Source organism: Pyxidicoccus sp. M15 (genome assembly GCF_056858435.1).
In genome coordinates this window covers 3,888,390-3,944,791 of the sequence record NZ_CM166495.1, presented here as the reverse complement: position 1 = coordinate 3,944,791, position 56,402 = coordinate 3,888,390, and the positions used below count along the sequence as shown (strand labels likewise).

50 protein-coding genes and 1 pseudogene (2 of these 51 cut by a window edge) are annotated in these 56,402 nt (G+C 71.8%); 31 read left to right on the top strand and 20 right to left on the bottom strand.

Annotated features, from left to right (window positions below):
* The 3 genes from nadA to ACX9TP_RS14750 all read left to right on the top strand — a co-directional run.
* A protein-coding gene (nadA, locus tag ACX9TP_RS14760) for a quinolinate synthase NadA (RefSeq protein WP_482980367.1) crosses the window boundary here: on the top strand, positions 1 to 435 show its 3' portion. The gene continues 498 nt to the left of window position 1, outside the view; only the last 435 of its 933 coding nucleotides appear in the window; the start codon falls outside the window, past its left edge; it ends in the stop codon at positions 433 to 435.
* Positions 436 to 517: 82 nt separating this feature from the next.
* The gene (locus ACX9TP_RS14755; protein WP_482980366.1) at positions 518 to 1,117 is read left to right on the top strand and encodes a zinc ribbon domain-containing protein; all 600 of its coding nucleotides are present in this window, start codon (positions 518 to 520) and stop codon (positions 1,115 to 1,117) included.
* Between the two features lie 66 nt (positions 1,118 to 1,183).
* Positions 1,184 to 1,996 carry a methyltransferase domain-containing protein gene (locus tag ACX9TP_RS14750; protein ID WP_482980365.1) on the top strand — a complete coding sequence of 271 codons (813 nt, stop codon included), beginning with the start codon at positions 1,184 to 1,186 and terminating at the stop codon, positions 1,994 to 1,996.
* On the opposite strand, the gene ACX9TP_RS14745 is transcribed toward ACX9TP_RS14750, so the two are convergent.
* The gene (locus tag ACX9TP_RS14745) at positions 1,989 to 2,447 is read right to left on the bottom strand and encodes a metallothionein (RefSeq protein ID WP_482980364.1); all 459 of its coding nucleotides are present in this window, start codon (positions 2,445 to 2,447) and stop codon (positions 1,989 to 1,991) included. The two genes, ACX9TP_RS14750 and ACX9TP_RS14745, sit on opposite strands and share 8 nt — an antisense overlap.
* A 172-nt stretch (positions 2,448 to 2,619) precedes the next feature.
* On the opposite strand from ACX9TP_RS14745, the gene ACX9TP_RS14740 reads away from it, so the two are divergent.
* Entirely contained in the window at positions 2,620 to 4,188 is a 1,569-nt protein-coding gene (locus ACX9TP_RS14740) for a hypothetical protein (RefSeq protein ID WP_482980363.1), read from the top strand.
* 92 nt (positions 4,189 to 4,280) lie between these two features.
* Positions 4,281 to 5,516 carry a hypothetical protein gene (locus tag ACX9TP_RS14735; protein ID WP_482980362.1) on the top strand — a complete coding sequence of 412 codons (1,236 nt, stop codon included), beginning with the start codon at positions 4,281 to 4,283 and terminating at the stop codon, positions 5,514 to 5,516.
* Between the two features lie 25 nt (positions 5,517 to 5,541).
* On the opposite strand, the gene ACX9TP_RS14730 is transcribed toward ACX9TP_RS14735, so the two are convergent.
* Together ACX9TP_RS14730 and ACX9TP_RS14725 are read right to left on the bottom strand one after the other, a co-directional pair.
* On the bottom strand, positions 5,542 to 6,288 hold the full coding sequence (locus ACX9TP_RS14730; protein ID WP_482980361.1) for a hypothetical protein: 747 nt from the start codon (positions 6,286 to 6,288) through the stop codon (positions 5,542 to 5,544).
* A gap of 219 nt (positions 6,289 to 6,507) precedes the next feature.
* A complete protein-coding gene (locus tag ACX9TP_RS14725) occupies positions 6,508 to 8,976 on the bottom strand; it encodes a protein kinase domain-containing protein (protein WP_482980360.1) in 2,469 nt (822 codons plus the stop codon).
* Positions 8,977 to 9,264: 288 nt separating this feature from the next.
* On the opposite strand from ACX9TP_RS14725, the gene ACX9TP_RS14720 reads away from it, so the two are divergent.
* The 3 genes from ACX9TP_RS14720 (at position 9,265) to ACX9TP_RS14710 (ending at position 12,801) form a co-directional block, all read left to right on the top strand.
* Positions 9,265 to 11,139, top strand: a complete 1,875-nt coding sequence (locus tag ACX9TP_RS14720; protein WP_482980359.1) for a hypothetical protein — start codon at positions 9,265 to 9,267, stop codon at positions 11,137 to 11,139.
* A gap of 93 nt (positions 11,140 to 11,232) precedes the next feature.
* Entirely contained in the window at positions 11,233 to 12,054 is an 822-nt protein-coding gene (locus ACX9TP_RS14715; protein ID WP_482980358.1) for a glycerophosphodiester phosphodiesterase family protein, read from the top strand.
* Positions 12,055 to 12,066: 12 nt separating this feature from the next.
* Complete coding sequence (locus tag ACX9TP_RS14710; RefSeq protein WP_482980357.1) at positions 12,067 to 12,801, top strand: deoxynucleoside kinase; 735 nt, start codon at positions 12,067 to 12,069, stop codon at positions 12,799 to 12,801.
* 31 nt (positions 12,802 to 12,832) lie between these two features.
* Here the strand turns inward: ACX9TP_RS14710 and ACX9TP_RS14705 are convergent, their stop codons facing one another.
* The gene (locus ACX9TP_RS14705) at positions 12,833 to 13,267 is read right to left on the bottom strand and encodes a PAS domain-containing protein (protein ID WP_482980356.1); all 435 of its coding nucleotides are present in this window, start codon (positions 13,265 to 13,267) and stop codon (positions 12,833 to 12,835) included.
* Positions 13,268 to 13,450: 183 nt separating this feature from the next.
* Here ACX9TP_RS14705 and ACX9TP_RS14700 point away from each other — a divergent pair, with 183 nt between their 5' ends.
* Entirely contained in the window at positions 13,451 to 13,969 is a 519-nt protein-coding gene (locus ACX9TP_RS14700; RefSeq protein ID WP_482980355.1) for an acyl-CoA thioesterase, read from the top strand.
* A 73-nt stretch (positions 13,970 to 14,042) separates the two neighbouring features.
* On the opposite strand, the gene ACX9TP_RS14695 is transcribed toward ACX9TP_RS14700, so the two are convergent.
* Positions 14,043 to 14,432, bottom strand: coding sequence for a HesB/IscA family protein (locus tag ACX9TP_RS14695; protein ID WP_482980354.1), 390 nt, complete (start codon positions 14,430 to 14,432; stop codon positions 14,043 to 14,045).
* Between the two features lie 129 nt (positions 14,433 to 14,561).
* Here ACX9TP_RS14695 and moeB point away from each other — a divergent pair, with 129 nt between their 5' ends.
* Positions 14,562 to 15,728, top strand: coding sequence for a molybdopterin-synthase adenylyltransferase MoeB (gene moeB / locus ACX9TP_RS14690; protein WP_482980353.1), 1,167 nt, complete (start codon positions 14,562 to 14,564; stop codon positions 15,726 to 15,728).
* A 13-nt stretch (positions 15,729 to 15,741) separates the two neighbouring features.
* On the top strand, positions 15,742 to 16,074 hold the full coding sequence (locus ACX9TP_RS14685) for a rhodanese-like domain-containing protein (protein ID WP_482980352.1): 333 nt from the start codon (positions 15,742 to 15,744) through the stop codon (positions 16,072 to 16,074).
* A 9-nt stretch (positions 16,075 to 16,083) separates the two neighbouring features.
* Here the strand turns inward: ACX9TP_RS14685 and ACX9TP_RS14680 are convergent, their stop codons facing one another.
* Positions 16,084 to 18,393: a serine/threonine protein kinase gene (locus ACX9TP_RS14680; RefSeq protein ID WP_482980351.1), complete on the bottom strand. Its 2,310-nt coding sequence runs from the start codon at positions 18,391 to 18,393 to the stop codon at positions 16,084 to 16,086.
* 139 nt (positions 18,394 to 18,532) lie between these two features.
* Here ACX9TP_RS14680 and ACX9TP_RS14675 point away from each other — a divergent pair, with 139 nt between their 5' ends.
* From ACX9TP_RS14675 to ACX9TP_RS14605, 15 genes and pseudogenes are all read left to right on the top strand, one after another.
* Positions 18,533 to 19,333, top strand: a complete 801-nt coding sequence (locus ACX9TP_RS14675) for a hypothetical protein (RefSeq protein WP_482980350.1) — start codon at positions 18,533 to 18,535, stop codon at positions 19,331 to 19,333.
* 212 nt (positions 19,334 to 19,545) lie between these two features.
* Positions 19,546 to 20,865: a hypothetical protein gene (locus tag ACX9TP_RS14670; protein ID WP_482980349.1), complete on the top strand. Its 1,320-nt coding sequence runs from the start codon at positions 19,546 to 19,548 to the stop codon at positions 20,863 to 20,865.
* An 18-nt stretch (positions 20,866 to 20,883) separates the two neighbouring features.
* Positions 20,884 to 21,597, top strand: a complete 714-nt coding sequence (locus ACX9TP_RS14665; protein WP_482980348.1) for a VTC domain-containing protein — start codon at positions 20,884 to 20,886, stop codon at positions 21,595 to 21,597.
* Positions 21,598 to 21,603: 6 nt separating this feature from the next.
* Positions 21,604 to 23,313: a dTMP kinase gene (gene tmk / locus ACX9TP_RS14660; RefSeq protein ID WP_482980347.1), complete on the top strand. Its 1,710-nt coding sequence runs from the start codon at positions 21,604 to 21,606 to the stop codon at positions 23,311 to 23,313.
* Between the two features lie 6 nt (positions 23,314 to 23,319).
* Complete coding sequence (locus ACX9TP_RS14655; RefSeq protein ID WP_482980346.1) at positions 23,320 to 24,021, top strand: DUF4956 domain-containing protein; 702 nt, start codon at positions 23,320 to 23,322, stop codon at positions 24,019 to 24,021.
* On the top strand, positions 24,018 to 24,827 hold the full coding sequence (locus ACX9TP_RS14650; protein ID WP_482980345.1) for a hypothetical protein: 810 nt from the start codon (positions 24,018 to 24,020) through the stop codon (positions 24,825 to 24,827). The genes ACX9TP_RS14655 and ACX9TP_RS14650 overlap by 4 nt, the downstream gene beginning before the upstream one ends.
* 131 nt (positions 24,828 to 24,958) lie before the next feature.
* Complete coding sequence (locus ACX9TP_RS14645; protein WP_482980344.1) at positions 24,959 to 26,614, top strand: metallophosphoesterase; 1,656 nt, start codon at positions 24,959 to 24,961, stop codon at positions 26,612 to 26,614.
* 714 nt (positions 26,615 to 27,328) lie between these two features.
* Positions 27,329 to 28,791, top strand: a pseudogene (locus tag ACX9TP_RS14640) (RsmB/NOP family class I SAM-dependent RNA methyltransferase).
* Positions 28,792 to 28,817: 26 nt separating this feature from the next.
* Positions 28,818 to 30,596, top strand: coding sequence for a M61 family metallopeptidase (locus ACX9TP_RS14635; protein ID WP_482980343.1), 1,779 nt, complete (start codon positions 28,818 to 28,820; stop codon positions 30,594 to 30,596).
* 11 nt (positions 30,597 to 30,607) lie between these two features.
* On the top strand, positions 30,608 to 32,086 hold the full coding sequence (locus tag ACX9TP_RS14630) for a B-box zinc finger protein (protein WP_482980342.1): 1,479 nt from the start codon (positions 30,608 to 30,610) through the stop codon (positions 32,084 to 32,086).
* Between the two features lie 47 nt (positions 32,087 to 32,133).
* On the top strand, positions 32,134 to 32,517 hold the full coding sequence (locus tag ACX9TP_RS14625; RefSeq protein ID WP_482980341.1) for a carboxypeptidase-like regulatory domain-containing protein: 384 nt from the start codon (positions 32,134 to 32,136) through the stop codon (positions 32,515 to 32,517).
* Positions 32,518 to 32,788: 271 nt separating this feature from the next.
* A complete protein-coding gene (locus ACX9TP_RS14620; protein ID WP_482980340.1) occupies positions 32,789 to 33,670 on the top strand; it encodes a ribonuclease HII in 882 nt (293 codons plus the stop codon).
* On the top strand, positions 33,667 to 34,302 hold the full coding sequence (locus ACX9TP_RS14615) for a hypothetical protein (RefSeq protein ID WP_482980339.1): 636 nt from the start codon (positions 33,667 to 33,669) through the stop codon (positions 34,300 to 34,302). Before ACX9TP_RS14620 ends, ACX9TP_RS14615 begins: the two co-directional genes overlap by 4 nt.
* On the top strand, positions 34,299 to 34,928 hold the full coding sequence (locus ACX9TP_RS14610) for a histidine phosphatase family protein (protein WP_482980338.1): 630 nt from the start codon (positions 34,299 to 34,301) through the stop codon (positions 34,926 to 34,928). Before ACX9TP_RS14615 ends, ACX9TP_RS14610 begins: the two co-directional genes overlap by 4 nt.
* A gap of 151 nt (positions 34,929 to 35,079) precedes the next feature.
* Positions 35,080 to 36,075: an HNH endonuclease gene (locus ACX9TP_RS14605; RefSeq protein WP_482980337.1), complete on the top strand. Its 996-nt coding sequence runs from the start codon at positions 35,080 to 35,082 to the stop codon at positions 36,073 to 36,075.
* Between the two features lie 59 nt (positions 36,076 to 36,134).
* On the opposite strand, the gene ACX9TP_RS14600 is transcribed toward ACX9TP_RS14605, so the two are convergent.
* The 3 genes from ACX9TP_RS14600 to ACX9TP_RS14590 form a co-directional block, all read right to left on the bottom strand.
* On the bottom strand, positions 36,135 to 37,487 hold the full coding sequence (locus ACX9TP_RS14600) for an aminotransferase class I/II-fold pyridoxal phosphate-dependent enzyme (protein WP_482980336.1): 1,353 nt from the start codon (positions 37,485 to 37,487) through the stop codon (positions 36,135 to 36,137).
* Between the two features lie 390 nt (positions 37,488 to 37,877).
* On the bottom strand, positions 37,878 to 39,833 hold the full coding sequence (acs, locus tag ACX9TP_RS14595) for an acetate--CoA ligase (RefSeq protein ID WP_482980335.1): 1,956 nt from the start codon (positions 39,831 to 39,833) through the stop codon (positions 37,878 to 37,880).
* Positions 39,834 to 39,900: 67 nt separating this feature from the next.
* Positions 39,901 to 40,377 carry a hypothetical protein gene (locus tag ACX9TP_RS14590; RefSeq protein ID WP_482980334.1) on the bottom strand — a complete coding sequence of 159 codons (477 nt, stop codon included), beginning with the start codon at positions 40,375 to 40,377 and terminating at the stop codon, positions 39,901 to 39,903.
* Positions 40,378 to 40,549: 172 nt separating this feature from the next.
* Between ACX9TP_RS14590 and ACX9TP_RS14585 the strand changes: the two genes are divergently transcribed.
* Complete coding sequence (locus ACX9TP_RS14585; protein WP_482980333.1) at positions 40,550 to 42,187, top strand: M50 family metallopeptidase; 1,638 nt, start codon at positions 40,550 to 40,552, stop codon at positions 42,185 to 42,187.
* Positions 42,188 to 42,337: 150 nt separating this feature from the next.
* Complete coding sequence (locus ACX9TP_RS14580; protein ID WP_482980332.1) at positions 42,338 to 43,009, top strand: hypothetical protein; 672 nt, start codon at positions 42,338 to 42,340, stop codon at positions 43,007 to 43,009.
* Positions 43,010 to 43,013: 4 nt separating this feature from the next.
* Here ACX9TP_RS14580 and moaD read toward each other — a convergent pair whose 3' ends face one another.
* The 11 genes from moaD to ACX9TP_RS14525 all read right to left on the bottom strand — a co-directional run bounded on the left by moaD (position 43,014) and on the right by ACX9TP_RS14525 (position 54,072).
* The gene (moaD, locus tag ACX9TP_RS14575) at positions 43,014 to 43,682 is read right to left on the bottom strand and encodes a molybdopterin converting factor subunit 1 (RefSeq protein ID WP_482980331.1); all 669 of its coding nucleotides are present in this window, start codon (positions 43,680 to 43,682) and stop codon (positions 43,014 to 43,016) included.
* Positions 43,679 to 45,517, bottom strand: a complete 1,839-nt coding sequence (locus ACX9TP_RS14570; protein ID WP_482980330.1) for a PKD domain-containing protein — start codon at positions 45,515 to 45,517, stop codon at positions 43,679 to 43,681. Before ACX9TP_RS14570 ends, moaD begins: the two co-directional genes overlap by 4 nt.
* A 7-nt stretch (positions 45,518 to 45,524) precedes the next feature.
* A complete protein-coding gene (locus tag ACX9TP_RS14565) occupies positions 45,525 to 46,259 on the bottom strand; it encodes an MXAN_2562 family outer membrane beta-barrel protein (RefSeq protein ID WP_482980329.1) in 735 nt (244 codons plus the stop codon).
* Complete coding sequence (locus ACX9TP_RS14560; RefSeq protein WP_482980328.1) at positions 46,256 to 47,149, bottom strand: MXAN_2561 family MXYO-CTERM-anchored protein; 894 nt, start codon at positions 47,147 to 47,149, stop codon at positions 46,256 to 46,258. Before ACX9TP_RS14560 ends, ACX9TP_RS14565 begins: the two co-directional genes overlap by 4 nt.
* 127 nt (positions 47,150 to 47,276) lie before the next feature.
* Positions 47,277 to 48,311, bottom strand: a complete 1,035-nt coding sequence (locus ACX9TP_RS14555) for an aspartate-semialdehyde dehydrogenase (protein WP_482980327.1) — start codon at positions 48,309 to 48,311, stop codon at positions 47,277 to 47,279.
* 58 nt (positions 48,312 to 48,369) lie between these two features.
* Positions 48,370 to 49,107, bottom strand: a complete 738-nt coding sequence (gene tsaB, locus ACX9TP_RS14550; protein WP_482980326.1) for a tRNA (adenosine(37)-N6)-threonylcarbamoyltransferase complex dimerization subunit type 1 TsaB — start codon at positions 49,105 to 49,107, stop codon at positions 48,370 to 48,372.
* An 11-nt stretch (positions 49,108 to 49,118) separates the two neighbouring features.
* Positions 49,119 to 49,616 carry a septal ring lytic transglycosylase RlpA family protein gene (locus tag ACX9TP_RS14545; RefSeq protein WP_482980325.1) on the bottom strand — a complete coding sequence of 166 codons (498 nt, stop codon included), beginning with the start codon at positions 49,614 to 49,616 and terminating at the stop codon, positions 49,119 to 49,121.
* Between the two features lie 7 nt (positions 49,617 to 49,623).
* Entirely contained in the window at positions 49,624 to 51,249 is a 1,626-nt protein-coding gene (gene rseP, locus ACX9TP_RS14540) for an RIP metalloprotease RseP (RefSeq protein WP_482980324.1), read from the bottom strand.
* Positions 51,250 to 51,333: 84 nt separating this feature from the next.
* Complete coding sequence (locus ACX9TP_RS14535; RefSeq protein ID WP_482980323.1) at positions 51,334 to 52,164, bottom strand: phosphatidate cytidylyltransferase; 831 nt, start codon at positions 52,162 to 52,164, stop codon at positions 51,334 to 51,336.
* Entirely contained in the window at positions 52,161 to 52,952 is a 792-nt protein-coding gene (gene uppS / locus ACX9TP_RS14530; RefSeq protein ID WP_482980322.1) for a polyprenyl diphosphate synthase, read from the bottom strand. The genes ACX9TP_RS14535 and uppS overlap by 4 nt, the downstream gene beginning before the upstream one ends.
* Before the next feature lie 163 nt (positions 52,953 to 53,115).
* Positions 53,116 to 54,072 (bottom strand): SDR family oxidoreductase, encoded by a 957-nt coding sequence (locus ACX9TP_RS14525; RefSeq protein WP_482980321.1) that lies wholly within the window; start codon positions 54,070 to 54,072, stop codon positions 53,116 to 53,118.
* A gap of 129 nt (positions 54,073 to 54,201) precedes the next feature.
* On the opposite strand from ACX9TP_RS14525, the gene ACX9TP_RS14520 reads away from it, so the two are divergent.
* The 3 genes from ACX9TP_RS14520 to ACX9TP_RS14510 all read left to right on the top strand — a co-directional run.
* Complete coding sequence (locus ACX9TP_RS14520; protein WP_482980320.1) at positions 54,202 to 55,206, top strand: helix-turn-helix transcriptional regulator; 1,005 nt, start codon at positions 54,202 to 54,204, stop codon at positions 55,204 to 55,206.
* A 100-nt stretch (positions 55,207 to 55,306) separates the two neighbouring features.
* Positions 55,307 to 56,119, top strand: coding sequence for a tetratricopeptide repeat protein (locus ACX9TP_RS14515; protein ID WP_482980319.1), 813 nt, complete (start codon positions 55,307 to 55,309; stop codon positions 56,117 to 56,119).
* A protein-coding gene (locus tag ACX9TP_RS14510; RefSeq protein ID WP_482980318.1) for a putative metal-binding motif-containing protein crosses the window boundary here: on the top strand, positions 56,116 to 56,402 show its start. The gene runs 724 nt beyond the window's last position; only the first 287 of its 1,011 coding nucleotides appear in the window; its start codon is at positions 56,116 to 56,118; its stop codon lies off the right edge, out of view. The genes ACX9TP_RS14515 and ACX9TP_RS14510 overlap by 4 nt, the downstream gene beginning before the upstream one ends.

Below are 56,402 nucleotides of genomic sequence, written 5' to 3'. Positions count from 1 at the left end.
GTGCTGTGGCCGGGCAGCTGCATCGTCCATGAAATCTTCAGCGAGAAGAAGCTGGTGCAGCTGAAGGTGGAGCACCCGGAGGCGGAGGTGGTGGCGCATCCGGAGTGCGAGGCGGCGGTGCTGCGCCACGCGGACTTCATCGGGTCCACCAAGGGGCTGCTGGACTACGTGCTCAAGAGCCCGAAGGAGAAGTTCATCGTGGTGACGGAGGCGGGCATCCTCCACCAGATGAAGAAGGGGGCGCCGCACAAGACATTCATCCCCGCCCCTCCGGACAATGGCTGCGCGTGCAACGAGTGCCCGTACATGCGGCTGAACACGCTGGAGAAGCTGTGGCGCTGCATGAAGGACCGGTCGCCGGAGCTGGTGATGCCGGAGGACCTGCGCGAGGCCGCGCGGGCGCCGCTGCAGCGCATGCTGGAGTGGTCGGTTTAAGGGCGGGCAGGAGAACTCGCGGCAGCGGACATTTGCCAACTCGCGCCTTGCGCCGGAAACGGCAGGGTGCAATGGAGCAGGCGTGGCCTTCCGATTCCTCGCAGTCCCCGCGCACCGTCTGGTGAACTACCCCCAGTCGCTGCCGGACGATGAGCGCCTCGAGCCGGAGCTGCCTCCGGTGCATGAGGCGGTGGAGCGCGCCCTGACGGGCGCCGAGTTCCGCGACGTGCGCGCCCGGGACAGGATGCGCGCCCTGCTGCAGGGGGACCGTCCCCCCACGCTGGGCGCTCCCGAGGCGGGCTTCGGCCCGTCCGCCATCTTCGCGCAGCCGCCGGGGGATTTGCCGGCGCTCTTGCGGCTGGCGGACGAGCTGGAGAACCTGGCGAAGCGCGAGGCCGGCGAGCGCGCCCTGGTGTGGAAGTGCGCCGAGTGCGGGGCCCGCTACGCGGTGCCGGTGGCGCTGGTGCGCCAGGTGTCCATCCGCTGCGAGCGGTGCGGCAACCCGGTGGAGCTGACGTCCCCGCGCAGCCTGGGCGAGGAGGCGCTCATCGACCCGTTCCTGGGCGCGGTGAACCACAGCCGGCGCGAGCTGGCGGCCTTCTTCCGCGAGGCCATGGCGCGCGGCTGGCCGGTGCTGGTGGCCGAGGACAAGCGCGTCGCGCGCGCTCCGCCGTCCGCCTGAAGCGGCCGGCGCGTGTCCTGAAAGCGGTTCTCGTGTGGGGCCGGGGGCGGTAGCCTCGCCGGCTCCATGCGTCGCGCGCTCGTTCCCCTCCTGCGGTGTCCCCGGTGCCGGCGTGGCGGCCTCCAGCCGGAGGCGGACGCCGCGGTGCTGCTCTTCGGCCCGCTGCGCTGCGGCGAGTGCCGCGCGACGTACCCCGTGGCGGAAGGGGTGGCGGACCTCGTGGTGGAGCACTCCGCCGCGGGCACGGTGCAGCGCGGCCTGGAGAACCGCTGGGTGGCGCGCTCCTACGAGCGCTACGTGCGCCCCGTGCTGGAGCGCACCCTCACCCGCCAGGAGTTGGACCGCGACAGCGAGTACCTCCTCTACCGCAGCCTGCTGGGCCGCCCGGAGGCGCCGGTGCTGGACGTGGGCTGCGGCACGGGGCTGCTGGCGCGGCGGCTGGCGCGCGAGCCGGACTTCCCCGCCGTGGCGGCGATGGACGTGGCCCGCGCCATGCTGGAGGAGGGCGTGGCCCAGGCGCGCGAGGCCGGCGCCACGGTGGACTTCCTCCGCGCCGAGGCCCCCCACCTCCCCTTCCAAGACGGTTCGCTGGGGGCGGTGCTGATGGCCGGCACGCTGCACTTCGTGGCGGACCTGGGCCGGATGATGCTGGAGGTGGCGCGGGTGCTGCGCCCCGGCGGCCGCTGGGTGGCCAGCACCTACGTGCCCCCGGGCGCGGCCGCGGCGCTCGTGCACCGGCGGCTGGGACTGCACCCGCGCGCGGAGGCGCTGCTGCGGGCGGAGGCGTCCGCGGCGGGGCTGGTGCGCTTCGAGCGCGTGGCGCTGCCGCCGCTGCTGGTGCTCAAGGCGGAGAAGGGCTCCGCCGACGCCCTCAGATGAAGATGCCGGCGGAGGCGTCGTAGCGCGCCTCCTCGAGCTTCAGCCCGGCGGGACGGCCGCGGAGCGCGTCCATCACCTGGTGCTTGGGCTTCTGGCACTTGGCGCAGTTGCACGAGCCCTTCTTGCAGGTGCAGTCCGCCTTGCTGCCGCAGTCGCACTTGCCGGCCACGAGCGAGTCCAGCGCGTCCAGCGGGCGCTCCACCTCGCCGCGCGCGGGCGACGGCTTCGCGTCCACCGCGCCGTCCGCCTTCTTCGCGTCGGGCTGGGAGGCGTCCGCCTTCTTCGCGTCGGGCCTGGAAGCCTCCGCCTTCGCTTCGGCCCTGACGGCCTCCGCCTTCTTCGCCTCGGCGGCGGCCCGTGCGTGGGCCTCGCACGCGTGCGCCGGGTTCGGCGCCAGCAGCAGCCCTCCGGCCATCAGCCCCGCGGCCACCAGCGTCGCGATGCGTGTCATGTCCGTTCTCCTTCGGGATACCGCCACGGCACCCACTCGCCGCGCTCATACCGCAGCCCCCGCCCCCTGCCAAGGATGAAGGCCGCACCTTTGTCTACCCCCGGAGGCCGGCTGGCTGCTCTCACGGGTTGCTCGCGGGGGCGGGAGGTGGCGCATACAGTCCGCGCCCTCCGTGACGAACCGAACCGACCGACTCGTCTACGCCGCGGCCCTGGTGCTGGGCGCCCTGCCCCTCTGGGCTTCGCGCTACCTGCCCATGGCGGACCTGCCGCAGCACCTGTACCTCATCTCCGTCCTGCACCGGCTGGATGACGCCACCACGCTGTACCCGCAGCTGTTCGCCGCGCGGCACGCGCTGACGCCGTACCTCGGCTACTACTACCTCGTCAGCGCCCTCAACTGGCTCTTGCCGCTGGAGGCCGCCAACCGAGTCTTCCTCACCGCGTACGTGGTGGGACTGCCGCTGGGGCTGGGCTTCCTCCTGCGCAGCCTGGGCCGGCCGGTGTGGCCGTCGCTGCTGGCCCTGCCCTTCGCGTATGGCGACAGCTTCGGCTGGGGCTTCGTCAACTACTGCGCGGCGCTGCCGCTGACGCTTCTGTGCTGCGGCCTCTTCGTGCGCGCGCTGGAGGACGCACCCCGCCGCCGCGCGTGGGCCGTGGGGCTGGCCGTGTGCCTCGTCGCGGTGCTGCTCTTCCACGTGCAGGCCTTCGGCTTCCTCGCCTTCGGGCTGCCGTGGCTGCTCTTCACCACGGCGGTGCCGGAGGACGCGGGGGCGAAGGGCGTGGCCGCGCGGCTTGCGCCCCGCGTGCCGGCCCTGCTGGGCGTGGTGCCCGGCGTGGCGCTCTTTTTGGGCTGGGTGGTGCTGCGCTTCGGCGAGCCGCCGGACATCCAGCCCGGGGCGCCCTGGAAGGCGTGGGGGCCCACCTTCTCGCCGCAGAACCTGGCGTGGAAGAGCTTCGAGCAGAACCGGGCCGAGTTCCTCGACGTGCTCGCCAACACCTTCCGGGACGGCTCGGACCGGTGGGCGCTGTACGCGGTGGGCGCGGTGGCGGTGGCCGGGTGGCTGGCGGGCCTGGCGCGGCCGGAGCGCCCGGCGTCGCGAGGGCGGGTGGCCGGCGCGCGGCTGCTGGGGCTGGGCGTGCTGGCGCTCGCGCTCTACTTCCTGCTGCCCTTCGACATCCGCGGCTACGTCTACTACCTCAACACGCGCTACTCGCACCTGGCCGCGGCCCTGCTGGTGGCCACCATGCCCGCCACCGTGCAGGCGTGGCGGCGCCCCCTGGGGCTGGCGGCCGCGGCGTGCGCGCTGGTGCTGGCCTTCGTGATGACGCGAGGCTACCGCGACTTCTCGCGCGAGGCCGCCGCCGAGTGGGAGCCGCCCGTCGCCGCCACCGCGCCGAGGCCGCGCGTCATGGGGCTCATCTTCGACTCCCAGTCGCGCGTGGTGCGCTTCCCCGTCTTCATCCACGGCGCCGCCGTGCTGGCCCGCGCGCGCGGCGGCGTGCCCAACTTCACCTTCGCCTCCACGCCCCACTCGCCCCTGCGCTACCCCGGCGAGGTGCCCCCCACCTTCCCCTCCGAGTGGCAGCCGCAGCAGCTGGACTACGCCACGCAGGGCGTCTGGTACGACCACTTCCTCGTGCGCGGCGTGCACCCCTCGCGCGTGTTCGGCGAGCGGCTCCAGTCGGAGCTGGTGGTGGTGGCCGAGTCCGGGCGGAGCTGGCTGGTGCGCCGCCGCTGAAGCCCCCCGAGGCGCGCGAGTGTGGGCCAGTGGGCGCACGTCCCTCACGTCCCGTCCCCCGCGCCGGGCCGCGTGCAGTAGAAGGCGCGGGCATGAGCCCCACCGAGCCCCGCCCCCTGCTGGACGCGCTGCGCGCCGGCACCCCGCTGCCCGCCTTTCCCGCCGACGCGGTGGAGTCCGCCCGGGCGCTCGCGCGGGACGTGCGCGCGGCCACGCCCGCCGCCGTGGAGCCCCTGCCGGAGGCCCTCGCCGCCGCCGTGCTGGAGGCCGCCGTCCTGGAAGGCCTGCCCGCCCTGCCCGAGGCCCTGTCCGCCTCGGCCGTGAAGCCGCTGGCCAAGGCGGCGAAGAAGGCGCTGTACCGGCTGCGCTCGCGCGGCGTCGCCGTGGCCGAGGCGCCCCGCCCCGCCGCCTCGGAGGCCCCTCGCCCCGCCGCGCCCGCGCCGGACACCCTGCCGGCGATGGCCTCCACCATCACCAGCGCGGGCGAGCGGGCGCTCGTCATGGCCCGCCCGCTGAAGGGCGGCGGCGTGGAGATGGTGCAGGCCCTCATCACCGAGACGGAGGGCGTGCTGGAGCTGCGCGTGGGCGAGAAGAGCCGCGGCAACTGGCGGCGCATCCTCAAGGAGGCCCAGGAGAAGGGCGGCACGGTGGAGCTGTCCCAGCAGGAGGCCGCCGTCCTGCTCGCCGAGGCCGCCGGCACCAACCTGCGCTCGCGCACGCCCTTCCCGCCCGACCTGGACCTGGCGCTGCGCCACTTCGGCGTGCAGCCCCAGGTCGAGCCCACCGCCCTGCCCCCGCCCGAGCCCGAGGACGTGCGCCGCGTCCTGGAGGGCGACGTGCTCCACGCGACGCCGGAGATGGCCACCTGGCTGCCCCCGGAGTCCGAGGTGAAGCGGCTGCTGCAGAAGATGGACGAGGTGATGCACAGCCCGCTGGCCCTCAGCGACGTGCAGCGCCAGGAGCAGCTCCAGGCGGCGGTGCGCACCGTGGCGCGCGACTTCTTCGCCACCCCGGAGGCCCGCCAGCGCTACGCCCTGCGGCTGTGGCGCATGGCCGACTTCTTCGAGCGCACCCGCCGGGCGCACGAGGCGGAGGTGGCCCGGGGCGAGGCCCGGCGCCTCTTCCACGGCGCCGAGGAGCCCTTCTCGCGCTTCGTGGAGCGGCTCTTCGAGAAGGTGCTCGCCCTCGTGGCCGCTGCCGGCGCGCGGGCCGGAGCCCAGGGGGCCGCGACGACCCAGCCCCCCGGTACGAATCCGGATGCGGCCCCCGCGGCCGCGCCTGCTCCCAGTCTGGAGCGGCGCAGCCCCGGCGGCCTCATCCTCCCCTGAAGCGCGGGGGAGGACGCGTGGGCGCTCACGTCGAGGTGACGCGGGCGCGCAGGAGCAGGTCCAGGTTCTCCCGCTCCCAGGCCTGGGCGCGGGAGAAGTCGTGGAAGCGCCGCTCGTGCTCCATCATCTCGGGCGGGTGGATGCAGCGCCGCCCGTCGTCGCCCCGCCGCGTCCGGTACACGTGGTGGAGCATCTCGTGGAAGACAATCCACTCCACGAAGTAGCGGGGCACCACCGGCTGGTCCAGCGCCGGGTGGATGCGGATGACCTTCGAGTCCGCCGAGTACGAGCCCATCTTGATGCTCTTGCGAGGCCCCTTCACCCGCGGCGCCGGGCCGTAGGTAATCGCCGCGTCGATGCGGCTGCTGAAGTAGCGCTCGTTGAGCCGGGCGAAGATGCGCTCCAGGTCATGGTGCTGGCCCTCCGGCTCCAGGCGGATGCGCTTGCGCATCTGCGCCGGGGACAGCCGGCGGATGTAGGCGCGGTTGCGCTCGATGTAGCGGTCCAACATCACGCTCGCATCCGGGTCGCCCTTGCGAACGAAGCTGGCGAGCGCCTGCACCACGTCATCCGGCGCGGCGAGGAACATGTGGTGCAGCCGCAGCCGCCACATGGAGCGCTGGCGCTGGAACGTCAGCATGGTGTGCGTGTTGTCGTGGATCTCCAACGCGACCTTCGCGCGCAACCGCGTGCGTAGGCGGCGTTCGAGCACGCGCCGCCACACCTTGAGAAGCCTGTTGGGCTCCGGTGCGACGGGAAGCTGCCGGGCCACCCGGCCGGCCGTGTAACTCCTCTTCGTGACTACGCTTTTCTGACTCTTCGGGCGCGCCATAAGGGTCACGGATTCTACGGACCCGTCTGACATGTATCAATGCGCTCAGAACGATGAAAATCTAGGAATTCCAACGAGTTAAGGCCACTCAAGCCCACCCGGTCCCACGTGTCCGCCCCGGGGGCAGGATGCCGCATACGGGCCAAGTACCCGACACGACTAGCGGCGGCTCCGGCACGGAATCGAGAAGACCAGCGGCCCCTCGCCCGCCGCCTCCACGAGGTAGGGTTTTGTACCCCTGGGAGCCCGACGTCCTGGGCAGGCGTAGCGCACCTTGAGGGCGCCGGGCGGCAGGGAGATGACCTTGTTGACGGGCAGCCGCTCGCCCCCCTCCTGTCTCAGGATGGTGCGGGCCGGCGCCTCGAAGCGCACCGCCACCAGGGTGGGCTCCGGCGCGGGCTCGGGCGTGCCCGCGTCGGCGGTGGCAACGGGGGCTTCGGGCTCCGGCGCGTCTTCAGCGGTGGGCGCGACGCTCACGCTGCCCGCGTCCGGGACCAGCGCCTTCACGCTCGCCTCGTCCCCCCCCGGCGAGGGCGTCTCCACGGTGGGCGGCGGAGTCGCGGGCCCGGGCGGCGGCGCGACGGGCTTCGGAGTGGCGGGCGGCTGCAGGGCGGTGGCGGAGAGGTCCGGCTGCGTCACCGCCACCTGGGGCGTGCGCAGGGCCCAGATGACGCCGGCACCGAGCGTGAGCAGCAGCGCGCCGCCAGCGGCCACCAGCAGCGCCACGGGGAAGCGGCGCCGCGGGAGGTTCGCATTCGTGCTCCCGTACAGCGCCTCCGAGTCCAGGTCGCCCGCGTAGCTGTCGTAGCCCGCGGTGGACTCATCGTCGTCCGGGTCCGGCCGCAGCGTGGGCGTCGGGTCCGTGTACTCCACCGTGGACAGGCCCGAGTCGGTGGGGAAGTAGTCGTCCTCCTCGTCCGGCGCGGCCAGCCGCGAGGCCGCCAGGCCGGGGCGCGACGCGGCCCGCTGATTCACGGTGGCCGGGGTGATGGAGACGGACTGCGACGCCTCCTCGTCCTCCGCCGGGGCACGGCGTGGCGCCGCGGGCGGCGTGACGGAGACGGACTGCGAGGCCTCCTCGTCCGGGCGGGGCGTGCGGCGGGGCGGCGCCGTCACCGGGGCCGGCGAGACGCGGCGCGAGCGCGGCCCCTCCGAGACGCTGGAGGGACGCGGCGGCGGGGGCGGCTCGGCGTGGTGGGGGCCGGAGCGGCGCGTGGGCACCGGCGGCGTGGAGGGCGTGCGGGGGCGCTCGTCGCGGAGGCGGCCGCGCTGCGGCACCGTGTGCTCGGCCTCCTCGGCGTCGTCCGCCTCCAGCTCCGCCGCCACCTCGGCCGCGAGCTGGTAGCCGGTGGGCGTGGTGTTGATGGCGGTGGACACGTCCGCGGCGTCCTCGTCGTCCCGGCCGCCGGTGGGCAGCTCCCGCGGGCGCGCCATCTGCGTCGCGGGCTCCGGCTCGTCGACGTAGGCGGGCACCGGCAGCGAGTCCCCCGAGACGCGGCGCAGGGGCCGGGCGGTGAGGCCCGGGGTGAAATGCGCCGGGGCTTCCGAGGCGGGCGTGGTGGACGACAGCGTGGGGGCGGTGCTCTCCAGGAGCGAGGGGCGCTCGGACGGCTCGGGCACCGGTGGCCGCGTGGCCGGCAGTGGAACGGTGGCGTCGCGGCGCCCGGCGCCCCGGGCCACGGGGATGTGGAGGACGGTGCGCTCCTCCTCCGCGCCCAGCAGCCGGGCGATGTACTCCGACACGTCCAGGCTCTGCCGCAGCACGCCCGAGTCGAGGAACGACTCCAGGTCCGCGCGCACCGCCGAGGCCCGCTGGTAGCGCTGTCCCCGGTCCTTGGTGAGGCAGCGCATGATGATGCGCGACAGCGCCTCCGGGTAGTCGTCGCGCAGCAGGTGCGGCGGGGCCGGGTCCTCGTAGCGGATGGCGTAGAGGATGCCCTCGGTGGTGGGCTTGGAGAAGGGCTGCCGGCCGGTGGTGATTTCGTACAGCATGGTGCCCAGCGCGAAGATGTCCGCGCGGTGGTCCAGCCGCTCCTGCGACACCTGCTCCGGCGCCAGGTAGAGGAACTTGCCCTTGATGACGCCCGGCTTGCTGCGCTCCATGAACGCGCCGGCCTTGGCGATGCCGAAGTCGACGAGCTTGATGCGCCCGTCGTAGGCAATCATCACGTTCTGCGGGCTGACGTCGCGGTGGATGAGCTCCAGCGGGCGCCCGTCCACCCCCCGGCTGTGGTGCGCGTAGTCCAGGCCCGCTGCCACGCTCGCGCAGATGCGCGCCGCCACGCCGTAGGGCACCGTGGCGCCGTACTTGGCCTCCTCGGCGACCACGCGCCGCAGGTCCACGCCCTCCACGTACTCCATGGCGATGAAGATGTTGTCGTCCCAGTTCCCCAGCTCGGACACCTGCACGATGTTGGGGTGGTGCAGCTGCGCGGCGATGCGCGCCTCGTCCAGGAACATCTGGACGAACTCCGGCTCCTCCGACAGGTACGGGAGGATCCGCTTCAGCACCACCAGCTCCGGATCCGGCGGACGCTGCGCCAGGAACAGCTCCGCCATGCCGCCCACGGCGAGCCGCTTGATCAGCAGGTAGTTTCCGAACGGAATGGCCGTCTGGGGCGAGCTCACGGAAGGCAACGCAGTCTGTCTGGGGGTGGGTGAGGCGTACTTTTCCTGAGCTTACCCACAATCACAGGGTTGGCGAAGTCAGCGCCCCCACCCACTTCGGTAGGTACCTGACAGGTGCGCTGCCGGTGCCTCCGTCCACGCATGGAGCGTGCGGGGAAGAGGGGTTTTCCCGAGAGGGAAATCAAGGGCTTGTCACGGATCCGTGGCCGATGGCTCCTCGAATGGACGCCCCCCCGGGCAGCGGTGTAAGAGCGGGGCCACCTACACGCATCCTGGAGGCATGACCCGATGGTATTTCGCAATGGGCGGTTGGTGCTGGTGGCTGGTCTCACCGCGCTCGCCGCGGTGGGCTGCTCTGACCGAGACAACGAGTGTGACAGCAACGTCGACTGCGCCAGCGGGCAGGTCTGCACCGGGAATGTCTGTGTGAGCCCGACCCCGGTGGATGCCGGAACGGATGCCGGGACGGATGCCGGCGTCGACGCGGGCACGGATGCCGGACCGTCGACGACGGACATCCCCGCGGACCTGACCAGCCCCGAGAACACGCAGATCAACGCGTTCCTCGCGGCGAACGCCAACACCAACGGCACCGCGACGCCGGTGAGCCCGCCGCTGCCCATCACCAACGTGTTCGTCACGTACATCGCGCCCGCGTTCGGCTCCACGCCGACGGGCTTCTACGTGCAGGCGACCGCGCCGGGCCCCTCCTTCTTCGTGAAGCTGGACGCCGCCGCCCAGACGCCCGCGCTCGCGGTGGGTGACAAGATCTCCTTCAACGTGACGGAGAAGACGCTCTTCAACGGCCTCAACCAGGCGAGCGCCATCACCGGCCTCACCCGCGCGAGCCAGGGCGCCGCCGTGCAGAACCTGGTGGACGCCGGCGTCCCGGGCCTCACCGTGGACATCAGCAGCCGCTCGGACGTGAGGAGCCCCGCGGCGCTCGCGGCCTATGAGTCGGACCTCGTGCAGGTGCGCGGCACGGTGGCCGGCCCCGCCACCGCCTCCGGCAGCAGCTTCACCACCTTCACCTTCACCACCGAGGGCGCGCCCGCGCCGTCGAGCAGCTTCATCCTGCGCATCCCCAACACCGTGGTGACGGCCTCGGGCATCAACCAGCAGTGCAACTTCACCGCGGTGGCCGTGCCCTACGGCCGCTTCGGCACCACGGCGCAGATCTCCCCGTTCCGCGCCAACGACCTCATCGTGGCCTGCCCCGTCATCGTGACGGGTGGGCGCTCGCTGGGCCCGACCACGGCCGAGGTGCTCTTCAACGTGAGCGTGGACGCGGCCACCGTGGCGGCCTCTGACTTCACCATCACCCCGGCGCTCGCCGTCAGCGCGGTGGAAGTCACGGGCAACAAGGTGAAGCTCACCACCGCGGCCCAGACCGAGGGCACCCGCTACACCGTGGTGGCGGCGGGCCTGAGCGGCACCAACGGGGCGCCCGTGAGCACCACCGCGGCGACGACCAGCTTCTGGGGCGCCAGCGACACGGCCCCCGCCGGCCTCATCATCAACGAGGTGGAGTCGGACAACGTCGCGGCCACGCAGGGCGCCGTGGATGACAAGGAGTTCGTCGAGCTCATCAACAACTCCGACGCGCCCGTGCACGTGGGCAACATGGTGGTCGTGCTCGTCAACGCGAGCCCCAGCGGCAACCCGCCCAGCGCGCCCGCCGCCAACCGCCAGGAGTACCGCCGCTTCGAGCTGTCCTCCGTGACGGATGGCACCACCGCCACCGACACGCTCGCCCCCGGCGCCGTGCTGGTGCTCGGTCCCGCCACCGTGACGAACGCGCTGCCCGCGGGCACCCTGCGCGTCACCATCACCAACCCGCTCACGGACATCATCCAGAACGGCGCGGACGACTCGGTCGGCCTGCTCTACTACCCCACCGGCGTGCTGACCGACGCGCTCTGGTACGAGGCCTCCAAGGATGCCGCCGCCCCCACCGTCTTCACGGGGACCATCGCGACGGGCGCGGGTGACAAGGAGTTCTCCTTCGCCGAGGGCGCCCCGACGGAGCTCTTCGAGAGCAACGCCAGCGACGTGTCCTTCCAGCGCAAGGTGAACCTCGACGTGGCCGGCGCGGTGCTGGACACGAACGACAACAAGGCCGACTTCGAAATCGCGCTGCCCACCCCGGGCGCCAAGCGCTAGTCGCGGACGACGCCTGAAGGACCGGGCCGCAGCCTCCCACCGGGGGCTGCGGCCTTCGTCTTTTCCGGCCGCCGCTGCCGCTACAATGGCGGCATGTCCCCTCCCCTCCTCCCCTTCCTCCGGGGCCTGCGGCCCACGCTGCACATCTCCCACCGCGGTGGCGCGGCGCTGGCGCCGGAGAACACGCTGGACGCCTTCCGCCAGGCGGTGGAGCGCTACCGCACGGACATGCTGGAGCTGGACGTGCACCTCACCCGCGACGGCGAGGTGGTGGTGGCCCATGACGCCACCCTGGAGCGCTGCACCGACGGCACCGGGCCGCTGGCCGCCCTCACCCTGGCGGAGCTGCGGCGGCTGGACGCGGGCTTCCACTTCAGCCCGGACGAGGGCCGCACCTTCCCCTTCCGGGGACGGGGCGTCCGCATCCCCACCCTGCGCGAGGTGCTGCGCGCCTTCCCCGCGCTGCGCCTCAACATCGAGCTGAAGCCGGACGTGCCCGGCATCGAGGACGCCTTCGCCGGGCTGCTGAAGGAGGAAGGCGCCCTGGAGCGGGTGTGCATGGGCAGCGAGCAGGACGCCGTGGGTGAGCGGCTCGCCGCGCGGCTCCCGGACGCCTGCCACTTCTACCCGCGTGATGCGCTGGCCGCCTTCGTCATCGCCCTGCGCGGCGGGGACGCGCCGCCGGAGGACCCGCGCTTCACCGTGCTCGACATGCCCCTGTACTTCGGGGACATCCGGCTGGTGGACCCGGCCTTCCTCCGCGAGTGCGCCACCCGCGGCAAGTGGGTCAATGTCTGGACGGTGGATGACGCGGCGGAGATGCAGCAGCTGCTACAGGAAGGGGTCGGCGGCATCATGACCGACCGGCCAGACCTGCTGAGGCAGCGAATGGACGCCTCCACGAAGCCGGGTTAAGCCGAAGGTTCCATGCCCCGCACCACCTCGCGCCAGCGCCCGTCCGCCGCACCGGCCGCCCCCGCAGGGGACGAAGCCGAACCCGCCTCCCGCCCCCGCAACACGCTGAAGGTGAAGGTGCCCAGGGCCCGGCGCTTCGTGGCGCTGGCGGGCAACATCGGCGCGGGCAAGACGACGGCCGCCAAGCTCATCTGCCAGAGCTTCGGCTACCAGCTCTTCGACGAGCCCGTCATCGACAACCGCTTCCTGCGTGACTACTACGCGGACATGTCGCGCTGGTCCTTCACGCTCCAGCTCGAGTTCCTCATCCGCCGCGTGGAGCACCACGAGCTCATCCACTCGTACAAGCGCAGCTGCGTGCAGGACCGCACGCTGTACGAGGACCCGGAAATCTTCGCCAAGTACCTCCACGGCCTGGGGCACATGACGAACGCGGAGCTGGACCTGTACTACGAGTACTTCCAGCGCCTGTCGCGCCACATCATCCGCCCCGACAAGGTCATCTGCTTCGAGGTCGGCAGCGTGGACGTGCTCCTGCAGCGCATCCGCACCCGCGGCCGCGAGGAGGAGAAGGGCATCCGCCACCAGTTCCTGCGAGGCCTCAACGGCTACTACGCCAGCTTCCCCCTGGTGCTGCAGGAGAAGTACGGCGTGGACTGCCTGGTGATGGACGTGTCCACCCAGGACATCCGCCGCGGGAAGGGACGCGAGGAGTTCCTCGACCGCGTCTCCACCTTCCTGGCCTGAGGCGCGCGAGGCCGCGCGCCCTGGGCCCGCGCTACTTCGCCGACGGCGGCGGCGTCACCGACTGCTGCGACACCAGGACCCAGACGCTGTCCGTCTTGTCGCTGTACATCATGGTGATGGCCACGTTGCGCCAGCCGTGGTCGAACTTGAAGACGAAGCCGAACGTCTCGTAGAGGTTGCGCTTCGCGAGCCCATCCTGGAAGCGGCCGTAGAACTCGCGCACCTTGGTGCACGGCGCCACCTCGTCGAAGAAGCTCCTGCCAATCTGCCGGTCCCGGTTGATGCGGGCCATGCGGGCTTCGGTCTGGTTGAACTTGAGGATGCGGCCGGTCCGGTCCAGCTGAATCATCCCGAACGGCAGCACGTCCAGATCCGAGCCTTGCAGGTCATCCGCCTGACGGAGGAGCTCATCGGCCGACGCCCCCAGGGGCAGCACGGCACGCGCGGAAACAGGGAGGGCGGACACGGGAGTTCTCCGGGGATTGGGGGGTTGCTTCCGGAGTGGAAAGCAATGGCCACACTGATAGGGACAGCCCCCATGAACCGCAACCGGATTGTCCGTGCTTCCGCGCGTTGAACCCCTGAGCCATTCACGGGATGACACAGTCCCTGTCCCTCCAGACACCCGCCCTCCAACCCCAGGTGAGACATGCCCGACTTGAGCCCGAAGAACCCGAAGGACACGGAGGTGGTGATGACCCAGCTCATCCTCCCTCCGGACGCCAACAACCTGGACGCCGCCTTCGGTGGGAAGGTGATGGAGTGGATCGACATCTGCGGCGCGGTGGCGGCGCAGCGTCACTGCCGGCAGGTGGTCGTCACCGCGTCCATGGATGACCTGCACTTCCACGCCCCCATCAAGGTGGGCTGGGTGGCGCTGCTGCACGCGCGGGTGCTGGCCGCCTTCCGCACGTCCATGGAGGTGGGGGTGACGGTGCACGCGGAGAACCCGCTCACCGGGGAGCGCTTCCTCACCACCAGCGCGCTGCTCACCTTCGTGGCCATCGACAAGGACGGAGGCCGGGTGCCGGTGCCGCCGGTGAAGATGGAGACGGACGCGGAGCGCGAGGCCTTCCGCGAGGCGGAGGCCCGCCGCACCCAGCGCCTGGCACGCCAGAAGGAGAACCAGAACTGGCTGAAGGTGATGAAGCCCCTCGCCGGGGCCTGAGGGCCCGCCAGCGAAGGCAACGACAAGGCCGGGGAGGGCAGGCGCCCTACCCCGGTCCTTCAGGGCGCGCCGCTCAGGTGGTGAACGACGTGCCGCAGCCGCAGGAAGACTTCGCGTTCGGGTTGTTGAACTTGAAGCCCGAGCCGGTGATGGCGGAGACGTAGTCAATCTCCGTGCCCGCGAGGTACTGGGCGCTCATCGCGTCGGTGGCAATCATCACGCCGTCCTGCTCCCACACGGCGTCGCCGGCCTTGGTCTCCTTGACCAGGTTCAGGTCATACCCCAGGCCGCTGCAGCCGGCGGGGACGACGCGGATGGAGAAGAAGTAGCCCTCGAAGCCCTGGGCCTTGGTGACCGCCTTCACCTGGTTGATGGCGGCCTCCGTCAGGCGCACGGCCACGCCCGAGGTGGCCTGGGGGGCCGTCGCGGTACCGGGGGCGGACGTCGTCGTGGTGCTTTCCATGTCGGTTGCTCTCCTATGACGGGCCTTATAACGCCCGGGCCGGGAAAATCCATGGGGCCGGCCGTCCGTCCGCCCGGAGGCCCACATCCGGACGGACGAACCGGGGACCGTCGGGTTATACCCGGCGTCATGGCCCCCACCTTCCAAGAGCTGCTGGCCGGAGTGAAGCAGGAGATCCGCGAGGTCTCCGTGGACGACGTGAAGCGCCTGCTGGACGCACGGGCGCCCGTGAAGCTCGTGGACGTGCGGGAGGCGGACGAGTACGCGGGCGGCCGGCTGCCCGGCGCCCTGCACATCCCCCGGGGCTACCTGGAGCTGCGAATCGAGAACCAGGCCAGCCGGGACGAGGACGTCGTCCTCTACTGCGCGGGTGGCACCCGCTCCGCGCTGGCCGCGAAGACGCTGAAGGAGCTGGGCTACACACGCGTGGCGTCCATGGCGGGCGGCTACAACCGCTGGAGCGACGCGGCCCACCCGGTGGAGAAGCCCTTCGTCCTCACCGCCGAGCAGAAGGAGCGCTACCGCCGCCACCTCATCCTCCCGGAGGTGGGCGAGGAGGGCCAGGCGAAGCTCCTGAAGTCGCGCGTGCTGCTCCTGGGGGCCGGAGGGCTGGGCTCGCCCGCGGCGCTGTACCTCGCCGCGGCCGGCGTGGGCACGCTGGGCATCGTCGACTCGGACGTGGTGGACCTGAGCAACCTCCAGCGCCAGGTCATCCACACGCGCGAGTTCCAGGGCCAGCCCAAGGTGGTCAGCGCCCGCGCGGCGATTGAAGCGCTCAACCCGGACGTGAAGGTGGTGCCGTTCCAGGAGCGGCTCACGTCGGACAACGTGCTGCGCGTGCTCGAGGGCTTCGACCTGGTGCTGGACGGAGGGGACAACTTCCCCACCCGCTACCTGCTCAACGACGCGTGTGTGATGCGGGGCACGCCCAACATCCATGGCTCCATCTTCCGCTTCGAGGGGCAGGTGACGTCCTTCGTCCCCGGCCAGGGCCCCTGCTACCGCTGCCTCTACCCCGCCCCGCCGCCGCCGGAGCTGGCCCCCTCGTGCGCGGAGGCCGGCGTGCTGGGCGTGCTGCCCGGGCTCATCGGCCTGCTCCAGGCCAACGAGGCCCTCAAGCTCATCCTCGGCCGGGGCGAGCCCCTCATCGGCCGGCTCGTGACGTTCGACGCGCTGGGCACCCGCTTCCAGGAGCTGAAGCTGCGCAGGGACCCGAAGTGCCCGGTGTGCGCGCCGGGCGCGAAGGTGGAGCTCATCGACTACGAGCAGTTCTGCTCCGCCCCCACCGCCGCCTGAGGCCCGTCCCGCGATGCCCATCCCCGAAATCCTCCCCACCCGCCTCGCCGAGCTGCTCGCCGGGCCTCCCGAGTCCCGGCCCGCGCTGCTGGACGTGCGCTTCCCGGACGAGCACGCGTGGGTGGCGCTCCCGGACTCGGTGCTCATCCCCCTGCCGGAGCTGGACGAGCGCGCCGACGAGCTGGAGGCCCTGCGCGGCCGTCCCGTCGTCGTCTACTGCCACCACGGCGTGCGCAGCCTGGACGGCGCGGCCTACCTGATAGCGAAGGGACTGGAGGCCGTGTCGCTCAAGGGCGGCATCGACCTGTACTCGCGGCAGGTGGACCCCACCCTGCCCCGCTACTGACACGGGCCGCTAGCCGACGAAGGCGCTGAGGTCCTGCGTCTCCTTGTTGATGACGCCGGGCTTGATGTCGACCTCGAAGAAGAAGGGCTCCTTGAGGGGGCCGCCGTTGAGCTCCAGCTTGTGGCGGCCCTCCATCAGCTCCATCTTCAGGCCCTTGCCGCCCGAGTAGCTGCCCACGTCCTGGCCGTTGCGCCGCACGGTGATGCCGCGCATGCCTTCCGGCTTCAGCGTGAGCTGGAGGTGGCCGCGCTTGAACTCGTACGTGACGACCTTGGGCTGGCCGGGCTCGCCGAAGGCCAGCGCTTCGCTGTCCTCGCGGTAGATGCCCTGCTGCTCGTTCTCCAGGATGAGCGTGTCCTGCAGGTGCGCGCCCGGCGTCAGCGTCAGCGGCGTGTAGCCCAGCTCCGTCACCGGCTGGTCGCTGGGGCACTTGGGGGTGTGCTTCACCGACACCTTCACCCGCTCGTTGGTGTTGACGGTGACGTGCACGCCCTGTCCGTCCTGCGCCGTGCCGTTGAGCACCGAGAGGATGGGCTTGTGGAAGACGGCGATGACGATGAGCAGGCCCACGATGAAGCCCGCCGTGGCCACGTTGCGCGTGGCCATGTTGCGGCGCGTGCGCTGGGCGGACTCCGCGAGGGCGCGGTCCACCGCGTCGTCGTCGTCGTCACGGCGCACCGCCGGGGCGGGGCCCGAGGAGCGGCGGGGCGGCGGCGGATCCGGCATCTCCGCGCGGCTGTCCACGCGGCTGTTGGTGCGACGGCGCGGCGCCTCCACGGCGGACTGCATGCCGGTGCGGCGGCGCGGCGGCGGCGCGGGCTCCGGCGGAGGCGGCAGCATCGTGCGCTCGTCGTCCTCCTCGTCGTCCACGCGGCCGCGCTCGTCCACCTGCGGGAGGTTGGCGCGCGAGCGGGACGGCGGCGGCGGCGGCAGCGTCTCCACGTCCTCGTCCGCCAGCGCGGGGGCGCGCGTGCTGGAGCGGCGCGGCGGCAGCGGCTGCTCGCCCGTGGGCGTGCGGCGCAGATCCGCGCGGGAGTTGGTGCGCGCCACCTGCGTGGCGTTGGGGTTGGACTGGCGGCGCGCCCCTTCGGACGTGCGGCGGGGCGGGTGCTCGCCCGTGCCCGACGGCGCCTCCCACTCGCCCGGGTCCTCCGGCTCCACCGCCGGGGCGATGGCCGAGGCGCGGCGCGACGGGGGCGGCACCGAGGCGCGGGCCGACGAGGCGCGCGGGCGCACCGGGTGGGAGGCCTCGCCCGGGGGCGCCTCCCAGCTCATGTCCGCCGCGGCGGAAGACCGGCTCCGGCCCTTGTCCTGGGGCGGCGGGGGCGGCTGCGGCGTGCCGGAGTTGTTGGAGTCCTCGCCCACCGGGACGACCTGGCCCTGGGCCTTCTCGTCGGCCAGGCGGTCCGCGAAGAGCGTCTCCATCAGCTCGGAGATCTGCACCGAGCCGGCCACCCAGCGCTGCCCGACGAGGATTTCCTCGAGCGCCATCTGGAACTGGCGCGCGTCCCGGTAGCGGTCGTCCGCGTTCTTGGCGATGGCCCGCATCACCACCGGGTCCATCTCCTCCGGCACGTCCGCCACCTGCGAGGGCGCGTTGATGGCGCACTCCATGGCGGCCTGCAGCGTCGCCAGCTCGGAGTCCCGCTTGAGGGGCCGCACGCCGGTGAGCAATTCGTAGAGGACCAGGCCGATGGCGAAGATGTCCGCGCGCCCGTCCAGCGGCTTGCCGGCGGCCTGCTCCGGGGCCATGTACGCGAACTTGCCCTTGATGGCGCCGGACTTCGTCAGCGACGCCTGGTCCGCCGCCTTGGCGATGCCGAAGTCCACCAGCTTCACCGAGCCGTCGAAGCTGATGAGGATGTTCTGCGGCGAGATGTCGCGGTGCACCACGCGCAGCGGGCGGCCCGCGTCGTCCGTGCGGCTGTGGGCGTAGTGCAGGCCCTCGCACGCGGCGGCGACGATGCGGATGGCCAGCGGCCGGGCCACCCACTGCCCGGAGCCCGCCGCCTTGCGCATGACCCGGCCCAGGTCCTCGCCGTGGATGAACTCCATGGCGATGTAGTAGGTGCCGTTGGCCTCGCCGAACTCGTAGACCTGGGCGATGTTCGGGTGGTTGAAGCGCGCCGCGATCAGCGCCTCGTTCCGGAACATCTCCACGAACTCACGGTCCTCCGCGAGGTGCGGAAGGATGCGCTTCACGACGAGGTTCTTTTGGAACCCCTCGATGCCCATCTGGCGCGCAAGCCAGACTTCGGCCATGCCGCCCGTGGCGAGCTTCTTCAGAAGCTGGTATTTCCCGAATGATTGAGGGTTCATCCCGGGACTCTGGCCGCAGGGAGCAGCTCAGGTGGAATGCGTCAGGGCACGGCATACTAGAGGACCGCCGCCTCCATGGCAAAGGCAGGTCTCAAGGAAATCCGGATGGGCGCTGGCCGCCTGCCTGGTGCTGGCCGGCATGGCGGCCGCCGCGCCCTCTAATGATCAGATCCGCGTGGAGCGCCGGGGGGACCTGCTGGAGCTGCGCTGGGCGGACGCCGAGGAGCGCCTCCAGGGCACGCTGCACCCCGCCCTGCCCCGAGCGGGCGAGCCCGTCACCCTGTCGCTGCATGTGGGCAACTTCCAGGGCCCCGAGTTCGACGGCCCCATCACCCTCACCTTCCAGCAGGCCGGCGCCCCCGCCCAGGTGACGCGGACCCTGACCCGGCAGGGGGTCAACTGGCACACCGTGCTCACGCCGGATGACTCGGGCATGTGGGAGCTGGAGGTCCGCTACCGGAACACGCACCTGAAGGTGCTCACGGCCCGGTTCACGGTGACGGATCCACCCCTGCCGCGCGGCCTGGGCTGGGGGTTGATCAGCGTGGCGGCCGCGACGGCGCTGGTGCTCGGCATGCGCGGCGTGCTGCACCGCATCCGCGCGTCGGCGCCGGAGGGGACCGGCGGATCCGCGGCCGCGCCCCCGCCTGTGGGCACCGATACCGCTGCGGCATCGTCTGGGGTCACCACGCCGCCGGCCTCGGAGCCGCGGGCCGCGCCCGCCGTCGCACCGCCAGCTCCGGAGTTCCGGGCCGATCCCGCCGTCGCACCGCCGGCTCCCGAGTCCCTGACCGCGCCCGCCGTCGCATCGCCAGCTCCCGAGCCCCGGGCCGAGCCCGCCGTCGCATCGCCGGCTCCGGAGCCCCGGGCCGCTCCCGCCGCCGCACCGGACCCGCACGGGGATCCCGCCCCGCCGCCGGATCCGTCGTCCACCCGGTAACTCCTTCCATCCGACGGGCATTCGTACAGGCCCGCTTGCCCGGGGCGTGGGAACTTTCGTTCCCAGTCACGGGCATGTGAACGCCCTGTGACGCCCGATTCTGGACGCATCCCCCGTCCATCGCGCTCGCATCCGTCCGCCACCTGACGACCCGCTCACGGGCACCGGTGTTGCACAGGGAGCCCTCCGACTGCGGCGGGGAGGCGAGGGACATGGGTGGGTGGCGGTTGGATGAACGGGCGAGGCGGGGTCTGCTCGCCGCAGTCCTCCTGGGCATGCCCGCGCTTGCGAGCGCGGGAGCGACTGCCCCGGAGGAAGTGGCTTCCAGCACGGATGCCGCGGAAGACACGCTCTCGGGCGGTGTGGTGGATGGCGTGGAGGGGACCGGGGGCGGTGAGCCGGCGGGTGCGGCCACGGAGGGGCCCACGGGTGACGACTCGGGCGGGGTGATGGAGGGGGCACTGGCGGAAGCGGTGCCAGCGCAGGGGAAGCCCGAGACGCAGGTGTCACCCGTGGGCCCGGTGCCGGGCAAGTCCGAGCCGGTGTCGGAGAAGCAGGGCAAGAAGAAGAAGAAGGTGAAGCCCGGCGAGCCGCAGGACGACTCCCTGGGTGAGAACCCCGACGCCGTGGACGACACGGCCGCGGAGGACAAGGAGAACCTGCGCGTCTTCGGCCGCGTGTTCGCCCGGGCCCGCGCGGACGAGCGCCAGAAGTACCAGCGCTCGCTGAGCATCCCTTCCGCGCGCGTGGGCGTCAGCACGTCGCTGTCCAACCTCGAGGCCGAGGTGACGGCGGACCTCGCGGACGAGTCGATTCTGAAGGACGCCTTCGTGCGCCTCGCGGACGACTCGAAGCGCTTCCGGCTGTACGGCGGTCAGTTCAAGTCGCCCTTCCTCCAGCGCTCGCTGGAGTCTGCGTGGGATTTGCCCGTGGTGCGCCGCGGGCTCGTGGAGGACTACCTCACCGAGGTGCACCAGCTCGGCGGCCGCCGGCTGGGACTCATGGGTGAAGTCCGGCTGAAGGAGACCTGGGGCCTCAAGCTGTCCGCGGGCGTCTTCGAGGGTGCCAAGGACGAGGCGGGCGTGCGCATGAAGGAGGACGCCGCCGCGCGGCTGAGCCTCCGCCCGTTCAAGGCGCTCACCGTGGGCGTGAGCACCTATATCGCGGAGGCGCTGGAGGTCGTGCGCAAGCACGCCGTGGCCGCCGACGCGGAGCTGCGCCTGGGCGCGCTGTCGCTCACCGGCGAGGCCGTCACGGGCCGGCTGCCGCTGGGCCCCTTCACCGCGCAGCTGCTGCTGGCGCACTACACGCTGCCCCTGGGCGGCGACGAGTGGGCGCTCCAGCCCCTCGCGGGCTTCGAGGCGCTCCAGCTTCGCGGCGACGTGGAGGGCAAGGGCCACGCCCTGGTGGGCGGGCTCAACGTCCTGTTGGGAGACCGCTTCAAGGCGATGTTCCAGGCGGAGCGCGCGCTGCGTCCAGGGGACGAGGCCGCCGCGCTCGAATACTCACTGCAGCTCGCCGCCCGTTTCTGAGCACGGAGACACGACACCATGCTCTCGTTCGCGGAAGGTGAAGTCACCAGGCTCCGGCGTGAGTTCAAGCTCGTGCTGGGGGAGAAAGAAGCGCCCGCCTTCTGTGGGCGCCTGTCGCGCGAGCTGGGGGGGCACCTGCCTCCGCCCACGCGCATCGTTTCCGTCTACTTCGACCGGCCGGGCTGCCCGCTGGCGGAGCGCGCGCTGCGCACGCCGGACGACTGCCTCAAGGTCCGCACCAAGGAGTACTCGCCGGACCTGGGCGCGGGTGGCCAGCAGCGGGTGGTGCTGGAGGTGAAGCGCGAGCGGCATGGCCTGACGCAGAAGCGCAGGGTGTGGGTGCCGCGCGCGGACCTGGGTCGCGTGCTGCGCGGCGGCGCCGGCCTGCTGCCGCTCATCGCGGGAGGCAGCCTCGTGCCGGTGCTGGCCGTCACGTACAAGCGGCACGTGTACCAGGCCACGCAGGAGTGGCGGGTGACGGTGGACCGGGACATCGCCTTCCACACGATTTCGCCGGAGCTGGCGCTGTCGCAGCTGTCGCTGACGGCGGAGCGGTTGGGTCCGCCCCAGTCCATGGATGGGCGGGTGGTGGTGGAGGTGAAGCACCTCGGGTGTGAGTTGCCCGAGTGGCTGGCGTCGCTCAATCCGGGCGGAGCGCCGGCCTACAGCAAGTTCGCGGAAGGGATGGCGAGGGTCTACTCCTTCGCCACGGATGGGGTCGTAGGGGGATAGGGCACCGTGTTCATCGACTTCGAGGGGATTGACGGCAGCGGGAAGACCACACTGTCCAACCTGCTGGCCGCGCGGCTGAAGAAGCTGGGCTACCGGGTGGCACATGCGCGGGAGGGGGGCGAGCTGCAGGCGCCCGCCGCGCGGCGCGTACGGGAGCTGACGCGTGACTCACGGCTCCTGGAGATGTCTCCACGGACCGAGTTCTTCCTCAACCTGGCCAGGGATGCGCAGCAACTGGAAGAGGTGATTGCCCCCGCGCTGCGGCGGGGCGAGGTGTGCATCACCGACCGCTACCTGTACTCGCAGCTGGCGCTGAGCGGCGGCGGGCGCGGGCTGCCCATGGCCGAGCTGAAGCCGGCGTGCGAGCTGGCGTCGCAGGGACTGTGGCCGGACCTGGTCATCCTGGTGGACGTGGACCCGGACCTGGCGCGGTGGCGCAAGCGCCTGGGCAAGGTGCAGAGCGCGCGCGTGTCGGACGGTGACAGCCGCAAGGGGCTGGCCGGCGCGGGCCTGGCGGTGCGGGTGCGCGAGTCCTTCCTGGAGATGGCGCGCAAGGACCCGCAGCGCTGGCTCATCCTGGAGAACAACGACGTGCCGCTGCGCGTGCTGGAGCAGCGGCTGGTGGACGCGGTGGTGGCGCGGCTGGAGGGGCGGGAGATGCCGGTGCAGCGCATCGTCCCCGCGTCGGCCGCCCTGCCCCCGGGCCCGACGACGGTGGAGAACGCGGAGGAGCGCTTCTTCCACGCGCTGGACTCGGTGGAGGTGCGCGAGCCCGCGCTGGCGGCGTGGATGGTGGGCGGCATGCCCGGCCTGCCCGCGCACCAGCGGCGGCTGGGCCATGCGGAGCGCTTCCCCACCCTCACCGCGCGCGGCCTGGGCGGGCTGGACGACGAGCCGGCCTGGACGCTGCGCGAGGTGCTGGCGACGACGGCGCCCGCGGAGGTGGCCACCAGCCTGGTCGGCGTGACGGGCCCGCGGGCGATGATGCTGCGCGAGCGCCTGTACGCGCAGGCCCCCACGGAGGTGCTGTCCGGCCTCAAGCGGGACAGCTCGCCCCAGGCCTGGGCCCTGCGCGAGCGCGGCATGAAGGACGGCCGGCTGGCGGACGTGCTCTCCGGGCTCGCGGGGGTGGACGGCGACGAGTCCTGGGTGGTGCGCGAGGCCGGGGTGCAGCGCAAGCTGTACGCGGAAGTCGCGCGCAGCCTGGGCGGGCTCACCACGGCGCGCGCGGATGCGCTGCGCGAGGTGCTGCTGCCGCAGGACCGGCTGGCGGTGCTGCGCAGCACCAACGGCCTGGACACGCCGGTGGCGCGCGGCCTGCGCGAGGCGCTGGCGGACAAGGCGCTGAAGCTGGTGCTGCGCTCGCTCACCGGCCTCACCACGGAAGAGGCCTGGGCGCTGCGCGAGAAGGGCGCACCGCTGACGAAGGAGGCGCTGGACTCGGTGGACGGGCTGGACGACCCGCGCGCGTGGAAGCTGCGCGTGACGTACGCCAACCGCTGGCCCTCCACGGTGCTGTCGTCCCTCAAGGGGCTGCCGCTCGGGCCGCATGCCCGCGCGCTCATCGACCGCGTGCTGGAGGCGAACCCGGGCCGGCTGCCGGTGCTGCGCAACGCGTACGCCGTCATCGCCACCGCTCGCGGCCTCGCGGCCGCGCCCACCCGTACGGCCCGCCCCGAGGCGGACGTCGCGGCGCGTGCGGAAGTGCAGGGATAGCCGCACATGGACCCGTTCTCATCGTTGCTCGAAGGCGCGAAGTCGGAGCTGGGCACGATTCACGCGGGGGCCATGTTCCCCCGCATGCTGGCGGCGACGCTCATCGGCGCGCTGCTGTCGCTGCGGCCCTGGCGCCTGCTGATGAAGCGCTCGCTGCCGAAGGCGGAGATGATTCAGGCGCAGGTGCTGCTGTGCGCCGCGGCGGCGGTGATTACCGCCGTCATCGGCGACAGCGTGGCCAAGGCCTTCGGCCTCGTGGGCCTGGGCGGCTTCGTGCGCTTCCGCTCGGGGCTGAAGGACCCGCGCGACGCGGCCATCCTCTTCCTGATGATTGGCCTGGGCATGGCGTGTGGCCACGGCAGCCTGGGGCTGGCGGGCATGGGCACGCTGTTCGTCGCCGGGCTGCTGTGGGTGCTGGACCTGTTCAACCGCGAGGAGAAGAGCGCGCCGAAGCAGCGGCTGCTGGTGTCCGCGCAGGCGGATGACCTGGTGGGCGCGGAAGCCACGCTGCGGACGGCGCTGCGCGAGCGGAACGTGCTGGTGAAGAGCTGCGCGCTCGACTTCGACGGGCGGCGCGTGGAGTTGGAAGTGGAGGAGCCGGAGCCGGGCTCCCTCGCGGCGGCGCTGGGCCGCACCGAGGGGACGCCGTTGAGGGGGCTGCGGTGGACGGCGGTGAGCCCGAAAGGGGCACGGGAGGACATGGTATGACGCGCAGGTGGATGGCCGCGCTCGCGGCGGGCTGGGTGCTGGTGGCGTGTGGTGGCGGGAGCAGCCTTCCTCCGGGACCGGGGGACGACGCGCAGAATCCCCCCATCGGCAACCCGGACGGCAGCATCGACCTGCCGGGTGAAGTGAAGAACCCGGACGGCAACAATCCGAACCCGACGCCCGAGGAGCCGACCTCGCTGTGGCCGCTGGCGACGGGCTCCACGTGGGTCTACGACATCAAGGACCCCGTGCAGGGCCAGTTCAAGAAGACGGTGACGGTGCTGGGCCCGCGCGAAGTCCCCGACACGCAGGGGAAGATGACGGCGGTGCTGGTGCACAGCCGCCAGGACCGCACGCAGAACGGGATGGTCTACGAGGAGTACTCGTGGCAGCTCGAGCTGACCAACGGCCTGGTGGTGCGCCTGCGCGAGGAGGACCACAAGGACGGCGTGCAGATTCGCTCCACCGTCTGGGCTCCGGCCACCGTGAAGTCCCTGGCCCGCGCGCCCGAGTCCCTGCCCTGGTCCTACCAGAGCGCGGTGCTGGAGCAGACGGTGCTGGGCGACGGGACGAAGGAGGACAGCGACCCGACGTACAACTGGCGCGTGGTGGAGAAGGGCCTGACGCTGCAGACGAAGGCGGGCACCTTCACCAACGTCATCAAGGTCCAGCGCGACAAGCTCAACGACGCGGGCGAGGTGAAGGAAGGCAAGGAGCGCACGTACTGGCTCGCGCCCGGCGTGGGGAAGATTCGCGAGGAAGGCGAGCGCACCGAGGAGCTCGTCTCCTACGACGTGAAGAGGTAGCGCCCGTCCGTGGAGGCGGCGGACGCGAGAGGGCTCGCTCCGCCGCCTGCCCGTCACACGGCGATGGTTGGATGAAGGTTGGTGAATGAACGGTTGGGCTTCCGCCCCGAGTTGGTTCGGGAGGAGGCCTCATGCACCGGACGTCCACCTTGACCTTCGCGCCCCTGGTGGCGGCGCTGATGCTCGTGACAGGCGTCGCCTGCGCGGGCGTGCTGCCTCGCGACCCGTTCCTCCAGAAGGTAGGACCGGACACCGCCACGGTGGCGTTCCGCCTCGCGGCCGACTGCTCGCCCTCCGTGCGGTATGGCGTGGGCACGACCGACCAGACGGTCGCCTCCGCGGCCAAGGGGCGCATCCACGCGGTGGTGCTGACGGGGCTCAAGCCCGCCACCGAGTACACCTACGTGGTGGACGCCTGCGGCAAGACGACGCCCGCGAAGCGCTTCCGCACCGCGCCCGTGCCCGGCACCCGCAACGTGCACTTCACCGCGGTGGGTGACTTCGGCACCGGCGGCACGGACCAGAAGCTGGTGGCCGCGGCCATGCTCAAGGTGAAGCCGGAGCTGTTCGTGGCGCTGGGCGACAACGCCTACTCGTCCGGCACCGAGTCCGAAATCCAGAACAACCTCTTCACGCCCATGGCCGAGCTGCTGGCCGAGGTGCCCCTGTTCGCGTCGCTGGGCAACCACGAGTACGTGACGAACCAGGGGCAGCCGTACCTGGACAACCTCTACCTGCCCTCCAACAACCCGGCGAACAGCGAGCGCTACTACTCGTTCGACTGGGGCCACGTGCACTTCGTGGCGCTCGACTCCAACTGCGCCATCGGCCTGGCGTCGGCGGACCGCTGCGCGCTGGCCGCGCAGAAGGCGTGGCTGGAGAAGGACCTGGCCGCCACCACGCAGCCGTGGAAGGTCGTCTTCTTCCACCACCCGCCCTGGTCCAGCGGCGAGCACGGCTCGCAGCTCGCGATGCGCCGCAACTTCGCGCCCATCTTCGAGAAGTATGGCGTGGACCTGGTGCTGACCGGGCATGACCACAACTACGAGCGCAGCAAGCCGATGCAGGGCGACGCCGTGGCGGCCGCGGGCAAGGGCGTCCCCTATCTGGTGGTGGGCGGCGGCGGCGCGTCCCTGCGCCGCTTCGCCACGTCCCGGCCGGACTGGAGCGTCATCCGCGACGACCAGGCCCACGGCTTCCTCGACGTGAAGGTCGTCGACGGCACGCTCACCGCGAACCTCATCGAGACCGACGGCAGGGTGCTGGACAGCTTCACGCTGAAGAAGGACCTGCCCCCGCTGGAGCCGCCGCCCGTCGGCACGCTGACCGTCACGGTGGAGGGCGAGCGCGGCGTGGCCCCGCACCAGGCGCTCTTCCGCGCCACCCCGCCCGTGGCGGGCGCGAAGGTGACGTGGGACTTCGGCGACGGCGGCACCGCCGAGGGCGAGTCGGTGACGCACACCTACGAGAAGGCCGGCCAGTACACTGCGACGGCCACGGCCACGCAGGGCACGCAGTTGCTGACGGCCACCGCCGTGGTGCAGGTGACGGCCGCCTCGGGGGGCCCGGGTGAGACGCCCGCGGACCCGGAGCCGACGGACCCCGGCACGGACACGCCGGTGGAGGACCGCCCGGGCCTGCCCGCGGACCCGCCGGACACCACGGACGCGACGGATGACGGCATGGGTCCCGGGGGTGGCGGCTGCGCCGCGAGCCCCACGGCGACGCTGATTCCCGCCCTGGGCCTGCTGGTGGCCGGGCTGGCCCGCCGTCGCCGCCGCAAGTAGGAACGTGAACCCAGGCCCTCGCCCGGAGCACCGGGCGGGGCCTCCACTCCCCTCTGAAACGAGGGGTCCCGCGCCCCTCCGGGGAGACAGCGGCCCGTCCGGGTGGTTGGTGGACTCGCGTCCGCCGGCCACCCGGTTTTGCTTTCCGGGCTTGTCAACCCGGCCCGGGGAATGCAAAGGCCCATTCCGCCATGGCAATCAAACGCAAGTCCCGCCCGGACTCCCGGCCGGCCCCGAAGAAGTTCTCCGCCGAAGGGTCCGGGAAGAAGCCCGCGTCCACCGAGCGCCCCCGGCGCTCCGAGGACGCGCGCCACGCCGAGCGCCCGGAGCGTTCCGAGCGCCCTCCCCGCGCCGAGCGCTCCGAGCATCCGCGCGACAATGAGCGCCCCGCCCGCGCCGAGCGCTCCGAGCGTCCACGCGACAATGAGCGCCCCGCCCGCGCCGAGCGGTCCGAGCGCCCCGCCCGTACCGAGCGCTCCGAGCGCCCGCGCGACAATGAGCGCCCCGCTCGCGCCGAGGGGTCCGAGCGCCCGCGCGACACCGAGCGTCCGCGCCGCTCCGAGCACCCACGCACCGAACGGTCCGAGCGTCCACGCCGCGACGAGCAGACCCGTGGCGCCGAGCGTCCACGCCGCGACGAGCAGACCCGTGGCGCCGAGCGTCCGCGCCGCGACGAGCAGCCCCGTGGCGCCGAGCGCTCGGGCCGCCCCGACCGTGGCGAAGGCGCCGGCCGCCCCGAGCGCGCCTGGCGCTCGGACGGCGCCGGCCGCTTCGGCCACTCCAAGCGCGCCGACCGCGGCGAGCGCCCCGAGCGCGTCTCCCCCGCCGAGCGCGCCAGGAACCCCGAGCGCTACGAGCGCCCCGTGCGCGAGGACCTCGTCCTCCAGGCGTGCCTCGAGGCCTACGGCTCCGTCCGCCACGAGGGCCGCCTGTCCGACCGCGCCCTCGACTTCGTCCTGCGCCACAAGAAGAACCTCTACTCCAACGAGCGCCGCGCCGTGGCCGAGCGCGTCTACGGCCTGCTGCGCCGCCAGCGCACGGTGGACTTCCTCCTGTCCCGCGCGCACCCGCGCTTCGACGCGCTCGACAAGACGCGCCAGGACGTGCTGCGCCTGGCCACCTCGCGCGTCCTCTACGGTGAGTCCGTCGACACCGTGGTGCGCACCAGCGCCCTGGGCCCCGCGGATGCCGCGGCCCTCGGCTCGCTTCCGGAAGCCGCCGCCGTGCTGGAGGCCCTGCCGGAGCGCGAGCGCTTCCCCATCGCCGCCTCGCTGCCGGACTTCCTCGCCGACCTCTTCCGCAAGCAGTTCGGCCGCGACGCCGCCCGCGCCGCCGAGGCGATGAACGAGCGCGCCCCCCTCACCGGCCGCGCCAACCTCCTCAAGGGCGACCGCGACGCCCTGGCACAGCGCCTCAAGGCCGAGGGCGTGGACACCAGCCCCACCCCGCTGTCGCCCATGGGCCTGCACCTGGAGTCGCGCCTCAACGTCTTCGCGCTGGAGAGCTTCCGCGAGGGCTTCCTGGAGCTGCAGGACGAGGGCAGCCAGCTGCTCGGCATGCTGGTGGACGCGCCGCCCACGCGCGTGGTGGACGCGTGCGCGGGCGCCGGCGGCAAGACGCTGCAGCTCGCCGCGCAGATGAAGAACCGGGGAGACCTGCACGCGCTGGACGTGGACGAGCGCCGCATGGAGGACCTCAAGAAGCGCGCCCGCCGCGCCGGGGTGCACAACGTGCGCACCCAGCTCATCCCCCATGAGGGCCCGGAGGCGGACGCCGCGCTGGAGCCGCTCAAGGGCAAGGCGGACCGCGTGCTCGTGGACGCGCCGTGCAGCGGCACCGGCACCTTCCGCCGCAAGCCGGACGCGCGCTACCGCCTCACGCCCGAGGACCTGGAGATGCACGTGGGCCGGCAGAAGGCCCTGCTCGCGCGCTTCGCCCTGCTGGTGAAGCCCGGCGGCCGCCTCATCTACGGCACGTGCAGCGTGCTCCACGCGGAGAACGAGGGCGTCATCGAGGACTTCCTGTCCAAGCACCCCGACTTCACCGCGCGCCCGGTGGCGGAGCTGCTGGGCCCGGAGCTGGGCGCGAAGGTGGGCCCCGGCCCCTACCTGCGGCTGGCGCCGCACACGCACGGCACGGACGGCTTCTTCGGCGCCGTGCTCGTCCGCGCGAAGTAGCCTTCCCGAGGAGAGAGACTCCGGCCATGCCCCACGCCGTCCGCTACCGCGTTTCCATGCCCCGGCCGCACTCGCACCTCCTGGAGGTGGAGGCCACCTTCCCGGAGGGGCCCGACGTGCTCGACGCGGTGCTGCCGGTGTGGACGCCCGGCAGCTACCTGGTGCGCGAGTTCGCCCGGCACGTGCAGGACCTGTCCGCGGCGGGCCCGGACGGCGCGACGCTGCCGGTGCGGCGGGTGGACAAGCGCACCTGGCGCGTGCAGGCGGGCGGCCGCGCCGTCACCCTGCGCTACCGCGTCTACGCCAACGAGCTCACGGTGCGCACCAGCCACCTGGACGGCACCCACGCCTTCTTCAACGGCGCCTGTGTCTTCCTCTACACGGAGGCCACGCGCGGCCTGGAGCACCACGTCACCGTGGACGCGCCCCAGGGCTGGCGGACGTTCTGCGCGCTGGGGCAGCGCGAGGACGCCTTCATCGCGGCGGACTACGACATGCTGGTGGACAGCCCCTTCGAGGTGGGGCCCCACACGCCGCTCTCCTTCACCGCCGCGGGCGTGCCGCACGACGTGGTGGTGTGGGGCGACACCGTGACGGACGCGGAGCGGCTGTGCGCGGACCTGCAGCGCATCTGCGAGGCCCAGGCGCGCCTGTACGGCGGGCTGCCCGTCCCCCGCTACCTCTTCCTGCTGTACCTGACGGACAAGGGCCGCGGAGGGCTGGAGCACCAGGCCAGCACCGCCCTGCTCTTCCCGCGCGCGGGGCTGTCCAGCTCGCGCGGCTGGGAGGACCTGCTCACGCTGGCCGCGCACGAGTACTTCCACCTGTGGAACATCAAGCGGGTGAAGCCCCGGGCGCTGGTGCCCTTCGACTACTCGCAGGAGAACTACACCTCGCTCCTGTGGGCCTTCGAGGGCTCCACCGCGTACTACGACAACCTCTTCGTGCGCCGCGCGGGGCTGATGTCCGCGCAGCGCTACGTCACCCGCCTGGGCGAGGCGCTCACCGCGCTCCACTCCACCCCGGGACGCCGCGTGCAGACGCTGGCCGAGGCGTCGCTGGTGAGCTGGGTGAAGCACTACCGCCCCGACGAGCACTCGCCCAACAGCGCCATCTCCTACTACCTGAAGGGCGAAATCGTCTCGGCGCTGCTGGACCTCGAAATCCGCCGCGCCACCGGCGACGCGAAGAGCCTGGACGACGTGATGCGCCTGTTGTGGGAGCGCTACGGCGACGGCTCCGGCGTGCCCGAGGACGGCGTGGAGGCGGCGGCGAGCGAGGTGGCCGGCATGGACTTGACGCCCTTCTTCGACCGGGCGCTGCGCACCACGGAGGAACTGGACTACTCCGTCTTCTCGCACGTGGGCCTGGAGCCCGCCTTCCGGCAGCGCGAGTCCACCAGTGACAAGGGCGGCACCCCGCCCCCCAAGGGCAAGGCCGGCGAGGGCCGTCCGAAGGGCTGGCTGGGCCTCACCACGAAGGGGAGCTCCACGGTGGCCCTGGTGCTGGAGGGCTCGCCCGCGCAGGAGGCCGGCCTCTACGGGGAGGACGACGTGGTGGCGCTGGACGGGTGGAAGGTGGACGGCGCGGGCCTGCTCGGCCGGTGCGAGGACAAGCGGCCCGGAGAGACGGTGCGGGTGACGGTGTTCCGCCGGGACAGGCTGCTGGAGGTGCCGGTGGTGCTGGGCCAGAAGCCCGCCGAGGCCGTGTGGCTGTCCCGGGTGGAGCGTCCCACGGACGCGCAGAAGGCGGCATTCCAGGCGTGGCTCGGCGCCCCCTGGGACGAGGCCCCCGGCCCGTCATAGGCTCCGGGGCGATGAACGCCCTGCCCCCGGATGCCGTGGACGCGGACTCGCCCCAGCCCTTCTGCCAGCAACATCCGCGCGAGCCCGCCGGCTGGCGCTGCCAGACGTGCGAGGCGGCGCTGTGTCCCGACTGCGCGGTGGGGCGGCGCGCGCAGACGGTGGAGCTGGTGGCGTGCGGCCTGTGCGGAGGCGGAGCCCAGCCCATCCTCGCCCACCGCCGCCGCGTGCCGCTGGCCCGGAGGCTGGCGGGCGCCTGGCGCTATGTCTTCACCGCGTCCGGGCTCCAGGTGCTGACGGCGGTGAGCCTGGTGCTGGCCGTGCTCGGGTGGTTGCTGGAGATGACCGTCCCCTTCCTGAAGGTGCTGCCCCTGGCGCTGTACGGCAGCATGTTCTGGGCCACCTTCTTCACCCTGGTGCGGGACTCCTCCCGGGGCGACACGGAGCTGGACACGCCGGAGTTCACCGACTTCTTCAACGACGGCGTCGTCCCCGGCATCCGCGGGCTGACCGCCTTCGCCGCGGTGTGGATGCCGGCCATCGTCTACACGGCCTTCCTGCGCCCGGGGAGCACCGGCTGGTTCGGGCTCGGCGTCATCCTGACGGGGGAGAACGTCCCGCCCGACCTGCTGAGAGACCCGGTGCTCTGGGGCCTGCTGCTGCTGGGCGTGGTGTGGCAGCCCCAGGCGCTCCTCGTCACGGCGGCCGGCATGCCGCCCACGGCCATCTACAACGTGCCGGCCGTGCTGCGGATGGTGCGCACCCTGGGCCGCGACTACCTGCTCACCGCGGGCGCGCTCGTGCTCCTGGGCGCGCTGCACCTGGCGGCGCATGGCATCGCACACGCCCTGCGGTGGGTGGACCTCGTCTTCATCTCGCGCGTGCTGGCGGAGGCCGTCACCCTCGTCGTGCCCTTCACCGCGGCGCACGTGCTGGGGCTCCTGCTGTACGTCCGCGGTGACGCGCTGGGGTACGGCGTGACGCGGGACTACTGGGCCCCCATCCTCGGAGACACCCGGCCGCGCCTGCAGGCCCCGCCCCTGCGCGACGAGGGGCTGCTGCCCGCCCTCCCCGAAGGGGTGGAATCGTTCACCGAGGTGAAGGACGCGGCGCGGCAGGCCGCGAGCGACGGGCTGTCCGCGCTGGCGTCCGCCGTGGAGGCGCGCGACGTGCCCGGGGCAATGGCTCTGTACACGACACTGCGGGCGCAGCCGGCGGTGAAGGTACCCCCGGCGCACCACCTGTTCGTCGGACAGGCCGCGGCCGTGGAAGGAAACTTCCCACTGGCGGTAGCGGCGTTGGAGTCCGCGGCAGATGTGGCGCCAGATGCCCCCACCGCGCCCCGTGCGTTGGTACTTCTGGCGCGCGTGTTGGGCGAGCGGATGCGCGAAACGGCGCGCGCGGAGGAAGTCTATCGCTACGTGCTGCACCGCTATCCGGACTCGAGCGCGGCGCGCTTCGCGCGAGAGCGCGTGGCTCCGTCTTCCGACTGACAACGGCGTTGCCGCGCGCTCCGTGCGGCACCACCTTGAAGCGCATCATGGTTCGGGTGCGTGGATGGTGGTGGCTCATCGGTTTGTCTCTCCTCGCCGGATGCGACGAGGCGCCGCGTGTCGAGCGCGCGGAGGATGATTGCCAGGCGGAGTTGGTGGCCTTGAGGGTGGAGGTGGTGACGGCGGAGGGGGCTCGCGTCCGGGGCGCCACCGTGACAGCCACCAACGTGACGTCGAACGTGAGCATCACCGGGGTGACGGACGAGCAGGGCGTCACCACCGCCATCAACGAGTCGCTCGCCCCCAGTCCGGTGCGCGTGGTGGCCAGCGCCGGCTCCAAGGTGTCGTCCGCCTGGCGCGTCGAGTGGACGTGTGACTCCTGCAACTGCGTTCCAGAGCCGGGCACGCTGCAGCTCGAGCTGAACCCGTAGGGCCGGGAGCCCGGCCCCTCCCTGCTCGCGGGACTTCCGGGCTTCGCACCGGAGAGGTTGTGCTGCCCCCTTCGCCTGGGGTACGGCTAACGCCGTGCGCAACGCCCGCCTGCCCTCCCAGCGTCCCACCTCTTTCGCCCCCAGGGCGGCCCGCCAGCCGGGCGCCGCCCCGGGCGCGGCTGGGGGAACGTGTCCGGGTGCAGGGCGGGTTTCCCCTCCACGAGGTCATGCCGGCGCGCTACCTCTCGGGTAGGCATCACCGGTCACCATCATGTCCGCAGACAGCGTGGAACAGCTTCTCCAGTGCGCGCTCTCCGAGCTGACGGAGCGCTACGTCACCCACTCCCACCCCGTGCCCGCCGGCCTCCTGGAGGCCTTGGACGGGGACGCGCGGCGGGGCGCGCGGGAGCTTGCCCGCCGCATCCGGGCGCGGCAGGAGCGCAACCGCTCCGAGGGCCAGCGCCTGCGCCACCTGCTGAAGTTCGAGGTGGAGCTCTGGGAGCAGGGCCTGACGCACGTGGCGGGCGTGGACGAGGCGGGCATGGCGCCGCTGGCCGGCCCGGTGGTGGCCGCCGCGGCGGTGCTGCCGAAGGGCTACCGGCTCAAGGGGCTGGACGACTCGAAGAAGATTCTCGACGCGGAGCGGCGCGAGGAGCTCGCGGTGGCCATCAAACGCGACGCGGTGGCGTGGGCCGTGGGGCGGGCGGAGGTGGAGGAAATCGACCGCATCAACATCTACCACGCGGGCCTGCTGGCCATGCGCCGCGCGGTGGAGGGGCTGGGGCTGAAGCCGGACTACGTGCTGGTGGACGCGCGGAAGATTCCGGAGTGCCCCTCGCCCCAGCGCGGCATCATCAAGGGTGACACGCTCTCCATGAGCATCGCCGCGGCCTCCATCCTCGCGAAGACGACGCGAGACAGGCTGATGGCGGAGCTGGACACGCAGTACCCGGGCTACGGGCTGGCCGCCCACAAGGGCTACCCGACGCCGCAGCACGTGCAGGCGCTGAAGGAGCGGGGCGTGCTGCCCATCCACCGCCGGAGCTTCGCGCCGGTGCGCGAGGCGCTCGGACTGGGGCCCGCCTCCATGCCCTCCTCGGTGCAGACGGAGCTGTTCCCCGCTATGCCTTCCCCGACGACGACGAAATCGTGAGCTCGGACCAGGACATCGACGCATGGATGGCGGCGCGGGGCATCACCCTACCCGACTCCCGCGTCCGCGCCCGCGCCGTGCTGGTGGAGGCGGGGCTCACGCGCGACGGCAAGCAGCGCATGAGCGAGCCGAAGCTGCTCAAGGCCGCCGAGCTGCTGGACGGCCGCTTCTTCTTCGTGTGCGCGGACACGGCGTGTCTCAAGGTGGCCCAGGCGAGCGGCAAGGAGCCGCTGCGCGTGGAGCCGCGCAGTCACTGCGCGCGCTGCGGAGGCTCGGCCAACCGGCGCGCGGAGGTGGCCTTCCTGGAGAGCTGCCGGCGCCACGGCGTGGGCAAGGTGGTCATCGTCGGTGGCTCGCCCGCGGTGCGCGAGGAGCTGGCGGAGAAGCTCGGGGACCAGATTGACCTGCGCATGGTGGACGGCACCGAGCGGCGCACGTCGGACCGGGCGCGCAGTGACTTGGACTGGGCGGACCTGGTGCTGGTGTGGGGCGCCACGGAGCTGCACCACAAGGTGAGCGGGCACTACACGCACGGGGGCCCGGCCTACAGCCACAAGGTGGTGCACGTGGTGCGCCGGGGCGTGGCCGCCCTGCTGGAAGAGGCCATGACACACCTGGAGCGGGCGCGTTGAAGACCGAGCTCATTCTCATCCGACACGGCGAGACGGAGTGGAACTCACAGAACCGGCTGCAGGGTCACCGGGACAGCGCGCTGAGCCGCGAGGGGCTGCGCCAGGCGGGCGCGCTCGCCGCGCGGCTCGCGGCGGTGCGCTTCCAGGCGCTCTACAGCAGTGACCTCGGCCGGGCCCTGGAGACGGCCCGGTGCATCGCCGCGCGCACGGGGCACGCCGTCGTCCCGGACACGCGCCTGCGCGAGCGGGGCCTGGGCATCCTCGAGGGGCTGACGCGGGAAGAGGCGAGCCAGCGCCACCCTGAGGTGTTCGAGCGCTACTCGAATGGCGGGCCGGACTACGTCGTCCCCGAGGGAGAGAGCACGGGGCAGCGGCTGGCGCACGCGGTGGAGTGCCTGCGGGAGCTGGGCAGGCGCCACCGGGGAGAGCGGGTGGTGGCGGTGACTCACGGCGGCGTGCTGAGCCTGCTGTTCCGCCACAGCCTGGGGATTCCGCACAACACGCCCCGCGCCTTCTCCGTGCTCAACGCGGGGTGGAACCAGTTCGACGACCACGACGGCACGCTGCGGCTGGTGACGTGGGGCGACGTCACCCACCTGCAGGACGTCAGCCGCGACGACACCTGAAGCGCGCCCCGCTTTTCGTGAAGCGGGCGGGGCGCCCGCGGGCACTGGCTACAGCTCGACTCCGAGTTGCCCTACCTGTGAGGCCATTGCGGCAGAAGGCAACCCGGTAGGGCGGCCAATCGACAGTACTTGACCTGGCAGACTTGCCTCGATGGCAGACAGTCTGGCCAGCTATCTTGAACTCACCGAGAGAGACGCCCGCGCGCAATGGCTGCGTGTGAAAGAGCGCGACCTGAAGCCCCGGCAGGAGCGTTTCCAGCCGGTCGAAGTCCTGCTCTGCTACGCCCTCTTCTTCATCCTCAACCCGCATTCCTATGGCGGGGGGAACATCGGCAGCGTCCCTGAGCCGGTGAAGCGTCTAGCGAAAACGTTTCGCCGCAGCCCCGGCTCCCTGACGAGCAAGATGCTGAACCTGGATGGCTCTCGGAAGAACAGCGGGCGCTTGGAGCCTGAACTCTTCTTGGAACTGGCTCGGTCGCCCGACCACTTCGCTGAATTGTACGAGCGAACGATTCGTACTGCGCGGAGCGTGGGGTTTGGACCGGAACTGGTGCCAGACGTCTTGGGGACGATCCAGGAGAAGCGAGTCGAGTTGCTGGGGCAGGAGGAGCTGGGAAGTGCCGAAATAGGCGCGGTCCTTGAGGAGCAGAAGCAGGAACTGAAACGGTTGAAGGAGGATCTCCATCTCCGTGAACGGGAGACCACGCGACTCGTGGAGCAGCGGGTCCGACTCGGTCAGCACCGATTCGCTTCACGCGTGCTCGACGACTACGAGCATCGCTGTGGGTTCTGCGGCTTCGCCCCTCACCGACTCAGCCATCATCGGCTGCTCATCGCCTCGCACATCAAGCCGTGGGCACGCTCGACAGACAAGGAGCGGCTCGACCCACGCAACGGTATCGCCGCATGCCCAACGCACGACGCGGCCTTCGATACTGGTCTACTCACCGTCAATGGTGGACTGCGAATCCACCGCGCGGAGCACCTGAAGGCCAGCTTGGCCGCTGGCGAGGGCCCCACCCTATACTTCAGCGAGCAGATCCTCGGAGAGCGCCTCATGCTCCGAAAGGGTAGGGTCGGGCCCGCACCAAAGTACCTGCGCTACCACAACGAACACGTGTTCCTGAATCAGCTGGGCGGAAGCTGACCTCGTAGGAGGAATGCCCGGACCGCCTCCAGTCCAGGCATCCTCTCCTCGGCCAACCGTTACAGCTCGACCTGGATGCGCTCCTCGCGCGTCGCCGCGCGGGAGGGCCGGGACTGCGACTTCACCAGCCGGCGGGCCTCTTCAATCGCGCCGGACACCACCTCGGCGGCGTGGCGCGCCTGCTCGGGCGTGTGCGTCGCCATCACCTGCATGCGGAAGCGCGTCTCGCGCAGGCGCACCGCGGGGTACTCCACCAGGTTGGAGAAGATGCCGCGCTCGAAGACGAGCTTCGCGGCGAGGCGGGCCACCTTCGGGTCCCCCACCGGCACCGGCACCACGTTGGAGGGCTCGCCGAGGCACTCGATGCCGCGCTCGGAGAACGCGGTGCGCAGCGCCACGCTGTTCTCCCGCGCCTTCGTGCGCAGCGCCTCGCCCTCTTCCGAGCGGACGATGCGCAGCGCCTCCAGCACCACCGCCGCCTGGATGGGCAGCAGCGCGTTGGAGAAGATGTGCGGCCCGCCCATGACGCGGACGTACTGGCGCACCGCCGGGTTGCGCGTCGCCATGAAGCCGCCGTTGGAGGCGAACGTCTTGGAGAAGGCGCCCACCACCAGGTCCACCTTCCCGAGCAGCCCCTGCGCGCCCAGGCTGCCCGTGCCGCGAGGCCCCAGCGCGCCCAAATCGTGGGCCACGTCCACCAGCAGCGTGGCACTGAACTCGCGGCAGATGGCCTGCAGCTCCTCCAGCCGCGGCACGTCCGAGTCCATGGAGAACAGGCCCTCGGTGACGACGAGCACGCCGTTGCGCGTGTCCCGGGCGCGAATCTCCTGCAGCTTGCGGCGCATGGCGCGGTTGCTCAGGTGCGGCACGCGGCTCACGTTCTGCGTGGCGGCGGCGGCCCCCTGCTGCAGGCACTGGTGCGACAGCGCATCCATCACCACGTGGTCATCCGGGCGCACGAGCCCGACGATGGTGCCGAAGCCCGCGCCCCAGCCCGTGGAGAACAGCGCCACGTGCGGCATCTGCAGGTGCTCCGCCAGCGCCTTCTCCAGCATCAGCGACGGCGCGGTGTTGCCCCCCAGCATCGCCGAGCCCGCGCTGTGCAGTCCGTACTGCTCGATGGCCCTGTGCGCCGTGGCCACCACTTCCGGATGCGTGGAGAGCCCCAGGTAGTCCTGCGAGCCGAAGTTCAGCCCCACCTGCGACGCGCCCGTCTCCGCCCGCACGCCGCACTCCGCGGTGGGCGCCGCCTCCAGGCTCCGCGAGTACGGCCACAGCCCCGTCTGGCGCCTCGCCTCCTGCCACTGGAAGAACTCTTCCGTCCGCCCCAGCAGGTCCGGTCCCGTCGGCTGCGCGTAGTTGGAGATGAAGTGGGTGAAGAGCGGAGAGTCCAGCTGATCGCGCAGGTCCATGAAGCACTTCCGGGGGAGGAGGGGGGCATCGCTGGGACGAGAGCCAAGGCGCTTGGGGGGCGAGCCGGGTTGCATTTAATGCCTTTGCATCTTTCCAGTGTCAACCGGGCTACTTAGACGGCCGGGCTGTATTCGTTTGCCCTGATTCAAGGGAATGTGAGGAACAGAGCGAAAGCCTGCCCTTGCATGCGACTCGGGCAAGTCCAGCAAGCGCTTGATGTGGGAATGCCGGTCGCCGTCTGTCCTGGAGCATTCAAGAGGGAGGACCCGGCAGGTGGGGTGGCCCTGCCCCTCGGGAACCCGCACATGCGAAGGCCCCGGAGCCGCCGTGCGTTGCAGGCGACTCCGGGGCCTTGAGTGCCCCTACCCCGCGGTGCGAGCCCGCGTGCGCTACTCGTCGTTCTGGCGCAGCGCCGCGAGGACGTTGAGGTCCTCCAGCGTGGTGGTGTCCTGCGTGGACTGCTTGCCCGAGGCCACGTCGCGCAAGAGCCGGCGCATGATCTTCCCGGAGCGCGTCTTCGGCAGCGCCTCCGCGAAGCGGATTTCATCCGGCCGGGCAATGGCGCCAATCTCCTTGCCCACGTGCGCCGCCAGTTCCTTCTTCAGCTCGGGCGACGGCGCGTTGCCCTGCTTCAGCGTGACGAAGGCCACCAGCGCGGTGCCCTTCAACTCGTCCGGGCGGCCCACCACGGCGGCCTCGGCGATGCGCGGGTGCGCCACCAGCGCGCTCTCCACCTCCGCGGTGCCCAGGCGGTGGCCGGCCACGTTGACGACGTCGTCCACGCGGCCCATCAGCCAGAAGTACCCGTCCGCATCCGTGCGCGCGCCGTCGCCGGTGAAGTACTTCCCCGGCAGCTCGCTGAAGTACGTGCGCACGTAGCGCTCCGGGTCGCCGTACACGGTGCGCAGCATGGAGGGCCACGGCCGGGTGATGAACAGCAGGCCGCCCTGCCCCTTCGGCACCGGGTTGCCCTGCCGGTCCAGGATTTCCGCGTGGATGCCGGGCAGGGGCAGCGTGGCCGAGCCGGGCTTCGTCGGCGTGGCGCCCGGCAGCGGCGAAATCATGATGGCGCCCGTCTCCGTCTGCCACCACGTGTCCACCACGGGGCACCGGTTGCCGCCGATGACGTCGCGGTACCACATCCAGGCCTCGGGGTTGATGGGCTCGCCCACGCTGCCCAGCAGGCGCAGCGAGGACAAATCATGCTTGCGCGGGTGGTCCTCGCCCAGGCGCATGAAGGCGCGGATGGCGGTGGGCGCGGTGTAGAGGATGGTGGCCTTGTAGCGCGCGATGATTTCCCAGAAGCGGTCCGGCCCCGGCTGCGTGGGCGCGCCCTCGTAGAGGACGGTGGAGACGCCGTTCATCAGCGGGCCATAGACGACGTAGCTGTGCCCCGTCACCCAGCCCACGTCCGCGGTGCACCAGTAGACGTCGTCCTCGCGCAGGTCGAACACCCAGCGCATGGTGAGCGACGACATGACGGCGTAGCCGCCGGTGGTGTGCAGCACGCCCTTGGGCTTCCCGGTGGAGCCGGACGTGTAGAGGATGAACAGCGGGTGCTCGCTCTCCACCCACTCCGGCTCGCACACGTCGGACTGGGCCTTCACCAGCGCGTCCCACGCCAGCATCTTCGGCCCGGACAGCGCCAGCGAGTCCCCCGTGCGCCGCAGCACCACCACCTTCTCCACGGTGGGCATGTTGGGGACCGCGGCCTCCACGTTCTTCAAGAGCGGCACCACCGCGCCCTTGCGCCAGCCGCCGTCGGCGGTGAGCAGGAGCCGCGCGCCCATGTCGTTCATGCGCTCCTGGAGCGCCTCGGCGGAGAAGCCGCCGAACACCACCGAGTGCACCGCGCCGATGCGGGCACAGGCCAGCATGGCCACCGCCGCCTCGGGAATCATGGGCAGGTAGATGCCCACGCGGTCTCCCTTGCGGATGCCCAGCGACTTGAGCCCGTTGGCCAGGCGGTTCACCTCCGCGGACAGCTCGCCGTAGGTGATGCGGCGGCGGTCACCGGGCTCGCCCTCGAAGAGGATGGCGGGCTTGTCGCGGCGCTTGTCCAGGTGCCGGTCCAGGCAGTTGTAGGACAGGTTGGTGCGACCCTCGACGAACCAGCGCGCGTGCGGCGGCTTCCAGTCGAGCACCGTGCGGAAGGGTTCCTTCCAGAACAGCTCCTCGCGGGCCCGGTCTCCCCAATACTTGTCCGGGTCCTTCGCGGCCTCGTCCCAGAGGCGCTGGTAGTCCGCCATGCTGCGCACGTGGGCCTGCCGCGCGAAGGCCTCGGGCGGGGGGAAGACGCGTGTCTCCGTCAGGACCGACTGGATTTCGTGCTGCGTTTCCGCCATGGGCTCCTCCGCAGAATGGGCAACCGCCCCTCTGTTCTAGGAACCCACGGGGAAAGGCTCAAGCGAACTAGTCGCAGCGCTTCGAATCCTTGACGGCTTCGTACTTCAGCCACAGCTCGCACACGCACGTGTCCGGGCGCTGGGCCTCGTAGCGCACGCGCAGCACGCCGTTGAACTGCGTCTCACAGCGCGTCGTGCCCTCCAGGTGGAGGTTGACCTGGTCGAGCAGACATTCCTCGCCATTCACCTCGGCGACGGCGTTCACCACGCTCCCGTCGATGGCGAAGTCGTCCCCGTTCTCCAGGAAGTAGCCCGTGAGCCGGCTGTCCAGCAGGCTGAAGTCCAGGCTGACGACGCGGCCGGTGATCTGGAGCGTCCCCGTGAGCCTGTCCTCATTGGACGCCACCAGCCCGCATTCGTCGCGGAAGACCTCGACGGGGATGAAGTCATAGTTGCCCTGCTCCTGGGCGTAGGGCAGGCAGCCGGCCATGCAGACCACGAGGAGGGCGGGAACGAGGAGCTGGAAGCGTCTCGAGGTGGACACGGCGCGCACCATACCCCACGGGGCGCATTGGGTGCAGTGCGCAGTGGCGGGGGCGGTTAGACTCACGCGCATGAAAGACGGCTGCTTCGACCACGCAACCACCCTCTCCGACGCCCGGGCCAGCAAGCGGACCGGGCCGCGTCGGAAGCTGTAGGGACGCGGCGCCCGGCGGATGCACTACGCGCTCGTCCTCCTGGCCCTCGGGGCCCTGCTGGCCCTGCATGAGCTGGGGCACCTCGTCGCCGCGCGCCTGCTCGGCGTGAAGGTGCCGCGCTTCGTGTTCGGCTTCGGCCCGCCCCTGGTGTCCTTCCGGCTGTGGGGGACGCAGTACGTGTTCGCCGCGGTGCCGCTGGGCGCCACCGCGCACGTGCAGGGCATGAACCCGCACCGCGCGGACGCGGAGGAGCCGGCCAGCTTCCGCGCGCTGGGGCCGCTGCGGCGGGCGCTCATCATCCTGGCGGGGCCGCTGGCCAACGCGGCGCTGGCGCTGGGCATCCTCTTCGCGCTGTACACGTCGGGCACGCACGTGGTGGTGCCGCTGACGGTGGGCACGGTGCAGCCCGGCTCGGAGGCGGCGCGGGCGCAGCTGGTGCCGGGAGACCGCATCGTCAGCGTGGCCGGGCAGCCGCTGAAGAGCTGGACGGACTTCGTGCAGAAGGTGGCCGAGGCGCCGGGCCGCACGCTGGAGCTGGGCGTGGACCGGCATGGCGAGCAGCGCACGGTGCAGGTGCGCCCGCGTCCGGACGAGCGGGGCACGGGCCGCATCGGCGTGAGCCAGCAGTACGTGTACCGGACGCACGGCTCCGGTGAGGCGCTGGGGCACTCGTTCGCGCACATGGGCAGCGTGGCCACCGAGGGTGTGGCGATGCTCGGCCGGCTGGTGCAGGGGCCGCGGCACGCGGGCACGGTGGAGCCCGGGGCGCTGATGCGGCAGGAGTCGTCGGACGCGGCGGCCTCCGGGGCGGACGCGCTGCTGCGGGCGCTGGTGGCCGCCTCGGTGGCGCTGGCGCTCCTGACGATGCTCCCCGTGCCGGGGCTGGATGGCGGCCGGGTGGTGCTGCTCCTGGTGGAGGCGGCGAGCGGACGCAGGCTGCCCGCGCGCGTGGAGACGGTGGCGCAGACGGTGGGCTTTCTCGGCATCGCCGCGGCGATTGTCGCGATGGCGGGCGCGGAGATTCGCCGGGCGCTTCCGGAGCCGGCACCGCCTCCCGCTCCGGGCGTGGCGGGCGCGGCGGCTCCACCGGGAGCGCCCGTGCCGGCGGCGGTGACAGCGGCTCCGTCCGGCGGAGCGCCCGTGGCACGGCCGGCAACAGTCGTTCCCTCGGATGCGGGCGCGGTCGCCGGGAGCGCGGCCGGCCTGGATGCGTCGACCCCGACGCAGGGCGCGACGGTGGCCACCGGGACGCTGCCCGCTCCGGCGGCATCGACCGACGCGGGTACGACGGCCGCGGTTGCCGTGACTGGGAGCGCTTCCTCCGCCATGGCACCGGATGCGGGCCTGCTCCCCGCCCCTGCCGCGCCCACCGTCTCGTCCGGCAATGGCGCTGCCGCCGGCGGAGCGACGCTACCGCCCGCTGGAGCCGCACTGGGGACGCAGGACGCCTCGCCCCCGGCTTCGCCAGGGACGGACGGAGCCAGGGAAACTCCGCCCGCCCCGGGGCCACCCGCGACGCCCCCAGCGTCCCCGGGGGGAACCGCTCGCGTGGAGGCCGGGCAGACTCCGGCGCCGACGTCCGCCCCCACGGGCCCGGCGCCAGCGCAGGTCAGCCAGCCCACGCCGCCCTCGACTGCCGCCGGCACCCCTCCGTGACGGCCCGCCGCCCCAGCAGCCCCCACCCCAGCAAGCCCGCCCCGTGGAACCTGCGCCCCGTCCCGGCTGTCCAGGGACCTGGCAGGCGGCGGACGTCGCCTGCGGGACGTCCCGGGACACTTCGGGGAGCCGAGGAGTGGTGAAGGACCTATGCTTCAGCGCGCGATGAGCACCAAGCCGAGCGGAGGGCTGTACTGCGAGCTGTATTGGGGCACCAACCTGTCCGAGGCGTGGAGTTATGGCCCCGAGCAGGCCCAGGTCCACGCCGCTCCGGATGAGAAGGCCGCCCTGCCCCTCTACGGCTTCACGCTCCCGGAAGAGCCCTTCCTCCTGGCCGAGCGCACCGAGCGCGGCTGGCGCATCCACCTGCCGCCCGCGGTGCGCACCGAGCGCCGGGTGCGCGGGGACGCCTTCGGCACCGTGCCGGACACGGAGCTGCGCCGGGACGACGGCCGCACGTCCGTGGAGCTGTCCGAGGGCACGACGCTGCGCCTCTCCGAGGGTCAGCTCCACCTGGTGGTGCAGAGCTCCGTGGTGAAGGAGCGCGTCGGCCGCCTCCAGCTGAAGGACTTCGGCTGGCTGATGGTGGTCAGCGCCCTCTTCCTCAGCCTGCCGGTGGGCTTCCTCATCGCCGGCCCCACCCCGGAGCGCGCCGCCGAGTCCAACGCGCGCGCGCTGAAGGCCGCCGCCGAGCAGGAAGCCTCGCGCCGCAAGGCCATGGGCCTGAGCACCCCGCTGCGCCCGCTCACCGAGGGCGAGCGTGCCCAGCAGACCGACGGTGGCACCGGCGTCAACGTCCCCGGCTTCTTCCGCGTCCGCTGAAGCGTCAGGGCCCCAGGCCCACCCAGACGTCGCCGTCCTCGAAGAACTCCTTCTTCCAGATGGGCACGTCCTGCTTGAGCCGCTCAATCGCGTGCTCACAGCCCCGGAAGGCCTCCTTCCGGTGGGGCGCCGCCGCGGCGATGACCACCGCCAGCTCCCCCGGCACCAGCGTGCCCACGCGGTGGACGATGGCCAGCCGCGTCCCGGGCCACTGCACCGCGGCCTCCGCGCCAATCTCCGCCAGCTTCTTCTCCGCCATGGGCGCGTAGGCCTCGTACTCCAGCCGCAGCACGCGCCGGCCCTTCGTCTGGTTGCGCACGGAGCCGCTGAACGTCACCAGCCCGCCGAAGGCCTCGCCGCCCACCGCCTCCACCACCTCTTCCAGGCGCAGCGGCCGGTCCACCACCGAGAACAGTCCCGGCGAGCCCCCCGCCACCGGCGGAATCAACGCCACCTCCGCGCCGCCGCGCACCGGCGCCTCCGGGCCCACGAACTCCTGGTCCACCGCCACGCGCAGGTGCGGCAGCAGCGGCGCCAGCGCCGGGTGCCGCTCGGTGATGAGGCGCAGCACGTCGCGCACCAGCGCGCCCTCGGGCACCTCCAGCGCCTCGCGCGCCCCGCCCGCGCGCTCCCGGGCCGCGGCGAAGTAGAGGACGGTGACGCGCCCGCTCAACGCGAGCCCTCCCGCCCGTCACGCAGGGAGACGCGCCCCTTGAGCCGCGCCCCGCCCTCCGCCAGCGAGAAGTCCAGGAAGGCCGAGTCCAGCGGCGTGAGCTGCTCCAGCAGCGCCCCGGTGAAGGCCTGCGCCGCGTCGAGCTGCCCCGACGGCACGCCCGGCACCTCCTCCGGCGCCTGCAGGTCCGCGCGCAGCCGGCCCAGGTCCACCATCACCGATACGTGCCCCGCGTCGAACGCCGCGCCACCGAAGCGCTCGCGCAGCGCCGCGCCCACGTCCCCGCGCGCGCGCCCTTCCAGCACCTCGCCCGCCAGCAGCGTGGCGCGCTGCGGGGTGATGCGCAGCTCCACGGGCTGCTCGCGCACCTGCGTGCGGTACAGCACCCCGTCCGGCAGGGGCTGCGTGGTGTAGCGCAGCGACGTGTCCTGGAGCTGCTGGTCGATGAGCTTGCGCACGGCCTGCGCGGAGGTGAGCCCCGCCTCCAGCACCACGGTGCCCTTCGGCTCCGGCCGCTTGTTGCGGATGAAGTTGCGGAAGAAGGCGGGCGCGTCGAAGTACACCAGCATCGCCACGTCGCCGCGCAGCGCCTTCAGGAGCGCCTCCGCGTCCAGGCCCTGCTGGCGCCACCGCTCCAGCGTGCGCTCGCGGCGGGAAGAGCCCGGCGCGCCGAAGGCCAGCTTCGCCAGCTCCTCGGGCGGCACCGACAGCTGCGCGGCCGCCATGGGCCCCAGCGCCGCCTGCTCCAGCAGCGCGGACGCCGGCGCGCCCGTGCTCTGGAACAGCGGCCGCGACGAGGCCAGAAAGCCATCCAGCTCCATCGCCTCGGCGCCCTCCCCCACGCGCAGCGACGCGAAGAAGCCTCTCACCGGGCCCGGCTCCTCCTCCACCTCCCGCGGCTCCGGCCGCGCGCCTGAGTACAGGTACACGCTGCCCTCGGCCACCTTCCCGCGCAGCTCGCCCAGCAGCGGCTCCTCGGACAGGCCCGCTCCGGTGAGGCCCTTCACCTGGCGCCGCACCACCTCGGGGTCCGGGGACACCACGAGCTGCGCCTGCACGGGCTCGCCCTCCTCCGGCGCGTCGGGGCTCTCCGGCACGACGAGGTAGACGTAGCCCCGGTCCTCGAACAGCAGCATCGGCGGGCCGTTGTCCCCGGGCACCACCCGCGCCGAGCCGTCCTCCTGCCGCAGCACCGTGTGGCCCGCCTCCTCCAGCTCGCGCCCCACGGCGTCCAGGGCCTCGGCGGGCTCGTGCACGCCCAGCAGCGCCACCACGCCGTCGAAGTCGGGCGTGAGGAAGAAGCCGAAGCCCTCGTCCGGGTCCACCACGCCGCCGGGCCCGCCGTACAGGCCGCGAAGCAGCAGCGACACCAGCGGGGCCTCCTCCAGCGAGCGCCGCGCATTCTCCGGGCCGATGAGCCGCTCGTAGAAGTCCACCAGCGGCTCCACGCTGCCGCGCAGCCGGGGCACCCACAGCACCGTCTGCGCGCCCGCGGGCACCGCGCGCAGCACCGGCCGCGGCACCACGGTGAGCTGCACGCGGCCCACCTCCTGGCCCTCGTGCAGCGCCCGCACGGTGTACGTGCCCGGCCGCGCGAAGGCATGGGACAGGCGCGCGGCCTGCCGGGTGGCGGTGCCATCACCCAATTCCCAGGTGACGGCGGCGGCGCCCTCCTCGCGCGAGCCGAGCTCCACCGGCACGCCCGCCTCCACCGTGCGGTCCTGCCCCAGGTCCGGCCGCACCGCGCGGCGGCAGCCGGCCCCCGTGGAGGCCACGGCGGCCGTCAGCAGCAGGAGCGAGAGCAGCGAGGCGGCGCGGCGCGGGGAAAGCGGCATGAGCCGCTTAGTAGTCCAGCGCCAGTCCGAACATCCAGCGCCGGCTGGACAGGTTGAGCCCGCCGCCGCCGAAATCGTTCACATCCGCGTAGATGTACTCGGCGAACAGGTAGGAGTGGTTCACCCCCAGGTCCGAGTCGAAGTCGCGCGCGAAACGCGGCTCCAGCACGTCGAGCATGAAGGCCAGGCCGCCGGTGGCGCCCCAGCCCCACTTGCCGCCGGAGCCCTGGTTGCCACCCACCGACTCGGTGCCGCTGCCCTTGGTAATCCACCACGGCGTGTAGATGAGGCCCAGCTTGCCGTACGGCACCAGGGGGATGCCCCACTCGAAGGCCGCGTAGTCGAACTTGTAGAAGACGTTGGCGGCCAGCGGAATCACCCGCAGCGCCGTCTGCTCACCCGCCTTGCCACCGCCCGCCAACCTCGCGGCCGCGTACTTCTCCCCGTAGCCGGCGGACAGGCCGATGCCCGCCGTGCCGATGCCCTGGTAGAAGAAGCGCTGCAGCTCCGCCTCGAACAGCAGCAACGAGGCGTCACCGAAGGTGTCCTTGTACGGCGTCGCTCCGTTGAGCGCCGCCTCCTCGTCGATGAGGGGCTTGTAGCCGCCCAGACGGAAGCTGACGCCGCCGGTGCGCGGCGAGCTCAGCGACACCTCCGCCTCCGTCACCGTTACCGAATCCTGTCCCCATGCCGGAAGCGCGGCCAGCAGCGCCGCGAAGCCGAGGGCCGTTGCCCGCCTCATGACTGCTTCCTCCTCGACAGCCAGAATCCCAGGGCGGCCAGCACCGCGCCACCCGCCAGACCACCACCGGCCGCGCCGCAACCGCCCGTCTCCTCGCCGCCCGCCCCCTTGTAGGCCGCGAAGAAACCGTTGCTCTGGATGGGCGTGCCCTCGGACGGGTCCGAGTCGGTGGAGTTGCCCGCGACGTCCGTCGCCCTGGCGGTCACCTGGTAGGTCACCCCGTTCTCCAGGCCCTCCAGGTTCGCGAGGCCCTCGACGGCCGTCGTCTCGTCCGAGGCCACCACCGTCCCCGTGCCGCCATCCGCCTCCATGAGGGTGGCGGTGACGAGCACGGTGGCGTCCTCCTCGGCCGACACCGTGACACCCAGCGCGGAGTCGCGAGGCGTCACCGCGGTGATGGTGGGCTTGGGCGGGGGCTGGGTGTCGAAGCGCACCAGCACGGGCGTCGTCACCCGGATGACGGTGTCACACTGGAGCGTGACATTCTGCACCTTGGTGGAAGCGCACACGCGCATCGTCTGCTCCACCTGGGCCGTGGAGCACGTGCCCGCGCCGCCGTCCGTCGCCGTGAAGACGGGCAGGTTGTTCACAGGGACTTCGCGGAACAGGTTGCCCGGGTTGTTGACGCTGTTGACGGACACCGCCTGCAGCTCCTGGTCCCCTGCCCCCGGCTCGTCCTTGCAGGAGCCGCTCGTGGTGACCCACAGCTGCATGTCCTGACAGGCAACGCCCCCGGTGAAGGACCAGCGGACCTGCAGCGTGTCGCCGCAATCCTCGCCGTTGAGCCCGATGACCCTGGCGGTATCGGTGATGTTGTCGACCGTCAGGGAAAGGGTCTGTCCCAGGGCGGTCGATGCGAAGAGCAGGAGACCAACGAATAGGAAACGCATGGGTACGCGCACGCTAGCAAGCGGGAGGCCACCCACAACCCCCATTGTACCGGCGCACTTCCCCCGGGGCGGACAGCCGCCCCGCGCCAAACAGGCAGGGGGCGGCCGGGGGCGGTCTGCCAAATTGTCAGGCGGGGCGCTCGGCCAGCTTGAAGCCGGCCTCCACCAGGTTGAGGGCGGCCCCCCGGCTGGCGTTGTCCACGGCGGCGAAGAGCGTCACCCACTCCGGGGCCTGGGGGAAGGCGCGCACCCGGCCCACGTGCACGGCGGGGTCCGACATGACGAGCATGGGCATGGGGTAGATGCGCTCCCCGGGGGTGTCCAGCACCTTGAGCACCGGCGACGTCTTGAGGGCGGCGCGCACCTGCTCCACCGGGCCCGCCTTCTTGAGCTGCACGTTGAGGGTGATTCCGTGGCCGTAGAAGGTGGGCACCTGCACGGCGGTGCCGGCGATGACGGGCACGTCGCCGCGCGCGGAGAACAGCCGGGCGCCCTCCAGCGTCCAGCCGCCCTCCTCCTCCGTCCACGGCGAGTTGACCATGAAGCCGCCCACCTGCGGGACGAGGTTGAAGCCCACGCGGTGGGGGAAGACCTGGGGCTCCGGCTCGCGGCCGGACAGCAGGTCCGCCGTCTGCTTCTCCAGCTCCGCCACGCCGCGCACGCCCGCGCTGGACACGCCCATCATCGCCGTCACCTGGGCGCGCACCACGCCGAAGGCCCGGCGCAGCGGCTCCACCATGTGCACCACGGCGGTGGTGACGGCGCCCGGCAGGCACACCACGCGGCCCTTGAAGGTGAAGCCCGGGCCCAGCGCCTCGGTGTTGAAGCCGGGCAGCACCAGGGGCACGTTGCCGTCGCTCCGGAAGGCGGGGCTGGCGTCCACCACCCAGGCGCCCGCCGCCTGCGCGGCCGGGGCCAGCGTGCGGGACGCCTCGGCCGGCGTGGCCAGCAGCACCACGCCCACGCCCCGGAAGGCCTCCGGCGTGGCGCGCTCCACCTCGAGCGAGTCCTCGCCGTACTCCACCTCCAGCCCCTTCGAGCGCTCCGAGCCGAAGGCGCGCACCCTCTCGGCGGGCACGTCCTGGGCGTACAGCGCGGCCAGCACCTCACGGCCCACCGCGCCGGTGGCACCCACCACGGCGATACTGAAGTCGTTTTTCATGGCGCGTCCTTTACGTCACCGCGCACGCGCGCGGCGAGCGCCGCGCGCGTTGCGCTTTTCAGTCTTCCTTCAGCCGCGCCGTGGGCACGGGCCCCGGCAGCGGGGGGAACTTCGGATTGCGCTCCGGCTCGGAGGCGCGCACGTAGTGCGGCTCCAGCGCGAAGAGCGCCTGCAGCGAGCGCTCCTCCGGGAAGCGCACCAGCCGCGCCAGCTCCACCGCCGACGGGAAGGCCGGCCCGGCCAGCAGCCGCTCGGGCGCCACGCCGTGTGACTGCAGCGCGGCGCGGTAGTCCGTCAGCGCGGGGCCCAGCGCCACCGCGCGAGGCTCGGCCAGAAGCCGCGCCGCCACCTCCCGCGGCGACATGGCCGTCTCCGGCTCCAGCGCCTCCACGGTGGTGCCCGTGCGCTGGTACGCGCCCAGGTACAGGTCGTCCTTGCGCGCCACCGCGAGGCAGTAGAGCGGCACGCCCTCCGGCCCCTCCAGCGCCACCGCCGCCAGCGACGACGCCCCGGCCACCTTGAGGCCCGTCGCGTACGCCAGCGACTTCACCGTGGCCAGGCCGATGCGCAGCCCCGTGAAGGAGCCCGGCCCCAGCCCCACCGCCAGCCCCTCCAGCTCCGCCAGCTTCACGCCGTGCCGCGAGAGCAATTCGCCCACCACGCCGGGCAGCAGCTCGCTCTGCTTCTGGGGCGGGGGCACCACCACGTGCTCCAGGGCGCGCAGGGCCCCGGAGGGCTCGCGCTCCACCAGGGCGAGCGACAGCGTCATCGTGGAGGTGTCCAGCGAGAGGAACATGGGGCCGCTCCCTACACCGGCGCGGCCCACGACGCCCGGGGAATCTCCGAGACGGGCTTCTCGCAGCGGTACAGCCGCACGCGCGTCACGCCCTTGTCAATCATGTCCAGCTTCTGCGCGGCCGCCTTGGACAGGTCGATGATGCGGCCCTCCACGAAGGGCCCGCGGTCATTCACCCGCACCTCCACCTGCTTGCCGTTCTCCATGTTCACCACGCGCAGGCACGAGCCGAAGCGCTCCTTGCGGTGCGCGGCGGTGAGGGCGTTCTGGTTGAAGCGCTCGCCGCTGGCGGTGGGCCGGCCGTGCAGGCCCGGGCCGTAGAAGGACGCCAGCCCCTCGCCCAGGTACGTGCGCGGCATCTGCTCGCGCGTCGTCACGCGCGGCGAGCCGGAGGACTTCGGCTCCTGCCGCGAGGCCGTCGTCTCCGGCGGCTGTGGCTTCGCGGCGCGCTGGGCGCACGCCGCGAGGAGGCTCAACCCGAGGACGGCGGAGACGGAGACAACTCGCATGGCACCCCTAGCGCATGATGTCGTTCTTGACGGCCAGCAGCATCAGCATGATGAGCAGCGCCAGGCCGACCATGTTGGCCACCTCGCGCACGCGCACCGGAATGGGACGGCGGCGCACGCCCTCCCACGCGGCGGACAGCAGGTGGAAGCCGTCCAGCACGGGGATGGGCAGCAGGTTCATCACGCCCAGGTTGATGGAGATGAGCGCCATCAGGTTGAGGAAGCTGTCCAGGCCCTGCTCGGCCGTCTTGGACGCCATCTGGTACATCATGATGGGCCCGCCCACCGTGTTCAGGGGCACCGTGCCCACGAACAGGCCGCCGATGACCTTCACCATCTGCCCGACGATTTTCGGGACGATGAGCGCCGCCTCGCGCAGCGCCTCGCCCGGCCCGATGTAGACAGTCACCTCATCCGCCGGGGGCACGTCCGAGACGTTGATGACCCAGCCGCGCACGCCGAGCGCCAGCGGCGCGGAGCCCATTCCGTCCTCGATGGGCAGCGGCGCCTGCGCCAGCTTCTCCGTGCGCTCGCCGTCCGCGCCGCGCCACACGAGCGTGAAGGGCTGGTCCTTCAGCTTGTTGAGCTTCAGCGCGAGCTTCTGGAAGGACTCAATCTTCTCGCCGTCGAGCGACACGACGCGGTCTCCCGGGCGGATGCCGGCCTTGTCCGCCGCGCTGCCCGGGGCGACGATGGCCAGGTACAGGTCCGCCGTCTCGGCGCCCAGCGCCGCCATCCCCGCGCCCGCCTGCTTCGGCACGGTGATGTTCACCACGCTGGGAAGGCGGCCCATCACCGGCCCCACGTCCACCGGGGCCAGCCGGCGCACGGCCAATTGCAGCGGCGTCCCCTCGGGGAACTTCTCCAGGGCCTGCTCGAGCTGCCCCTCGTCCTCCACCTTGACGCCATTGACGGACAGGACGCGGTCGAACGTCTTCAGCCCGGCCTGCTCGGCGGCGGAGCCCCGGGGCACGCCCACCAGGGCCGGCCGGGACGCGGCGCCAATGCCGATGGAGCCCTTCTCCACCGTTTCAATGGGGTTCGACTCCACCAGCTTCTGCGGCGTCACCTCCAGCGTGACGCGCTGCCCGCCGCGGTCCACCACCACCGGCATGGGGCGCTCGAAGCGGCCGATGAAGGCCTCCGAGATGTCGTTGAAGGTGCGCACCGGCACGCCATCCACGGACACCAGCCTGTCGCCCGGGCGGATGCCAGCGGCGGCCGCGGGCAGGCCCGGGCTGACGGTGCGAATCAGGGTGGACGTGGCCTGGTGCGGGCCGACGTAGACGAAGAAGTAGATGAGGATGGGGAAGATGAGGTTGAACGCCGGCCCCGCCAGGACGATGAGGCCGCGCTTCCAGGGCGGCTGCGCCAGGAAGCCCCGGCTGGCCTCCTCCGGGCTGAGCTCCTCGTGGGGCATGTCGCCCGCCATCTTCACGAAGCCGCCCAGGGGCAGCAGGGCAATCTGGTACTCCGTCTCGCCCTTGGTGAAGCCAATCAGCTTCGGTCCGAAGCCGATGGAGAACTTGAGGACCTTCACCCCACAGGCCTTGGCCACGAGGAAGTGGCCGAGCTCGTGCACCGTCACGAGCACGCCCAACAACAGGATGAACAACCCGGCGTTCTGGAGCATGGGCGCAACAGTAATCTTGGGCGCCCGGGCGGACAACGCACATCGGGGCCCGCCAGGCAGGCGGGCAGGCGAAATCGCGCGCGGTTACGGGAGGAGGCCGCGGACGAATTGCACGTAGACGAACACCAGGGGGGCGTTGAACAACAGCGCGTCGATGCGGTCCAGGACGCCGCCGTGCCCGGGGATGAGGAACCCCGAGTCCTTCACGCCGTACGCCCGCTTGAGCATGGACTCGCACAGGTCGCCGATGGGCCCCAGGATTCCGCCCGCCACGCCCAAGAGCACGCAGTCCCACACGGTGAAGACGGGGAAGAAGAAGGCCCGGGCGATGAACATGCCGCCCACCGAGCCCACCATTCCGCCGAAGAAGCCCTCCCACGTCTTGTTCGGGCTCACCTCGGGGTAGAGCTTGTGCTTCCCCAGGAAGCGGCCGAAGAAGTAGGCGGCGGTGTCGTTGGCCCAGGTGATGACCAGCGCACAGATGACCCACGCCAGGCCGTCCCCGGGCAACAGCCGCAGGGCGGACAGGGCGGTGAGGCCCACCGCGCCGTACAGGAAGCCGTTGACGAGGTGCGCGGTGCGCGTGGGGGCCTCGGCCAGCGGGCCCTTGAAGAGGTGGTAGATCCACGCGAAGAACGCGAAGACGATGGTCAGCCAGAAGGCCGTCTCACCGGTGCGCGCGGCGTCCTTCAGCGGCAGGAAGGGCAGCACCGCGGCGAAGAGCATGCCCACCCAGGCGGCCACCGTCAGCCGCTTCTGGACGATGAGGTAGTACTCCCCCACGCAGGCGGCGGCGGCCACGGCGAGCAGTCCGGCGCTCCAGATGCCGCCCAGGAACAGGAGCAGCAGCACCAGCGGCAGCAGCGTCACGGCCGAGACGATGCGGATGACGAGGTTTCGGTTCTTGTCGTTCACGCCTTGGCCCGCTGGGGAGGATCCTCCCGCTTCACCTGGGCGGAAGTGAGTCCGAAGCGCCGCTCGCGCTGCTGGTACTGAGCCACGCAGCGGAGGAACTCATCGGTGCGGAAGTCCGGCCACAGGGCGTCCGTGAAGCACAGCTCCGCGTACGCCACCTGCCAGAGCAGGAAGTTGGACACGCGCAGCTCGCCGCTGGTGCGCACCACCAGGTCCAGCGGGGGCAGCCCGTTCGTCCAGAGAAACTGCTCGAAGTCCTTCTCCTCGACAGGGCCCGCCGCCGGCAGGTCGCCCCGGGCGATGGCCTCCGCCATGCGCCGGGCGGCGTGGAGGATTTCCTCCCGCCCGCCGTAGGACAGCGCCAGCGACAGCACCATGCCGGTGTTGTGCGCGGAGTCGGCGATCAGCCGCTCCAACGGATCACGCACGTAGCGGGGCAGCCGCTCCACGTCGCCAATGGCGTTGAGGCGGATGCCGTTGTCGAGGATTTCGGGGCGCTCGCGCTCGAGGTAGTCGCGCAGCAACTCCATGAGGCCGGCGACCTCCTCGGCGGGCCGGGCCCAGTTCTGCGAGGAGAAGGCGTACAGCGTGAGGGCCTGGATGCCCAGCCGGCGCGCGGTGCGCGTCACGTCGCGCACACTGGAGCTTCCCTCGCGATGGCCCTCCAACCGGGGCAGGCCCCGGGACTCCGCCCAGCGACCGTTGCCATCCATGATGATACCCACGTGGCGAGGCACGGGACGGGCCTTCACCTGAAGCTCGAGGGCGGAAACCAAGGGGCGTTCCATTGAGCCGCGCACCCTATCCACGCCGCCGCGCTGCGTCCACGGGCGCGTGGCTCAACCGTCACCCGTGGGCCCCGGCCGGTCGCCCGGCCGGGCTGAGCGGCCGCGGCGGATTCAGCATGTGAGGCGGAGTAGGCATGCTGGGCTCGCATGCCTGCTCGCTGGTTCAGTAGACGGGCCAGTTGGGCCGCACGGTCTCGATGGAGCCGTTGAGCCATGACGCGTACGCGGCCTCGTCGGCGATTTTGTACGGGGTGCGGTAGGTGCGCTCGAAGTGCTCGGCCCAGTGCGGCTGGGCGCCGTCGAGGTCCGTGAAGCCGTACTCGCGCGCGAGGTCCCAGGAGGAGAAGACGCGGCCGGCCTTGGTGCCGACGTTCGGGTCCGCGGCGAGCGCGGCGACGGCGCGGCCCACGAAGAAGGGAGACTCCGAGCAGATGAAGTCCGGCTCCACCTTCGCGCCGTCGCGCCAGTTGGCCTCGGTGACGCCGAAGGCCTCGAGCATCTCCTCCGAGCGCAGGAAGCCCGGCGTCAGGGCGAGCGCCGTGACTTTCGTGCGGCGCAAGTCGCGAGACATGCCGAAGGCCAGGCGGATGGCGGTCATCTTCACCAGGTCGTACCAGAGGCTGCCGCGGTAGCCGAAGATGTTGCCGTCGGTGACTTCGACGATGAGGCCGCGGTCCTGCTCCACCATGAGCGGCACGGCGTAGCGGCTCGTGAGGAGGTGCGTGAAGACGGCGCGCTCGAACATGAGCTGCCCCTTCGCGGGGGACTGCTTCCAGAACGGCGGGCCGAACTCGACGAGCTGCTCGCCGCCCCAGATGTCGTTGACGAGGACGTCGAGCCGGCCCTGCTCGCGGCGGATGCGCTCGCAGAGGGCGATGACTTCTTCCTCCACGGAGTGGTCCACGCGGACGGCGATGCCCTTGCCTCCGCGCGCGTCGACCAGCTCGGCGGTTTCTTCGATGGTCTCCGGACGCTTGGGGCCGGAGGCGGGCTGGCCGCGGACGCTGCGGCCGGTGCAGTACACGGTGGCCCCGGCCTCCCCGAGCATGGCGGCGATGCCGCGCCCCGCCCCGCGCGTGGCGCCTGCGACGAGTGCGATGCGTCCTTCGAGTGGCTTCATGGCTGGGCTCTCCTTGAGGACCGGGATGGTGGAGGCATTCGCGAGCTTCGCCGGTCGTTCTGACGGGCACCCTAGTGAGGGAATCCTGACACCTGTTGTCATGATTCCGCGCGTACAGTCCGCGCCTGAATGAGAGCTGACCGACTCGTCAGGTTGACGTTGTTGCTGCAGACGCGCCCGAAGATGACGGCGGGCGAGCTGGCGCGTGAGCTCCAGGTGTCCGAGCGGACGATTCACCGCGATGTGGAGGCGCTCTCCGGCGCGGGCGTGCCGGTGTATGCGCTGCGCGGGGCGGAGGGTGGCGTGGCGCTGCTGGAAGGCTGGCGCACGCAGCTCACCGGGCTGACGCGGGCGGAGCTGCATGCGCTGGCGACCGTGGGGGCGCCTGGGGCTCTGGAGGATTTGGGGTTGTCGGCGCCGCTGCGCACGGGGCTGGTGAAGCTCGCGGCGGCGCTGCCGGCGATTCAACAGCCCGCGCTGGAGTACGCACGGCAGCGGCTGCATGTGGACGCGTCCTCGTGGTTCGCCGAGCGGGAGCCCGTTCCGTACCTGGCCGTGCTGCGGGATGCCGTGTGGCAGGACCACCGCGTGTCGCTGGTGTACCGGGACTTCGATGGGAAGCAGAGTCAGCGAGAGGTGGACCCGTACGCGCTCGTCATCAAGGCGGACCGCTGGTACCTCGTCGCGGGGAAGGAAGGCGAGCCGCGTGTGTACCGGGGCTCTCGGGTGGAGGGGGCGCGGATGCTGGCGGAGACGTTCGTCCGGCCGGCGCGCTTTGACTTGCCGTCGTTCTGGAGGGAGTGGTGCAAGCGCTTCGGCGAGAAGCGGGCGACTTTCGAGGTCACGCTGCGGCTCACGGAGGAGGCGGCGGAGAAGCTGCGGCAGATACGGCCGCGGACGGAGCATGCGCGCTTCGATGCGGCGCCGAAATCACGGGATGGGTTCAAGAACGTCACCGTGGACTTCGAGCGGGAGAGCATCGCTGTCGGCCAGCTCTGTGAGGTGAGCGGCGGCTTCGAGGTGCTCGCGCCGGAGGGACTGCGGAACCGGCTGCTTGGCCTGGCGAATGGGATTCTGGCGGCGCATGGCCACGCGGCTCCGCGACGAGGTGTTTCCCGGAAGAAGAAGCGCTGACGGACCTCGGTCGGATACCAGATGCCCCAGATTCGCCGTGGTACGGTCGGTTTCCATGGAAAGCCTTTCTTTCTGGGGGACGTCTGTCCGGGGCCTGTTCTTGAGCCTGCTCCTGGTCATGCCAGGGCTGGCGCTCGCACAACGCTCGTCACCTGCCGTGACGAAGCAGACAGAGGGGTTCCAGGCGCAGTTGAAGGAGGCGGCGCGCCTCTACGAAGAACTGGAGTACGAACAGGCTCTCGACGCGCTGACCCAGGCCAGGGCCCTGGCGAAGACCGACGACGAGCGGACCCGGGTGGCACTGTACGAAGGCATCGTGCTGGCGGACCTCGGCCAGCGGCCCGGGTCTCTCGCTGCGTTCCGTGAGGCGCTGTCCCTGAAACTGGAGGCCCAGCTTCCGGTGAAGGTGTCCCCCAAGGTGGCTCGAGACTTCGAGACCGTGCGTTCGGAAGTTAAGGCCGAGCACGCGGCACTGGCGCGTGCGAAGCCACCGCCTTCCCAGCCGCCTCCGGCGACGACGGACCGCCCGACGCGGCCTGCCGATAAGGTCCCGGGACTCGTCGCGACGCCGACGCCTGAAGCTTCCGAGCCTGCGCCTGCCGGAGACCTGGGCGCGACGTCGCTGGTTGAGAAACCCTCTCGCCGAATCCGGCCGCTCCCGGTGGCATTGCTCGGCGCGGGCGTATTGGCCGGAGGCGTGGGGAGCTACCTCGGCCTGCAGTCCAAGGGCAACATCCAGGACGCGCGCGAGGGCAGCCGCATTGGCTACCAGGTTGCGCGTCTGGACGAAGCCAGAGGACAGGCGCTCGCAGCCAATATCCTCTTCGGCGTCGCCGTTACCGCGACGGCAGGTGCTGTCATCACCTGGTTCACTGGCGACGGCAAGGCGAACGAGAATGAGGTGCTTCAATGACTCGCGCGGGACTCGTCGTGCTGTTGCTCTGTGCTTCCTGCACGGTTCCGAGCCTCAAGGAATTCCAGTGCGATGGCGAGGCCCCTCTCAGCGTGAATGAGATCACGAATGGACCAGCCGACGCGGTTCTCGGCGGCGATACCGAGGCATGCAGAGCGATAAAGGTCACCGTGAGCTACGACGGCTTCAAGCCTGGCTGCGTGCGAATGAGGGCACGCGACGTGGAAGGTAGCGTCGAGTGGCTCTCGCTGATCTCAAAGGACGTGGAGGCTGAGAGCCTCAG

Bases quoted from the DNA above. Each gene is read 5' to 3' on its own strand.
- ACX9TP_RS14750 (WP_482980365.1), top strand. From the start codon at position 1,184: ATGCGTCGCGCGCTCGTTCCCCTCCTGCGGTGTCCCCGGTGCCGGCGT.
- ACX9TP_RS14745 (WP_482980364.1), bottom strand. From the start codon at position 2,447: ATGACACGCATCGCGACGCTGGTGGCCGCGGGGCTGATGGCCGGAGGG.
- ACX9TP_RS14735 (WP_482980362.1), top strand. From the start codon at position 4,281: ATGAGCCCCACCGAGCCCCGCCCCCTGCTGGACGCGCTGCGCGCCGGC.
- ACX9TP_RS14720 (WP_482980359.1), top strand. From the start codon at position 9,265: ATGGTATTTCGCAATGGGCGGTTGGTGCTGGTGGCTGGTCTCACCGCG.
- ACX9TP_RS14715 (WP_482980358.1), top strand. From the start codon at position 11,233: ATGTCCCCTCCCCTCCTCCCCTTCCTCCGGGGCCTGCGGCCCACGCTG.
- ACX9TP_RS14710 (WP_482980357.1), top strand. From the start codon at position 12,067: ATGCCCCGCACCACCTCGCGCCAGCGCCCGTCCGCCGCACCGGCCGCC.
- ACX9TP_RS14700 (WP_482980355.1), top strand. From the start codon at position 13,451: ATGCCCGACTTGAGCCCGAAGAACCCGAAGGACACGGAGGTGGTGATG.
- ACX9TP_RS14695 (WP_482980354.1), bottom strand. From the start codon at position 14,432: ATGGAAAGCACCACGACGACGTCCGCCCCCGGTACCGCGACGGCCCCC.
- moeB (WP_482980353.1), top strand. From the start codon at position 14,562: ATGGCCCCCACCTTCCAAGAGCTGCTGGCCGGAGTGAAGCAGGAGATC.
- ACX9TP_RS14685 (WP_482980352.1), top strand. From the start codon at position 15,742: ATGCCCATCCCCGAAATCCTCCCCACCCGCCTCGCCGAGCTGCTCGCC.
- ACX9TP_RS14680 (WP_482980351.1), bottom strand. From the start codon at position 18,393: ATGAACCCTCAATCATTCGGGAAATACCAGCTTCTGAAGAAGCTCGCC.
- ACX9TP_RS14675 (WP_482980350.1), top strand. From the start codon at position 18,533: ATGGCGGCCGCCGCGCCCTCTAATGATCAGATCCGCGTGGAGCGCCGG.
- ACX9TP_RS14670 (WP_482980349.1), top strand. From the start codon at position 19,546: ATGGGTGGGTGGCGGTTGGATGAACGGGCGAGGCGGGGTCTGCTCGCC.
- ACX9TP_RS14665 (WP_482980348.1), top strand. From the start codon at position 20,884: ATGCTCTCGTTCGCGGAAGGTGAAGTCACCAGGCTCCGGCGTGAGTTC.
- ACX9TP_RS14655 (WP_482980346.1), top strand. From the start codon at position 23,320: ATGGACCCGTTCTCATCGTTGCTCGAAGGCGCGAAGTCGGAGCTGGGC.
- ACX9TP_RS14650 (WP_482980345.1), top strand. From the start codon at position 24,018: ATGACGCGCAGGTGGATGGCCGCGCTCGCGGCGGGCTGGGTGCTGGTG.
- ACX9TP_RS14645 (WP_482980344.1), top strand. From the start codon at position 24,959: ATGCACCGGACGTCCACCTTGACCTTCGCGCCCCTGGTGGCGGCGCTG.
- ACX9TP_RS14635 (WP_482980343.1), top strand. From the start codon at position 28,818: ATGCCCCACGCCGTCCGCTACCGCGTTTCCATGCCCCGGCCGCACTCG.
- ACX9TP_RS14630 (WP_482980342.1), top strand. From the start codon at position 30,608: ATGAACGCCCTGCCCCCGGATGCCGTGGACGCGGACTCGCCCCAGCCC.
- ACX9TP_RS14625 (WP_482980341.1), top strand. From the start codon at position 32,134: ATGGTTCGGGTGCGTGGATGGTGGTGGCTCATCGGTTTGTCTCTCCTC.
- ACX9TP_RS14620 (WP_482980340.1), top strand. From the start codon at position 32,789: ATGTCCGCAGACAGCGTGGAACAGCTTCTCCAGTGCGCGCTCTCCGAG.
- ACX9TP_RS14605 (WP_482980337.1), top strand. From the start codon at position 35,080: ATGGCAGACAGTCTGGCCAGCTATCTTGAACTCACCGAGAGAGACGCC.
- ACX9TP_RS14600 (WP_482980336.1), bottom strand. From the start codon at position 37,487: ATGGACCTGCGCGATCAGCTGGACTCTCCGCTCTTCACCCACTTCATC.
- acs (WP_482980335.1), bottom strand. From the start codon at position 39,833: ATGGCGGAAACGCAGCACGAAATCCAGTCGGTCCTGACGGAGACACGC.
- ACX9TP_RS14585 (WP_482980333.1), top strand. From the start codon at position 40,550: ATGCACTACGCGCTCGTCCTCCTGGCCCTCGGGGCCCTGCTGGCCCTG.
- ACX9TP_RS14580 (WP_482980332.1), top strand. From the start codon at position 42,338: ATGCTTCAGCGCGCGATGAGCACCAAGCCGAGCGGAGGGCTGTACTGC.
- ACX9TP_RS14570 (WP_482980330.1), bottom strand. From the start codon at position 45,517: ATGCCGCTTTCCCCGCGCCGCGCCGCCTCGCTGCTCTCGCTCCTGCTG.
- ACX9TP_RS14565 (WP_482980329.1), bottom strand. From the start codon at position 46,259: ATGAGGCGGGCAACGGCCCTCGGCTTCGCGGCGCTGCTGGCCGCGCTT.
- ACX9TP_RS14560 (WP_482980328.1), bottom strand. From the start codon at position 47,149: ATGCGTTTCCTATTCGTTGGTCTCCTGCTCTTCGCATCGACCGCCCTG.
- ACX9TP_RS14555 (WP_482980327.1), bottom strand. From the start codon at position 48,311: ATGAAAAACGACTTCAGTATCGCCGTGGTGGGTGCCACCGGCGCGGTG.
- tsaB (WP_482980326.1), bottom strand. From the start codon at position 49,107: ATGTTCCTCTCGCTGGACACCTCCACGATGACGCTGTCGCTCGCCCTG.
- ACX9TP_RS14545 (WP_482980325.1), bottom strand. From the start codon at position 49,616: ATGCGAGTTGTCTCCGTCTCCGCCGTCCTCGGGTTGAGCCTCCTCGCG.
- rseP (WP_482980324.1), bottom strand. From the start codon at position 51,249: ATGCTCCAGAACGCCGGGTTGTTCATCCTGTTGTTGGGCGTGCTCGTG.
- uppS (WP_482980322.1), bottom strand. From the start codon at position 52,952: ATGGAACGCCCCTTGGTTTCCGCCCTCGAGCTTCAGGTGAAGGCCCGT.
- ACX9TP_RS14525 (WP_482980321.1), bottom strand. From the start codon at position 54,072: ATGAAGCCACTCGAAGGACGCATCGCACTCGTCGCAGGCGCCACGCGC.
- ACX9TP_RS14520 (WP_482980320.1), top strand. From the start codon at position 54,202: ATGAGAGCTGACCGACTCGTCAGGTTGACGTTGTTGCTGCAGACGCGC.